The organism is Arthrobacter sp. UYCu712 (assembly GCF_040547005.1).
In the GTDB taxonomy this organism is placed as follows: Bacteria; Actinomycetota; Actinomycetes; order Actinomycetales; family Micrococcaceae; genus Arthrobacter.
In genome coordinates, this window is record NZ_JBEPOZ010000029.1 from 1 (window position 1) to 44,902 (window position 44,902).

At 63.2% G+C, this 44,902-nt stretch carries 45 protein-coding genes and 2 pseudogenes; 18 read left to right on the forward strand and 29 right to left on the reverse strand.

Annotated elements, in window-relative coordinates; all coding sequences use genetic code 11:
- Window positions 1–1,622 precede the first annotated feature (1,622 nt).
- The 9 genes from ABIB51_RS20230 to ABIB51_RS20270 all read right to left on the reverse strand — a co-directional run bounded on the left by ABIB51_RS20230 (window position 1,623) and on the right by ABIB51_RS20270 (window position 9,569).
- On the reverse strand, window positions 1,623–2,672 hold the full coding sequence (locus ABIB51_RS20230; protein ID WP_354191144.1) for an SLAC1 family transporter: 1,050 nt from the start codon (window positions 2,670–2,672) through the stop codon (window positions 1,623–1,625).
- A complete protein-coding gene (locus ABIB51_RS20235) occupies window positions 2,669–3,190 on the reverse strand; it encodes a PaaI family thioesterase (protein WP_354191145.1) in 522 nt (173 codons plus the stop codon). The genes ABIB51_RS20230 and ABIB51_RS20235 overlap by 4 nt, the downstream gene beginning before the upstream one ends.
- 47 nt (window positions 3,191–3,237) lie before the next feature.
- Window positions 3,238–3,735, reverse strand: a complete 498-nt coding sequence (locus tag ABIB51_RS20240) for a GNAT family N-acetyltransferase (RefSeq protein ID WP_354191146.1) — start codon at window positions 3,733–3,735, stop codon at window positions 3,238–3,240.
- Window positions 3,736–3,875: 140 nt separating this feature from the next.
- Entirely contained in the window at window positions 3,876–4,862 is a 987-nt protein-coding gene (locus ABIB51_RS20245) for an NAD(P)H-binding protein (protein WP_354191147.1), read from the reverse strand.
- 41 nt (window positions 4,863–4,903) lie between these two features.
- Complete coding sequence (locus tag ABIB51_RS20250; protein ID WP_354191148.1) at window positions 4,904–5,302, reverse strand: alpha/beta fold hydrolase; 399 nt, start codon at window positions 5,300–5,302, stop codon at window positions 4,904–4,906.
- Between the two features lie 17 nt (window positions 5,303–5,319).
- Window positions 5,320–5,961, reverse strand: coding sequence for an alpha/beta hydrolase (locus tag ABIB51_RS20255; protein ID WP_354191149.1), 642 nt, complete (start codon window positions 5,959–5,961; stop codon window positions 5,320–5,322).
- Window positions 5,962–6,367: 406 nt separating this feature from the next.
- Window positions 6,368–6,937, reverse strand: a complete 570-nt coding sequence (locus tag ABIB51_RS20260; RefSeq protein WP_354191150.1) for a TetR/AcrR family transcriptional regulator — start codon at window positions 6,935–6,937, stop codon at window positions 6,368–6,370.
- 453 nt (window positions 6,938–7,390) lie between these two features.
- On the reverse strand, window positions 7,391–8,707 hold the full coding sequence (locus ABIB51_RS20265; protein WP_354191151.1) for an MFS transporter: 1,317 nt from the start codon (window positions 8,705–8,707) through the stop codon (window positions 7,391–7,393).
- 58 nt (window positions 8,708–8,765) lie between these two features.
- Entirely contained in the window at window positions 8,766–9,569 is an 804-nt protein-coding gene (locus tag ABIB51_RS20270; protein ID WP_354191152.1) for a GntR family transcriptional regulator, read from the reverse strand.
- A gap of 226 nt (window positions 9,570–9,795) precedes the next feature.
- On the opposite strand from ABIB51_RS20270, the gene ABIB51_RS20275 reads away from it, so the two are divergent.
- The gene (locus ABIB51_RS20275; protein WP_354191153.1) at window positions 9,796–9,987 is read left to right on the forward strand and encodes a hypothetical protein; all 192 of its coding nucleotides are present in this window, start codon (window positions 9,796–9,798) and stop codon (window positions 9,985–9,987) included.
- Window positions 9,988–10,145: 158 nt separating this feature from the next.
- A protein-coding gene (locus tag ABIB51_RS20280; RefSeq protein WP_354191154.1) for an IS3 family transposase occupies window positions 10,146–11,434 on the forward strand; the annotation gives its coding sequence in 2 pieces (ribosomal slippage) (window positions 10,146–10,419 and window positions 10,419–11,434; 1,290 coding nt in all).
- A gap of 3 nt (window positions 11,435–11,437) precedes the next feature.
- Here ABIB51_RS20280 and ABIB51_RS20285 read toward each other — a convergent pair.
- The 6 genes and pseudogenes from ABIB51_RS20285 to ABIB51_RS20310 form a co-directional block, all read right to left on the reverse strand.
- Window positions 11,438–11,938, reverse strand: a pseudogene (locus ABIB51_RS20285) (transposase family protein); the annotation flags it as partial.
- 143 nt (window positions 11,939–12,081) lie between these two features.
- A complete protein-coding gene (locus ABIB51_RS20290; protein ID WP_354191155.1) occupies window positions 12,082–12,879 on the reverse strand; it encodes an IclR family transcriptional regulator in 798 nt (265 codons plus the stop codon).
- 189 nt (window positions 12,880–13,068) lie between these two features.
- Window positions 13,069–14,715, reverse strand: coding sequence for an L-glutamate gamma-semialdehyde dehydrogenase (pruA, locus tag ABIB51_RS20295; RefSeq protein ID WP_354191156.1), 1,647 nt, complete (start codon window positions 14,713–14,715; stop codon window positions 13,069–13,071).
- 50 nt (window positions 14,716–14,765) lie between these two features.
- Entirely contained in the window at window positions 14,766–15,440 is a 675-nt protein-coding gene (locus tag ABIB51_RS20300; RefSeq protein ID WP_354191157.1) for a GntR family transcriptional regulator, read from the reverse strand.
- Window positions 15,441–15,513: 73 nt separating this feature from the next.
- Window positions 15,514–16,425 carry a proline dehydrogenase family protein gene (locus ABIB51_RS20305; RefSeq protein ID WP_354191158.1) on the reverse strand — a complete coding sequence of 304 codons (912 nt, stop codon included), beginning with the start codon at window positions 16,423–16,425 and terminating at the stop codon, window positions 15,514–15,516.
- A 511-nt stretch (window positions 16,426–16,936) separates the two neighbouring features.
- On the reverse strand, window positions 16,937–17,533 hold the full coding sequence (locus ABIB51_RS20310) for a HutD/Ves family protein (RefSeq protein WP_354191159.1): 597 nt from the start codon (window positions 17,531–17,533) through the stop codon (window positions 16,937–16,939).
- Between the two features lie 252 nt (window positions 17,534–17,785).
- On the opposite strand from ABIB51_RS20310, the gene ABIB51_RS20315 reads away from it, so the two are divergent.
- Genes ABIB51_RS20315 through ABIB51_RS20330 form a run of 4 tightly spaced genes read left to right on the forward strand, consistent with a single transcriptional unit; the run spans window position 17,786 to window position 20,753 of the window.
- A complete protein-coding gene (locus tag ABIB51_RS20315) occupies window positions 17,786–18,595 on the forward strand; it encodes an amino acid ABC transporter ATP-binding protein (RefSeq protein WP_354191160.1) in 810 nt (269 codons plus the stop codon).
- Window positions 18,592–19,230, forward strand: coding sequence for an amino acid ABC transporter permease (locus tag ABIB51_RS20320; protein ID WP_354191161.1), 639 nt, complete (start codon window positions 18,592–18,594; stop codon window positions 19,228–19,230). Before ABIB51_RS20315 ends, ABIB51_RS20320 begins: the two co-directional genes overlap by 4 nt.
- 2 nt (window positions 19,231–19,232) lie before the next feature.
- Window positions 19,233–19,874 (forward strand): amino acid ABC transporter permease, encoded by a 642-nt coding sequence (locus tag ABIB51_RS20325; RefSeq protein ID WP_354191162.1) that lies wholly within the window; start codon window positions 19,233–19,235, stop codon window positions 19,872–19,874.
- A 27-nt stretch (window positions 19,875–19,901) separates the two neighbouring features.
- Window positions 19,902–20,753, forward strand: a complete 852-nt coding sequence (locus tag ABIB51_RS20330; protein ID WP_354191163.1) for a substrate-binding periplasmic protein — start codon at window positions 19,902–19,904, stop codon at window positions 20,751–20,753.
- 750 nt (window positions 20,754–21,503) lie between these two features.
- Here the strand turns inward: ABIB51_RS20330 and ABIB51_RS20335 are convergent.
- Window positions 21,504–22,751 carry an allantoate amidohydrolase gene (locus tag ABIB51_RS20335; protein ID WP_354191164.1) on the reverse strand — a complete coding sequence of 416 codons (1,248 nt, stop codon included), beginning with the start codon at window positions 22,749–22,751 and terminating at the stop codon, window positions 21,504–21,506.
- Window positions 22,748–23,911 (reverse strand): FAD-dependent oxidoreductase, encoded by a 1,164-nt coding sequence (locus ABIB51_RS20340; RefSeq protein WP_354191165.1) that lies wholly within the window; start codon window positions 23,909–23,911, stop codon window positions 22,748–22,750. The genes ABIB51_RS20335 and ABIB51_RS20340 overlap by 4 nt, the downstream gene beginning before the upstream one ends.
- A gap of 129 nt (window positions 23,912–24,040) precedes the next feature.
- Between ABIB51_RS20340 and ABIB51_RS20345 the strand changes: the two genes are divergently transcribed.
- From ABIB51_RS20345 to ABIB51_RS20365, 5 genes are all read left to right on the forward strand, one after another.
- Window positions 24,041–24,919: a LysR family transcriptional regulator gene (locus ABIB51_RS20345; RefSeq protein WP_354191166.1), complete on the forward strand. Its 879-nt coding sequence runs from the start codon at window positions 24,041–24,043 to the stop codon at window positions 24,917–24,919.
- Between the two features lie 98 nt (window positions 24,920–25,017).
- Entirely contained in the window at window positions 25,018–26,019 is a 1,002-nt protein-coding gene (locus tag ABIB51_RS20350) for an Ldh family oxidoreductase (RefSeq protein ID WP_354191167.1), read from the forward strand.
- The gene (locus ABIB51_RS20355) at window positions 26,016–27,365 is read left to right on the forward strand and encodes a flavin monoamine oxidase family protein (RefSeq protein WP_354191168.1); all 1,350 of its coding nucleotides are present in this window, start codon (window positions 26,016–26,018) and stop codon (window positions 27,363–27,365) included. Before ABIB51_RS20350 ends, ABIB51_RS20355 begins: the two co-directional genes overlap by 4 nt.
- 309 nt (window positions 27,366–27,674) lie before the next feature.
- The gene (locus ABIB51_RS20360; protein ID WP_354191169.1) at window positions 27,675–30,116 is read left to right on the forward strand and encodes an FAD-dependent oxidoreductase; all 2,442 of its coding nucleotides are present in this window, start codon (window positions 27,675–27,677) and stop codon (window positions 30,114–30,116) included.
- A gap of 179 nt (window positions 30,117–30,295) precedes the next feature.
- On the forward strand, window positions 30,296–30,550 hold the full coding sequence (locus ABIB51_RS20365) for a hypothetical protein (protein WP_354191170.1): 255 nt from the start codon (window positions 30,296–30,298) through the stop codon (window positions 30,548–30,550).
- Between the two features lie 121 nt (window positions 30,551–30,671).
- Here the strand turns inward: ABIB51_RS20365 and ABIB51_RS20370 are convergent, their stop codons facing one another.
- Entirely contained in the window at window positions 30,672–32,384 is a 1,713-nt protein-coding gene (locus ABIB51_RS20370) for an ABC1 kinase family protein (protein ID WP_354191171.1), read from the reverse strand.
- Window positions 32,385–32,389: 5 nt separating this feature from the next.
- Window positions 32,390–32,932 carry a PadR family transcriptional regulator gene (locus ABIB51_RS20375; RefSeq protein ID WP_354191185.1) on the reverse strand — a complete coding sequence of 181 codons (543 nt, stop codon included), beginning with the start codon at window positions 32,930–32,932 and terminating at the stop codon, window positions 32,390–32,392.
- A 302-nt stretch (window positions 32,933–33,234) separates the two neighbouring features.
- Between ABIB51_RS20375 and ABIB51_RS20380 the strand changes: the two genes are divergently transcribed.
- The 3 genes from ABIB51_RS20380 (at window position 33,235) to ABIB51_RS20390 (ending at window position 36,250) form a co-directional block, all read left to right on the forward strand.
- On the forward strand, window positions 33,235–34,209 hold the full coding sequence (locus ABIB51_RS20380) for a manganese catalase family protein (protein WP_354191172.1): 975 nt from the start codon (window positions 33,235–33,237) through the stop codon (window positions 34,207–34,209).
- 488 nt (window positions 34,210–34,697) lie between these two features.
- Window positions 34,698–34,910 (forward strand): hypothetical protein, encoded by a 213-nt coding sequence (locus tag ABIB51_RS20385; protein WP_354191173.1) that lies wholly within the window; start codon window positions 34,698–34,700, stop codon window positions 34,908–34,910.
- 1,079 nt (window positions 34,911–35,989) lie between these two features.
- Window positions 35,990–36,250, forward strand: a complete 261-nt coding sequence (locus tag ABIB51_RS20390) for a hypothetical protein (protein WP_502916183.1) — start codon at window positions 35,990–35,992, stop codon at window positions 36,248–36,250.
- 61 nt (window positions 36,251–36,311) lie between these two features.
- Here the strand turns inward: ABIB51_RS20390 and ABIB51_RS20395 are convergent, their stop codons facing one another.
- Both ABIB51_RS20395 and ABIB51_RS20400 read right to left on the reverse strand, forming a co-directional pair.
- Complete coding sequence (locus ABIB51_RS20395; protein ID WP_354191174.1) at window positions 36,312–36,653, reverse strand: substrate-binding domain-containing protein; 342 nt, start codon at window positions 36,651–36,653, stop codon at window positions 36,312–36,314.
- Between the two features lie 48 nt (window positions 36,654–36,701).
- The gene (locus ABIB51_RS20400; RefSeq protein WP_354191175.1) at window positions 36,702–37,031 is read right to left on the reverse strand and encodes a type 1 periplasmic-binding domain-containing protein; all 330 of its coding nucleotides are present in this window, start codon (window positions 37,029–37,031) and stop codon (window positions 36,702–36,704) included.
- 136 nt (window positions 37,032–37,167) lie between these two features.
- On the opposite strand from ABIB51_RS20400, the gene ABIB51_RS20405 reads away from it, so the two are divergent.
- Together ABIB51_RS20405 and arr are read left to right on the forward strand one after the other, a co-directional pair.
- Window positions 37,168–37,503 carry a Rossmann-fold NAD(P)-binding domain-containing protein gene (locus ABIB51_RS20405; protein ID WP_354191176.1) on the forward strand — a complete coding sequence of 112 codons (336 nt, stop codon included), beginning with the start codon at window positions 37,168–37,170 and terminating at the stop codon, window positions 37,501–37,503.
- Between the two features lie 177 nt (window positions 37,504–37,680).
- Window positions 37,681–38,109: an NAD(+)--rifampin ADP-ribosyltransferase gene (arr, locus tag ABIB51_RS20410; protein ID WP_354191177.1), complete on the forward strand. Its 429-nt coding sequence runs from the start codon at window positions 37,681–37,683 to the stop codon at window positions 38,107–38,109.
- A 340-nt stretch (window positions 38,110–38,449) separates the two neighbouring features.
- Here the strand turns inward: arr and ABIB51_RS20415 are convergent, their stop codons facing one another.
- The 4 genes from ABIB51_RS20415 to ABIB51_RS20430 all read right to left on the reverse strand — a co-directional run bounded on the left by ABIB51_RS20415 (window position 38,450) and on the right by ABIB51_RS20430 (window position 40,171).
- Window positions 38,450–38,776 (reverse strand): DUF1905 domain-containing protein, encoded by a 327-nt coding sequence (locus ABIB51_RS20415; RefSeq protein ID WP_354191178.1) that lies wholly within the window; start codon window positions 38,774–38,776, stop codon window positions 38,450–38,452.
- Window positions 38,777–39,040: 264 nt separating this feature from the next.
- Complete coding sequence (locus ABIB51_RS20420) at window positions 39,041–39,172, reverse strand: hypothetical protein (RefSeq protein WP_354191179.1); 132 nt, start codon at window positions 39,170–39,172, stop codon at window positions 39,041–39,043.
- A 36-nt stretch (window positions 39,173–39,208) separates the two neighbouring features.
- Window positions 39,209–39,442 carry a hypothetical protein gene (locus tag ABIB51_RS20425; RefSeq protein ID WP_354191180.1) on the reverse strand — a complete coding sequence of 78 codons (234 nt, stop codon included), beginning with the start codon at window positions 39,440–39,442 and terminating at the stop codon, window positions 39,209–39,211.
- 144 nt (window positions 39,443–39,586) lie between these two features.
- On the reverse strand, window positions 39,587–40,171 hold the full coding sequence (locus tag ABIB51_RS20430) for an HhH-GPD-type base excision DNA repair protein (RefSeq protein WP_354191181.1): 585 nt from the start codon (window positions 40,169–40,171) through the stop codon (window positions 39,587–39,589).
- A 168-nt stretch (window positions 40,172–40,339) separates the two neighbouring features.
- Between ABIB51_RS20430 and ABIB51_RS20435 the strand changes: the two genes are divergently transcribed.
- Window positions 40,340–40,645 (forward strand): hypothetical protein, encoded by a 306-nt coding sequence (locus ABIB51_RS20435; RefSeq protein WP_354191182.1) that lies wholly within the window; start codon window positions 40,340–40,342, stop codon window positions 40,643–40,645.
- 301 nt (window positions 40,646–40,946) lie between these two features.
- The gene (locus ABIB51_RS20440) at window positions 40,947–41,726 is read left to right on the forward strand and encodes a type 1 glutamine amidotransferase domain-containing protein (RefSeq protein ID WP_354191183.1); all 780 of its coding nucleotides are present in this window, start codon (window positions 40,947–40,949) and stop codon (window positions 41,724–41,726) included.
- Between the two features lie 106 nt (window positions 41,727–41,832).
- On the opposite strand, the gene ABIB51_RS20445 is transcribed toward ABIB51_RS20440, so the two are convergent.
- The 4 genes and pseudogenes from ABIB51_RS20445 to ABIB51_RS20460 form a co-directional block, all read right to left on the reverse strand.
- Entirely contained in the window at window positions 41,833–42,372 is a 540-nt protein-coding gene (locus ABIB51_RS20445) for a multicopper oxidase domain-containing protein (RefSeq protein ID WP_354191187.1), read from the reverse strand.
- Window positions 42,367–42,609 (reverse strand): annotated as a pseudogene (locus tag ABIB51_RS20450) (cupredoxin domain-containing protein); the annotation flags it as partial. The pseudogene ABIB51_RS20450 and the gene ABIB51_RS20445, both read right to left, overlap by 6 nt.
- Before the next feature lie 45 nt (window positions 42,610–42,654).
- Window positions 42,655–42,954, reverse strand: coding sequence for a cupredoxin domain-containing protein (locus ABIB51_RS20455; protein WP_354191184.1), 300 nt, complete (start codon window positions 42,952–42,954; stop codon window positions 42,655–42,657).
- Between the two features lie 324 nt (window positions 42,955–43,278).
- Window positions 43,279–44,352, reverse strand: a complete 1,074-nt coding sequence (locus ABIB51_RS20460; protein WP_502916185.1) for a DNA polymerase IV — start codon at window positions 44,350–44,352, stop codon at window positions 43,279–43,281.
- Between the last annotated feature and the right edge of the window lie 550 nt (window positions 44,353–44,902).

Sequence of the window (44,902 nt, forward strand, 5' to 3'; positions counted from 1 at the left end):
CCACACCCGTGGAACACGAACGATTCCTCGCCATAACAAAACCTCAGCCGGCACAAGCCGCCTGATCAACTGTCCACGATTTGCGGGCAACCCCAGCAGGCGCTGCCCAATGAGGGGCTCATCGTGGCCGCCCCCGAATGGGCCGAACCAGAATAGGGCCTGACGCCTCCCTTTCGCGGCCGCTCCCCCGCCCATTCAAAAGCGCCGATAACTTACGTTTCGTCGTTCTCGCACTGACGCGCTAGCTCCTCTAGATGCGCCGACGACCCGCCCAGCTGATTGGGATCGAGAACGGCTCAGGACGGATCACCTGGTCCATCAGGATGGCTTCGCAAACGGGCAATGCGGCGTCGGGCACGCCGTCGCCGGTACGGGGGCGGTCTATCGCCTGTCATGCGGGATCCCGCACGTTTGACCATGAGATGTGCGGAGAGGGGGAACCAGTCGCCATGACGCTCACCGACTGTCACCGCGTGCCTTGCCTTACGGGCGGGTGCTCGATCGCGGCCGGCGACCGGGCCCCAGCCTTGGCTCCGGAGCCTAGTAGTTCGGAGCGGAACGAAATCACGCTCAAGATGGAACTGCCGCGCTCGGACCGGCGCGGCAGTCGGCCGGGGGAGTGGCGGAAAATGGGCAAAAGGAAGTGTGGACACTGTCCACACTTTCGGCTTCGGATCGGGTCGTACATCGGCCGGACTGGGCCGTATTGGGGATGTTTGCGGGAGTTCCCAGTGTTTTCAAGGGCTGGAATGCAGTTCGAGTCCCACCTCGGGCACAGTGTTTTAGCAGGTCAGAGGCGTTTTTCTCTGAAATTGGCACTTTTCCGTGTGCACAATGTGCACACTCTTGCCTCTGACCTGCTTCTCCGGGAGGTGTGTGGGTTCCCGGGCCCCTATTCGGTTGTGTGGGGGAGCCGGTTCAGTCCGGCCAGCCGGGTCCCGACTGAACAGACTTCCTCTGGGAGTTCATCCTTGGTCCTTCCTGTTGGTTTTCGTCTTCACCAGTTCATGGCGGCTATGGCCGGAGACAACATGAACTGCTGACTATTTGTGGCCCTGGATCGTGGCTGACGGCCAGTTCCGATATAGCTGTTCTGACTCGTTCACGTCGGAATGTCGGTGACGGAGGCCGCGGCCCCTATGCGGCTCCTCGCTTGGGTCGTGAACGTGGCCATTGAACAGGCCCCCACGGCCAGGATTATTCCATCTCCAAACCTGACCAGCGGCTCCAGGTCTGTCTCCGCCGAGACGCGGCTCCTCAATCGAGCCCACCAAGCCATGAGGATATCGAGCAGGGATGAACGCCACGTGCTGCGCCTCGTGATCCTCCCACCGGTAACCACCAGTTCTCAGGATGGCCTTCAACGAAACGGTGAGACTGGTCCTTCACTCACGGGACACTCAATCCGACTATTCCCGATCATCTTTGGGGTAGCGCTCACCCAACAGGTCCGGGAGATTGTCATAGGTTCCTCGTGCCCGACGGGCAGCTGACACATCGAGTACGTGGCCGTTATCGAGGAGAGTCGCTGCAATGAAAATCGCATTGGATAGCTGTTTCAGCGTCATGTCTTCAACGGGCTTGACCCCAGGCATTTCCGTCGCTGGGTAGGGGATCGACTTCTAGGGGCCAACACTCGAAAGCGGGCTTCGGACCTGCTTTCCTGCAGCTGACTTTGGGGAAATGGCGGTGAGGGCGGTGCGCGCGGCAATGAGCAGGGTAAAGGCTGTTGCGAGGCCGAGAACCGTCCAGGCATAAATTTCCCGCCCGGGGATATCGGTTGTCGCTAGCCAGCGGATGGCATAGTTCGAGGTGGCAGCAACAGGAAAAGTGAATACCCAAAACATTTGCGTGAAGGGAAGCCTGCTGTACTCGGGGAGGAGCATGACCTGCATCAGCGCCATGATCAACAGCACGCCTGTTAGGCCGAGCTGCACTCCCCCCACGGGTCCTGGATGTGACACCATCCAGGCGATATTGGCCGTTGCAGGCGCAGCCAGATATGCGGACAGTCCGATCTTGGCTCCTGGTGGCAGCTCGCCGCCCGTCATCAGGCGCACGGTGACGACGGTTCCTATGACCAGCCAGAAGAACGCGCCGATGCCAAACGCGGCCATGGCCGCACTGTGGGCGTGGACGGTTGAGAATCCGATGCTGGCAACGAAGAATCCGGGCACGACGGGCAGCAAGTAGCCGGGATGGATGGATTGCATGGATACCCCGCCGGTGATCCAGTGAGCGAGGAGCTGGGCAGCGACGATGGCAAGGGCGGCAATGAAAGCCGTGCACAGCCAGGCGCCCCATGGCGGCAGATACTGGCTGTAGTGCGACGAAAGCAGGATCCCCACCAGTGGGATGAAGGATGCAAATGGCCCCGCCAGTTCATGTCTCAGGTCGGCCCGGAATGCTCCTCTTCTGCGAAGGCCACGGAACACGTAGACGGCGGTCAGGACCAGCCACAGAGAGCTGGCTGCTACGTAAAGAATTTCCTCCGGCCACATCGGGGATCCGAGAGAGCTCCTCGCGGCCGACCAGCCGCCGCCGAGACCAGCAAGCCCCAAGGGAATGCCGAAGCGGCTCAAAGCCGGCATTCCCGAAAGGGTGGCCGGGGACAAGGCGCGACCCTGAGACGTAGGCGTCAGCGCAACATCGGTACCGGTATCAGTCATCATGTCAGGGCGCCCGGTTGGTGGGTGAAGATGAGCAGCGTGCTCGTCGCCGTGGCGAGGAGCTCTCCACTGGCGGTGCTGAGGTGGCCTTCGGTGAATATCATGCGCGAGCCGGATTTCACGACTGACCCCTCTGCGCGAAGAGCACCCTTCTGGAGCGTGATGGGTCGCAGGTACTTGACCGCCAGGTCGATGGAGGTGTATCCGATCCCTGCTTCCAGCGTACTGTGTGCTGCGCAGCCGAGCACCGTGTCGAGGAGCGTGCAGGCCAGCCCGCCGTGCACGTTTCCGAGGGGGTTGTAGTGCGCTTCTCCAGGCCAGCACTCGAACTCGACGTGTCCGTACTCCGCATCGACGAGATCGAAATTCATGAGGGAAGCGATCGGCGGCGGCGAAAGGCTGCCGTCGCGGAGGCCGGAAAAGTAGTCCAGACAAGACAGTCGTGGCAGTTGTTCGAGCGCGATCGCTGGATCCGTCCAGGTGAAGGTTTCCGAGCGTTCCGCTGACGTGTTGGTTGACATAGGGGTACCCTCCTTAGGTTCTCTGCGGGTCTTGCGGGTTCTGGGACTCAACCCTCAAGTTGCTTCTCGAAGCAGACTGACAACGGTATCGCCGTGTTGTAGGGCGGATACACCGGAATTTGCCTGTAGCCGATCTTTCGGTAGAGGGCTTCTGCTTCTGGTTGTTTGCCGCCGGTTTGAAGAATGACCCGTCTGGCGCCAGCCGCAGCTGCGATTTGCTCCAGTCCGGCCATGAGTTGACTCGCCGCTCCGAGGCCACGCGCTGCGGGTTCAACGATGACACGCTTGACTTCCCATTCCCCGTCCAGCAGGCGAAGTGCCCCGTGCCCTATCGCGTGCCCGAAGGAGGTAACAACGAGGACATTCGCGACAAAGTCTTCGGCCGGGACGCTTAGTGCAGACCTGACGGCGGCCGGAAGGGTGGGCTCTTCCGCCGTGGCGTACCGGGCGAGGAGTTCTTTGATCAGCAGCTCCCGCAGTCGTGCAGCACGCGGATCTTCAAAACTAACTTCCTCCAGATGCAGAGCCAATTTCTCAGCCGACACGACACCCTCCTTCAGATAACCGTGGTCGCAATTCCTACTTTGATCATGCATTTTCTGGGCGGCGCTCCTCTGTTTCCAGCCGTATTGGAGTCCCCGAGCCGGGGACTCCAATACGGGGGTCTGGTTGTGCTTTGGACTGCTCAGTGGCTCACAGATGCCATTTTCCGGATGCGGGGATGGTTCTCTATTGCCCACCGCACGGTCTTCGGCGGCCGCCCGAGCAGGGTTTCGAGATGTTCGCTGACTCCGGCGGCGCCGTAGCGTCCGCCGGCGACCAGCCGGGTCAGTGACTTCAGGTGCTCCGCTATGTGTGGATGGGCGGCCATGGCACTGTCCACGTACTGCTCGTTCCAGGTTTCTACATCTTCGGGAATGTAAGTGACCTGGCGTCCCAGCGCGGCTGCGTAGTCTTCCGCGAACTCGTGCATGTCCTTGAGTTCCGGACCGGTGAGCTCGTAGGACTTCGAGATATGCGGTGCCGGGTCGAGGAGGATCTTCGCGCATAGTTCCGCGACGTCGTAACCGGCGATGGGCGCGAACCGCTGGGTACCGAAGGGCAGGCGCAGTTCGCCATTGCCCAGCGGCTCCAGCGCCAGCCACGTCAGGATGGGGTTCTCGACGAATATGGCCGCCCGAACGTTGACGGTCGGGACACCAGACCAGTCCAGCACCTGCTCGGCCACCCAGTGGGCCCGATGCTGCGGTGACCAGTCGGTGACGAGTCCGCCCAGCCACTCACGCCGTTCTTCGACTGGTGCGGTCATCTTCTCGAACGGCATGAACCACTGCTCGTACTCGGAGATGTTGACGAAGACTTCGATGTCGCCCTGTGCCCGCGCCGCCGCTGCCATCAGGCTGACGGCGTCAGTGTAGTACGGCGACAGGCTCATGCTGAAGTAGATGCGCCGGCAGCCCTTCAGTGCAGCGGTCACGTCGGCGATGTTCAGCAGGTCACCGACGAAGACCTCGGCCCCGGCCCGGCGGAGCGAGTCCGCGCGCACGTCGTCCTGTCGCACGAACGCGCGCACCGGGTGCCCTTGTTCAATCAGCATGTCGACCATCGTCCTGCTCACACCACCGATTTCGCCGGCCGCGCCGGTGATCAGGATGGGATTACGCTCTGTCATTTGTGTCCTTTTGTCTGATTGAGGTTTGTCTAGCTGGGCGGTCAGATGTTCAGGGAGTCCAGGATGTGCTTGGCCGAATGATGCCGGCACAGTGGTTCGGCGTCGTGCCATGGGTTCGCGTGGCCGTCGATGCCGGCGAGGAACTCGAGGAGCGCGGCATTTACCTCGCCGGGACGCTCCTGCTGAGTCCAGTGCCCACAGCCCGGCAGCACCACCGCGTCGTGCAGTCCAGGCACCAGCGCGGTCAGCGAGGCCAGCCCGCCTGGGCCGCTTAGGGAGGTGACCATGTCGCGGTCTCCCACCAGATACAGCGCGGGGACGTCGATCCCGCGGCCCCGGAAAGGCGCGAGCAGTTCGTTGTTGCGTTCGATGTTCCGGTACCAGTTGAAGGCTCCGGTGAAGGCCTGCTCCCCGTGCAGGGCGAAGTCCTCGGCGTACATTTGGATATCCTCTTCCGTCAGCCAGGCCGGGAGAGGGGGAGATTCCGGCATGGTGTCCAGGAGTCCCAGGCCCTCCGGTATGACCAGCGGGCGGGGCTCCGTGCTGAGGGGGTTGTCACCTGAGGCGCCGACCAGGATGCGGCGGAAGGAGTCCGGGATGTCCTTGGCGAGCTCCGCGTCAACGACTCCCGGCCGCTGGAAGTAGACCTGGTAGAAGCCCTCGCCGTACTGGGTGCGCGTGATCGAGGGCGGGACCATCCCGCCGGGCAGAATCGGCGGGACACTGAGTCCGGCCACCGCGCGGACCTTGTCCGGGCGCAACATTGCCGCGGTCCACGCAACGGTGCACCCCAGTCGTGGCCCACAAGGATCGCCTGCTCCTCGCCCAGCTCCTCGATCAGGGCGATCACGTCGCCGACGAGGTGGAGCAGCGTGTACGACGTGACATCTGCCGGCTGCTCGCTGCGGGCGTAGCCGCGCTGGTCGGGGGCTACGACCCGGTACCCGGCCCCCGCAAGCGCCCCGAACTGGTGGCGCCAGGAGTACCAACTCTCTGGCCAGCCGTGGAGTAGCAGCACCAGCGGGCCTTCGCCCTGCTCGGCAATGTGCAGCCGGACGCCATTTACGTCGACGAAGCGGTGGGTGAGTGAACTGTGCACAAGGATTTCCTGCAAATCTGGATTGAGGGGTACTTCTTCGGCTGCGTTCCCGTGACTGGCAGCGTAGAACGGGATTTGACCGAGCTCGAATCCGCCCTAAGGTGCTGTGATAGGTGGCTTCGAGCTTCGTAAAACCGGTCGGTTTTATTACCGTAAACCGATCGGTCCTGTTATTGCAAACTGGATGGCCCTGTCAGGATCCAGGGCGATCCAGCTGGCAAGCCTTCGAGTGCCGATGCAACCATGGCGTCTTCGTCTCGGACGGCAGCTGGCTCAGCACTCGGACGCCCTGGCGCCTCCAGTCGTGGGTGTACCGCCGGGTTATGAATCGATGCGAAGCGCTGCACGCACCATCGATTCTGCGCGAGGGCACTAAGTCATCGGTCCTTGGTTAGGAACGCGACTACTAACGCATTTCTGCTGCGTCGAGCAGTGTGTTGACGGTGGGCGTGATGAGCCCTCTCAGGTTGTCAGCTCCGATGCCCGCCCGTGCGCTCGCGCCGTCGAAGACCAGACTTAGCTGTCGGGCCAGCAGGTCAGGATCATCCGCGCCACCTTGTGCAGCCTCGGTGCGGAAAAAAGCCGCCAAGTTTCCCTTGATCCGTTGGGCTACCTGGCTTGCGGGGTGGCTATGATCCTTGAGTTCGATCTGCACTGCCAGGTACCGACAGCCCTGGAACTCGGGCGCGCCGGCTTGCAATTCCACTTGTTGGAAGACGTGCAGGATACGCTCCCGAGGCGAACGGCCATCGCCCGCCGTAGGCAGGAGCCCCGCGACGAAGGCGGAGGAGCGTTGCTCCAGGCTCGCGGCCAGTAGGTCGTCCTTGCTGACGAACAACTCGTACATGGAACGCTTGGACACCCCGGCCGCTTTGCATAGCGCCTGGATGCCGATCCCGACACCGTCCCGATAGGTAAGCGTTGCCGCCGCCTCCAGTAGTCGCTCTCGGGAACTCGGATTCGTTGCTGTGGACATACTCCGAGGTTAACGCGAAATTCGCTGAAAGTGAAACCGATCGGTCCGCGACGGCGGGCTGGCATTTGCAGTGCAAAACCGATCGGTATACGCCTCCTGCAACCGATTGGTTTCTTAGATGTCGCGCTCAACAGGAGAGGGTCCAGCCGGAGAACTGGCGCAGCGACTCTCCGATACTTAAGGGCAGTGCAGATGCGAGGACGGGCGCCTTGTAGGCGGGTGAGCGGCAATAGGAACCCGTCCTCGGTCGATCGGTCAAGGCACTGAGAAGGTCCGCCTGCGGGGGACAGGCGGATCTTCCCAGTCAGAAGCCATATCGTTCCTGAAGAGCCACCAAGTAGACAACTGTCGAGTGCTGACTGTTGCGGATCCAAGTTTTTTGGTTTTCGGCGACGGTGCTTGCCAGAGGTAGATAGGGCTCTAGGGGCACGGCTCGGCGAGCTTCGCCAGCAGCTAAAGCGACGCCGCCTCCTCCAGTCCGAGTCCTCGGGTTTCGGGGGCCATCCTAAGGCTGACGAGGAAGCCGACCAGTGTGATGCCCGCGGCGATCAGCACCGTCGCTCCGATCCCCAGCTCGGTCAGCGAGAGCGGAACAAGGTAGGTGCCTGCTGCCGCGCCAATCCGGCTCAACGAGGATGCGAGCCCAACGGCGGTTCCCCGCACCTCGGTTGGAAAGAGTTCGTTGGGATACACCCACTGCAGGATTTGTGTTCCTCCAATAAAAACCGCATATCCGGCAAAAAGAAGCATTGTGACGGTGGGGGAAGCCTGGGGGATGAGACCCAATCCCAGCAGTGCAAGGCCCGACCACAGGAAGCTGTGGAGGATCACTTTTCTGCGTCCCAAGCGGTTGATTAACAGGACGAACACCAGCGCTCCCAACAGGAAGAGGACGGTGATGGCAGCGGATCCAAAGTTGGCCATGGTCCCTCCTAGGCCGAGCGCGTCGAGGATCCTGGGCGCGAAGGCATAAATCGCGAACAGCGGAATGATGGAGCAGGTCCAGAAGACGGATATGAAGAAGATACGGCCGCCGTACCCGGACCGGAACAGGACGCCGGCACTCACGCGATCGCCCGCGGGCGACTCGAAGCTCGCCAGCTTCACGCCTTCGCCGAAGACCCGGGCAACTACGGCTCTCGCTTCTTCCACTCGCCCTTTGTTGGCGAGCCATCGAGGTGATTCGGGAGTGCCGTGCCGGAGGATGAGGAAGACCAAAGCCGGGAGCGTGGCGCTGGCCAGCATCCACCGCCATCCGTCAGGTCCTGTTTGGAGCAGGAGTTCACCCACGATGTAGGCGACTGCGGCACCCACAAACCACATGACGATCAGGCCGCCCACTAGGGGTCCCCGATATCTTCGAGGAGTAAACTCAACGAGCAGCGACGTGGCTATCGGGTAATCGGCGCCCACCGCGATGCCTATCAGGAGCCTGAGCACAAATAATCCAACGGCGTCCTGAACCCAAAATTGCAGCGCTGAACACAAGACGATTGCGGCGAGGTCAAGAGTGTAAAGGGTTTGCCGTCCGAACTTATCGGTCAGCCATCCGCCGAGGAATCCGCCAATGAAGATTCCTACGAGCGCGGAGGCGCCGATCAGGCCTTCCCAGTAGACGGTCAGCTCCAGTTGTGGAGTCGCTTGGACCAGCGCAACGCCGATGATGCTCAAGACGTAGCCATCAAGGAAGGGACCGCCCGCAGAATAGACAGCCAGCCGCTTATGGAAGCTGTTGAGGGGAAGGTCCTCTACGTTTACTGATGGTGGCATCACCTTGAGTGTCCTACAAAAGACCGATCCTGACGAGACCGCTCCGGGCGAATGATGCCTACTGGGGGACGAGGCGCTTCTCGAGGCGCTGGCGAGCACTGGTCAAGGACTGCTTGGTCAATTTAGCGGCTGCCTTCACGTCCCTTGCCCGGGCGGCTTCCAAAATGGCGGGCTGTGGGGTCCAAAGACTGGCGTCGTCGTGCTCGATTGCTTCCGTGGCGCCGATGACTTTGTAGGGCCGGCACTGAAGCCAGAGATTTTCTATGAGGTCCATCAGGACCGGGTTGCCGCCTGCGGAGTACAGGGTGCGGAGCAGGTCTTCGTCATCATCCAAGGCATTCCACACGCGGCGTTCGGTGACCGCTTTTTGCATTCGGGCGCAGGCAGCCTCCATGCGCGCTACGTCAGCGTCAGTGACGTTGGCAGCTCCGCGGCGGGCGGCCTCAACCTCCAATGTGGCCCGTACTTCGTAGATATGGATCAGTTCATCGACGGTGAATTCACGGACGACTGCCCCCCGGTGGGCCGCCACCCGAGTGGCCAGTCCTGTCTCTTCCAGCCGGCGAATGGCCTCCCTGACCGGCATCACGCTTGTACCGACCATCGCAGCAACGTCCCGGACCCTTAAAGGGAAGCCCCCGGCCAATTCGCCGGTGAGAATCGCGGTGCGCAGGGCCTCGTAGACTTGATCCGCTACAAGGGTGGGTGTGATCGAAAAGGCCGGAAAGGATCCGGACTGGGCCCCCAACAAGGGCTTCTTGATCTCCTGTTGTTGGGCAGCATCCGCTTTTTTTCCTGGCATGGGAACGATCCTAATGGCGAGCGGCCCTGTTTTGCTCGTATTGCCAGTGTCAAGCGTCATGCACACACTCCTAAACATGTTCCAAAGCTAAACATGATCCAAAAATCTCCAGCCTAGCTATTGCGTGATTTGTGATCACATATCTAAACTGGAGTAAAGGCGCCAAGCACGCCGTAGAGAAGTCAAGTGAGCAGTAGCGGCACGCACCCAGTGCCATATCACCGACAGAGGCCGGGCCCCAAGGACAACATTTGTCCAAAGCCACTAAGACCAGGAAACCGCAGCCATGAAGAAGCTGACAGCCCCAAGAACCACCCAGCAGCGCCTGCACTACGACGCACTTCCAGCCTTGAAGCAGGAAGCGGCCGACCGGCGCACCTGGACAGGTTGCACCGGTGGAGAGTTTTCGCTGGATTGCCCCTTCTGCTGGAGCCCCGAACCCAGCCGTCAGCGGAACGTGGCCGACGACCTGTGCTGAAACCCTGAGGACCGAATGTCCGAACGTCACAATCAGCCCACAATTAAGCCGCTTCCCGGAAGCCTCTCCGGAACCCGTGTGGCGGGGATCGTTGATCGCGTTGGAACTGAACCGTCCCGGGTTTGATGCCGCTATCTTCTGTGAGAAAGATAGTGATTATGCCCAAGCAGTTCCCGCCCGAAGTCCGTGATCGTGCAGTGCGCATGACCTTGGATCGATTGCCCGAATACCCGTCTGTCTATGCTGCCTGCAAGGCGCTGGCGCCAAAGCTCGGGGTCGGCCCTGAATCGCTGCGCCGCTGGGTTGTCCAAGCCCAAGTCGATGCGGGAGAGAAGGCCGGACCAAGCAGTGAGGAGCTGGAGGAAATCAAGCGGCTCCGGGCTGAAGTGCGGGACTTGAAAGAGTCCAACGAGATCCTCAAACAGGCCTCGATTTTCTTCGCGAGGGAGCTCGACCCTCGCCGCCGCTGATCTGTCGATTCATCGACGAAATGCGCGCTGTTGGTCATGCGCTCGAGTCGATCTGCGCCGTCCTGCGGGAGCAGGGCGTGCAGGTCGCCGCACGAACCTACCGGGCGTGGAAGAAACGCCTGCCAGCCCTGCGCACCATCGAAGACGCCCGCATCACCGATGCGCTGCGCAGCTTGAAAGTCCCCGACGCGAAGGGACGACCCCGGCCCGAGATCATCTACGGGCGACGGAAAATGACGCAGTGGCTGCGCCGCAACGGCTTCCCCGAAGCTTCCAAACACACCGTGGACCGGCTCATGCGCGAAGAAGGGATGAGCGGCCTCGTCCGAGGCCGCAAGACCCGCACCACGATCCCGGGCAAGGACGGCCGCCGCGCCGGCGACCTGCTGAACCGGGACTTCACCTCCCCGGCCCCGAACCAGATCTGGGTGACCGACTTCACCTACGTCCCGGTCTACTCCGGATTCGTCTATGTCGCCCTGGTCATCGACCTGTACTCCCGGGCGATCGTCGGCTGGGAAACCTCGACCGTCAAGGACACCGCATTCGTCGAACACTGCCTGAGAATGGCCCTGTGGCGGCGCCAACACACCGGCCGGCCCGTGCCAGCGGGACTGATCCACCACTCCGATGCCGGCTCTCAGTACACCTCCATCCGCTACACCGACACACTGGCCCTGGAAGGACTCCAGCCCTCCATCGGCAGCGTCGGTGACGCATATGACAACGCTGCCGCGGAGACCGTGATGGGGCTGTTCAAGAACGAGGCTGTCGCGAAGGATTCACCGTTCCGCACGGGGGCGTTGAAGACCGAAACCGACGTGATGGAGATCGTTTTCGAGTGGGTCCGCTGGTACAACAACCAGCGCCTCCATTCCTCCCTCGGGCACCAGACGCCCGAGGAATTCGAGCAGGCATACTATGCTCGAGAAACCGGCCCGTTACCCGACGACGCCGCCAACAAACAGGCGGCATGATTCCCGGGACGGTTCATACCCGTAGCCGGAACCCTGCTTGGCGTAGCCGTGGACCTCGATGATCGTGTCATCGACATCGACGAACACGAAATCCTCCGCACCGGGGCTCCCGAGCAGCGCGGCCCGGGTCCCCAGATTGGCCAGGAACGCGGAGGCGACAGCGTCCAATTGGCGCACGTGCCCGAACGTGAAGGCACGCAGGAACGAACCCAGAGTGGAAGGCGCGTAACAAGCGGTGAAGAGCCGCTTCATTCCGCCGTGGCGCAGCAGGGCCATCTCATCAATACTGTCCGCGCCGGAGACCATCCCGGCCACCAGGGAAGCAACCTTCAATCCCGGCGTTCGCGCCCTTGTCCGTCGGAACCGACAGCCATTCATCGGGACCAGCTCGTGCAGCCCGGCGTCCCGGGCCAACACCATCATCGGGACCAGCCCGGCCGAAGACACGAGGTTCGGCTCGTCGAACGAAACTGACAACACGGCGTCCCTGTGGGAAACTTGCATCTACGAGGTGCCTCTCTTTTCGGTGAAAATGAGTTCTAGACAAGCTTCATTCTCCGTGAAAAGACAGGCATTCTCGGTTTAAACCGCCGCAGGCATCCCGATCAACATCGGTGGATCAAGGCTTAGGAATGCCGCAACCCGCGTCAGACGGGTGCAGTCACATGGCCAAGGTCCGCGGCTGCCTGGCAGGTGCAGTCGATGAACCGGGCACGGGCGTCCTCTGACTCAGCCCGTTCAAGGGGGACCATGGTGGTGACGACGCCTGCGAGGCCGCCGGCCTCGACAAAGACGGGGGCGCTTACGCCCCAGATGCCCGGAGCGAGGGCGCCCGAGCTCGTTGCATAGCCGACCTCCCTGATCTCAGCGAGGTCGGCACGGATGGTGGCTTCTTCTTCTCGGCCAAGGAAATGCCCCGCAAGAATTGCATCGACTTCATCCTCCGGCACGGCGGACAACATCGCCCGCGCGCTGGCCCCGTGCAAAAGCGGACGCGAGCGTCCGGCGGCATAACTGCAACTGAGGATGTGCTCGCTCTCCACCGATTCGACGCAGAGGGCCTCGCTGCTGCTCTGAACCAGGAAGGCAGCCAACTCTCCGGTTTCCCGTGAAAGCTGTTCAAGCCGCTGCCTCACCACCCCTTGTGCCAAGGCTTCATTGCGGTAGTTGTCGGCTAGCCGCACCACCTCCGGCCCCGCTGAATAACGGCCGATAACCTGGCTTTCCACGACGAAGCCGGCCTGCAACAAGGTCTGGAGATGCCGGTAAACAGTGGACACTGGAAGCCGCAGAAGGCCTGAAATCTGCGAGCTGCTAAGGCTCCGGTGGCGGGCGAACAGCAGCAGGATGGACATCCCTGTCCCGCGTTCGTCACGCCGTTTGGGTGACGCGGTTGAGGCATGGTTAGGGGCCGTTGGTTTATGCGTGAGAATACGTTTCTTCATGGGAGAACTTCCGTGGCTGTGTGGAAGGCCGGAGAGAGTGCAGCAGCCGCCGCCTGAGCATGATCGGGCGGCGGCTGCTGGAAGCCGTTCGGAGCGTTGCGAGAGAGGCTCGACGGCGGTTGGAGGCTGAGTGCGCCAAAGCGCACCCGGCCGGTCAGGGGAAGCCCCGTCAGTGGGGCCGCGGTTTTGTTACTGGGCGAGGTATGGCTGCCGCCATTCGCTGGACGGCGAGAAGTTCTCGTGGATGAACCGGCCGCTGAGCCACCGCTGCAGGGCCAGGCGGGAACCGGCCTTGTCATTGGTGCCGGAGCCGCGGCCGCCGCCAAAGGCGACCTGTCCCATGAGGGCGCCGGTGGGCTTGTCATTGATGTACGTCATGCCCGAGGCGTTGCGGAGCTTGTCCAGGGCAAGCGAGACGGCGCGACGGTCATTGGCAAAGATGGACAGGGTCAGGGCATAGTTGCTGGTCTGGTCCACCAGGTCCAGGACGGACTCCCACTCGTTGTCCTCGTAGACGTAGACCGTCAGGATGGGGCCGAAGAACTCTTCGCTCATGGTGAAGGCGTGCGGATCGGTGGTCTCGAAGATCGTGGGTTCGACGAACCACCCCTCTTCGGCGTGGACGCTGCCGCCGGCCAGGAGGGTGTGGCTCGGAAGGGCCTTGGCTTTCTCGAGGGCACCTTCCAGCTTGCGGAGCGATGTTTCGTCGATGACTGCTCCGAGGAACGTCTCGTGCTCGGCCACGTCGCCCACCCGCAGCGACTTGACGGTCTCGACGAGTTCGTCCTTGATCTGGGTCCAGATGCTGCGCGGGATGTAGGTGCGCGATGCCGCGGAGCACTTCTGGCCCGAGTACTCGAAGCCACTCCGGATCAGGGCAGCGCGCAGGGCGTCCGGATCGGCGCTGGGGTGTGCCACCACAGCGTTCTTGCCACCCGTTTCGCCTACCAGACGGGGGAAGGAGCGGTACTGGTCGATGTTGTCTCCGGCTTTTTTCCAGAGGCTGCGGAACACGTCCGTGGAACCCGTGAAGGTCAGGCCGGCGAAGTCCGGGTGGCTCATCGCCTGGTCGGAGATCGCACGGCCCGAGCCGTGGACGAGGTTGATCACACCTGGCGGAAGGCCGGCTTCCTCGAACATCCGCATAAGGACGTCATTGCTGAGGGCCGACTTCTCGGAGGGCTTCCAGACAACGGTGTTTCCCATGAGTGCGGCAGTGGTGGGAAGGTTGCTGGCAATGGCGGTGAAGTTGAACGGGGTGATGGCCAGGACGAAGCCTTCCAGGCCGCGCTGGTCCAGCGAGTTGCCTTCGCCCTGCAGGGACTCGGGCTGATCAGCGAAGATCTGCTGGGCGAGGTGGGCGTTGTAGCGGAAGAAGTCCGCTACTTCGCTGGCGGCGTCGATCTCTGCCTGGTGGAACGTCTTGGACTGCCCAAGCATGGTGGTGGCTACCAGTTCGTCCCGGTACTTGCCGGCGGCCAGGTTTCCGGCGCGCAGGAAGATCGCGGCGCGTTCCCACCAGGGAGTCCGGGACCAGTCGTGTTGGGCTGCCAGGGCTGCGTCGATCGCAGACTGGACTACTGCCTCATCTGCCGTGGGGATGCGGCCCAATACCTGGGCGTGGCGGTGGGGGGCTGTGACGTTGCGCAGCTCCCCGGTCATGGAGCGTACTCCGTTGATGACATGGGGAAGGTCGCGGACGCTGGATGAGACCTCGGCGATCATCTTCTTGACCGAGGCCGCCTCCGGTGAGCCGGGACGGAATTCCCGCGACGGCTCGTTGTAGGGCGTAGGGACCTTGAAGTTTCCAGCAACGCTGACAGATTGGGTGGACATTATCTGGGTTTCTCCTTTTGGACGTTCCCGGGCAGTAGGCCCCGGGCTGGTTATTGGGTTTCGAGTCGGAGCTCCAGCCGGCGCAGGGCGCTGGCGAGGGAGTCCGCGGTGATAGTGGTGGTTGCGGCGGTGTTGCCGGCGATGAGTGCCTGGACCAAGGCTGGTTGCGGGGTCCAGAGCGTGTTGTCGTTCTTGGCAAGGGCCTCCGTTGCGCCGATCACCTTGTAGGGCCGGCACTGGAGCCAAAGTTGTTCGATGGTGCTAACGAGGACGGGATTGCCCGAGGCCCGGTAAAGGGTCCGGAGAACGTCCTCGTCAAGGTCCAGGGCGTCGATGATGCGGCCGTCCGCAACGGCCTTCTGCATCTTTTCGCAGGAGTTTTCCATCTCCCGCAGGTTCTTGCGGCTGACGTTGGGGGCTCCCAGGGTCGCTGCTTGTACCTCGAGAATGGTACGTACGTCGTAGATGTGGATCAGCTCGGTGGCAGTGAACGTCCTGACCACTGCACCCTTGTGGGGGATGCGGGTGGCCAGTCTTGCTTCTTCCAGGCGGCGGATGGCCTCCCGGACGGGCATGACGCTGGTGCCTACCATGGCTGCCAGGTCGCGGACCCGAAGGGGTGACCCGGATTCCAAGGATCCGGTCAGGATGGCGTTCTCCAGGACCTCGTACACCTGGTCAGCCACCAACGTGGGGGTGACTGGACGGGTCATTGGAAGGCTCATGAAGTACTCCGTTTCTAGCTCGCGGCCGCTAAGCGTGATATTTGATCACAATTCAGCTTACGTCAATGCCACATCAGCCTCCGATGAGGGAGCGAAGGAAGAGCAGCAGGTTGGCTGGTTTCTCAGCCATCCGGCGCATCAGGTACGGGTACCACTGCGTTCCGTAGGGGAGGTACACGCGGACGCGGTATCCGTCGCGGACCAACTCATCCTGCAATTTCCTCCGGACTCCGTACAGCATCTGGAATTCGAAGTCCCGCTTGTCCAGTCCTAGCTCGGCCGCGGTTTCCTTGACGACACCGATGCAGGTGTCGTCGTGGGTTCCGAAGGCCGGGTCCGGCAGGTGCTGAAGTGCCCAGCGGGAAAGATACTTGTATTGCTCGGTGACCTCGTCCGCGTCGCAGAGAGCGTCGGACGAGGATTCGTCAAAGGCGCCTTTGACAAGACGGATCCGGGGCTTGATGTCCGTGAAGGACAACAGGTCCTCGGGCGTTTGGCGCATGTTGGCCTGGATCGCCAGCCGGCTGTTGGGGTGGTCCGGCAGGATGCTCTTGTAAATGGCGAGGGTTTCCCGGCCCACCGAGCTGTGTTCCATGTCGACCTCCACGGTTGCCCCGTGGGTGGTGGCAGCGGTCAGGAGGGCCTTCAGGTTGTTCGCACACTCCTGGGGGTCGATCATGATGCCAAGCTGGGAGAGCTTCACCGAGACGGTTGAGCCCGGGGCCTGGTTTCGGATATTCTCGATGGCGCCCAGGTATTCCTGGGTCGCCGCCTTGGACTGGGCAAGGTGGTGTACCGACTCGCCCAAAAGGTCCAGGCTGACATCGATACCAGCCCGGTTGAGGGCCTTCGTCGCAGTCCAGGCTTCGTCCAAGCCGCGGCCCGCGACATACCTGTCCACGATGGGGCGGGTTAGCCGATTGCGCGTGGCAATGGCTTCAAGTTTCTTATTCTCTGCGACATGCAGGAGAAGTCGGTTCGGCATAGGTGCACTTCCTAAGAGTCGCCGCGGTGGGACCGCGGTTCCCGGCTGCTGGCCATTCGCTGTATGCGAGGGCAGGGGCAGTTAATGTGGCCCAACTCTCTTTCGAGCGCTGTTAGACCACCTTATCTTGTGATCACAAATCACACAATGGGTATAGTTGAACCAAATTAAAAGTGGTTCCCGGGGTTGAGAACAGTGGCAATTCAGTGCCTAGCTCTGCCAACGGCTTTGCTTGGATGATGGCCGGCATATTAAGGGCCATTTCACCCGCGCCAGAGCGGGCCCCCGGAAACCAAAGACCTTCACCTTGGCGTCCGCCCGCCCCCAAAGCAGTCGGCCGGCCGCGCGCACCGTCCTTCGAACCTGAAAGAAGATCACCCATGAACAGGATTCCAGCAGATGGCGTGGAACTGCCCGATGACGACGATGTCTGCAGAAACGGCCTCGCAGTAGACGGTTGCTTTTACTGCACAGGGCCGGAAACGGACTAAAGCCGCGGGCGGGCCCGCAACTACGCTCTGTGGACCGTGGTAATAGCCAAGAGGCACCCCTGGGCTTCGAGCTCCTCGGTGTGTGCGCCCAGGACCAGGGTGGCCAGGTCCGCTAGTTTCCTGCCATCAGATGTGGTGGCTGTACCTTCCAGGACGGTTGCCGCAACAATGCCGGTGCCGGGATCCAGTGCCACTTTGCCGTTCAGCCGCTGAACGCTCGTCCGTCCGGTGCAGGAGCCGCGACGGGTCATAAGATTCAAGCCAAGCTGGGGCTCAGCCGAAGCGAGTTCGATCGTTACGGCTACTTCTCCCGTGAATTCAACTTTTTGACCGAGCCGCAAAGTGCATTCGATGCCGTCTACGGTCATCGCCAAGGGTCCCTGGCTTGCGAGCGTAAAGACCCGGTCGATTCCGGGGAGGATCGAAAAATCGGCCGTCCGCGTCAGCTCGGCCAGGCTGAGCCGCCACTCGCAGTCCGTGTAGTGCCTGTCCGAAGAGCGCTCTGGTCCGCTTGTGGTACCGACGCTGATCTCCCTCGTATAGCCTGCGCCGTTGGCCCAGGCAGTCTGGGGGAGGTCAAGGGGGAGGACCACTCTTGGATCCGATGGGGTAGTCATGTGCTTCCTTTGCAGGTGCGGCAGGTCAAAGCTGCGGGGTTGGAACAAGTTTACAAACCCGTTACACCAAACTATTGACCGGATATGTGATCACAGATTACATTTTATGTGTGACACCAACCACATTCGACCACCGTTCCCCGGAGGCCGATCTTCCCGGCACTGAACGCCAGGGCTAAAGACCATCAGTCGGCGGGTGAAAGCCCGCCGGCACCAGCGCCTCCCGGCGCCCATCTGGAGGATGAGTACCCAGTGACCGACAATCAACAAAACCGCACCCAGGGTGCGGCCGGCACCACCGACGCGCTGAAGGCTCCGCAGCTTCAGCTGAAGGACATCCACAAGGAATTCAACGGGAATACCGTCCTGTCCGATATATCCCTGGACGTCAACGCCGGTGAAGTCGTGGCGTTCATCGGTCCTAGCGGCGCCGGCAAGAGCACACTGTTGCGTTGCGTGAATTATCTGGAGACGCCATCGAGCGGCGAGCTGTTGATCGACGGCAAGCCCACCGTGAAGATCGCTTCGAAGCCCACCCGCAACGAGCTGATGAACCTGCGCCGTCAGGTGGGGATGGTTTTCCAGTCCTTCAACCTCTTCCCGCACATCAGTGTGCTGCGCAATGTGGCCCTTCCTCAGGAGCGGGTCCTGGGACGTTCCCGCAAGGAAGCTGAGGAACGGGCCATGGAATTACTGACGCGCGTGGGCCTTGGAGACAAGGCGGACGCCCGCCCGAGCAAGTGCAGCGGCGGGCAACAGCAGCGCATTGCGATCGCCCGAGCACTCGCGTTGGACCCCGAGATCATGCTCTTTGATGAACCGACATCCGCCCTCGATCCCGAACTGGGCGGGGAAGTGCTGGCGGTCATGCAGGAACTCGCGGCAACCGGCATGACGATGCTTGTGGTGACGCACGAAATGTCCTTCGCCCGCAGGGTCTCGGACCGCACAGTCTTCATGGCCGACGGGCGGATCGTGGAGCAAGGAGCTCCCGAGCAGGTTTTCGGGGCACCCCGCGAGGCCCGGACCAAGAAGTTCCTAGAGGCGGTGCTGGAACGGTGATCGAGGCAATCCCCTTCCTTCTCCAGGGCCTGGGTACAACGGTGATCATCACCTTTGGATCCTTCCTGATCGGTGCATTTTGTGCCGTCCCGCTCGCATTGGCCAGGCTCTCAGACATTGTGCCGCTGCGCTTGCTGGCCACGGCCTACATCGAAGTTGTTCGAGGCATTCCACCCATTGCCTGGATGTTGGTACTTTTCTACGGGCTCGGGCGCTACGTCACCCTCCCGCCGCTCTTGGCAGCCTGCCTGGCCCTCGGTGCAGTCTCCACCGCGTACCTTGCGGAAAACTACCGTGCTGGCATCCAGGCTGTTGCCGGCGGGCAGTGGGAGGGCGCCGGAGCCCTTGGCCTTTCAAAAGGCGACACGTTCTGGCGCGTCATCGCACCCCAGGGCATTGGGGTGGCGCTCCCGCCGTCGGCTTCCTATGCGGTGGGGCTGCTCAAGGACTCGGCAGTCGCTTCCGTCATCGGTGTCAGTGACATCGCGTTCCAGGCGCTGACCCTGAACCAGCAGGGCAACCCCGGCCTGCCGATCTTCCTGGCCGCCGGTGTGGTCTACATGCTCGTCAGCGTCCCCATGGCTGTCCTTGCCCGCAAGGCAGACACCTTCATTCGAACCCGAAGCGCGGTGTGAACATGTTTGAGCAATGGATTCAATGGCTGCCGGGCCTCCTTTCCGGCCTCCAGACCAGCCTTGCAGTAACCGGTCTTAGCCTTCTGCTGGGCCTGCCGCTGGGCCTTGTCTTCGCCTTCGGGATGATCTCCCGTACCCGCATCCTGCGCCAGGCGACCATTCTCGTCGTCGAGCTCGGCCGCGGTATTCCGCTGTTGGTGGTTCTGTACGTTGTCTATTTCGGTCTGCCCGACGGCGGTATCGTGCTTGAGTCGTTTGCCGCGGCCGTCGTCGCTATTGCCTTCAACACCGGGGCGTACACCAGCGAGATCTTCCGGGCCGGACTCCTCAGTGTTCCCCGCGGACACATCGAGGCCGCCCAAAGCCTGGGACTGAACTGGACAGACGAAGCACGTTACATCGTTCTCCCACAGGCACTCCGCGCCATCGTGCCTCCCCTCATGTCCTACAGCGTCATCGTGTTCCAGGCCACGAGCCTCGGCTACGCGATCGCCCTCCCGGAACTACTGAACAGCGCCTATCAGATCGGGTCGGTGACCTTTGAATTCCTGAGCGTCTTTATCCTTGCCGGACTCATCTACGCCGCGCTGTCCATCCTCGTATCCCGCTTCGTAGACGCCATCCACAGCAAAACCGCCCACTAACCCTTTCCACCTCCAGGAGCATCTTCCATGCGTAAGTTCAAGATCACAGCCGTTATGTTCGCAGCGGTCCTGCCGTTGGCAGCCTGCGGCGGCACCTCAAGCACCGCCACCACCGTAGCGGCCGGCTGCACGCCGGTAGTGTCCGGCGTCGAGACTGCCACTAAAGGCAAGCTCACCATGGCCGTCGCCGAGTACCCGCCGTACGTGTCTATGAAGGGCGGCTCGCTCTCCGGCGTCGACGGCGAAGTCCTCAAGAGGGTAGCCAAGGACCTGTGCCTCGAGCCGGATGCCAAGACGTCCAGCTTCACCGCCATCATTGAGTCCGTAAAGAACGGCAGCGTCGACCTGACGGCCGGTAACTGGTACATCAATGAAGAGCGCGGACAGCAGTTCGCCGTCAGCAAGCCCGTGTACCTGGACAAAATGGCCCTGCTGACCTCCAGCGGCGCCGACACCATCGACGGCGTGTCCGGCGGCTCGGTAGGAACCCCGCAGGGATACCTGTGGGTCGGTGACCTCCAGAAGACCTTGGGCACAGACAAGGTCAAGCTCTACGCCACGGAGGACGCTGTCTACCAGGACGTGAAGTCCGGCCGGGCCGGCGCAGGCGTGATGACATACGGCGCTGCCCTGCAGCTCGTCAAGAGCAACAATGACAGCAAGCTGAAGGTCGCTGAACTCAAGCCGGACGAGAGGATCCAGGCTTCCGTAGGCGCGGCACAAACCGCCGTACTGGTGAACAAGACCAAGACCACTTTGCGGGACGCCGTCAACCAAATCGTCGAGAAGATGCGTGAAGACGGATCCCTCAAGAAAGCACTCGAAGACAACGGCCTGCCAGGCACGGCCGCTGACGTGAAGGCCGCCGCCGGCAGCTGATCCGCAGACGCTCACACACAAAGGCGGTTGGATCCTTCCAGAGGATCCAACCGTCTTTGCGTTCCCCGGGTGTTAGTGGGAACTCGTTTATGGCGTATTTGGTGGTGCAGGCGGAAGCAGCGCCCGGTATGTCTGGCCCACCGACGGTGGAGGCGCCAAGTCGCCGCCGGTGCCCAGACCGAAAGCCTCAAATAGGGACGCCCCCAACCGCGGCGAGAACGCTGCGGACATCGGGCCGCCGGCCCAGGCAAGGCATGCGTGAGCCATGAGCACCAGCACGATGTCTTCGGCGACGGAGTGGCGGAACCCCGGCTCCTGGGTTTGGGTCCTTCAGCATGGCCTGAACACGGTTGGCACGCACCGCCACCTTGTCCGCGAAAGCTTCCGCAACCAGCTCCTCCTTTAAGGAGAAACGGCCCAGAGGGTTGGCTCACCCACGCCGGCGCGTCGCGCGGCCTCACGCATAGAGGCATCCCGCCCGTTCTCGGCGAACAAATCGGGCGGCGCAACCAGAATCAGCTCCTGTCACGTGCCGCGCCAACCGCAGCCGGATAAGGCAAAATCACTAAAGTGACCGTCTAACCTTGATGGCTTAGTTGGCATGCCAAAGCCGCCGAATGCCTTGGTCCAATCTGAAGGTCCCGTGGCGCCGGGCTGCCAGTACGTGGAGAAGTGGACAGGAGGGTCCAGCCTCAAGGGCACAGGAAAGCACCCGCGCCGAACAGGTCGGCGCGGGTGCTTCGTATTTAGTTAGGCCATCAGTCCGTGAAGGGCATCGGCCAGGGTGCGTGCCCCGGTTTCGGCGTCCTCGTCGACCACGTGTTCTTCGGGGGAGTGGGACACCCCGCTCGGGTTCCGGACAAAGACCATGGCTGTTGGAACGTAAGGCGCCAGGACGCCGGCGTCGTGTCCGGCCCCAGTGTCCAGGATAGGAGCCTGCGGCAGGGCCAGCTGGAGCTCCTTCTGCAGGGCGGGATCGAAGTGCACGGTGGGGCTCAGGGATTCCTCACGGAGCTCCACGGTGCAGCCTTCCTCGGCCGCAATGAGCCGGGCCTGGGCATGGATGGCCTCCACAACGTGCGCTGTCACGGCGTCGTCGGGGTGACGCACGTCCAGCCAGAAGTCCACACGTGAGGCGATGACATTGGTCCCGCCGGGCACCGGCTGAAGCCGTCCGACGGTCGCCCTGGCGCAGGTTTGGTTGCGAGCGATGTCGCGGATGGCGACCACCATCCTGGAAGCCGACACCATGGGGTCATGCCGGTCGGCCATCAGCGTTGTTCCGGCGTGGTTGCCCTGTCCGTGGACGCTCAGGCGCCAGCGGCCGTGGCCGAGGATGGAGGAAGCAATCGCTATGGGCTGGTCGAGATCGATCAGCCCGCGGCCCTGCTCAACATGCAGTTCAACGAACGCGCCGATTTGGCCTAGGAGCTTTTCATCCCGGCCAACGAAACGCGGATCGAGGCCGTTGGCCTGTGCGATGTCCGCGAAGGTTGAGCCGTCCTGGTCGCGGAGGTTCCGGGCCTTGTCGGGGTCGATCGCGCCGGTCATGAGGCGGGAACCCAGGCAGGCGACGCCGAACCGTGAGCCTTCTTCTTCCGGAAAGACCACCACGGCCAGTGGCCGGGTAGGCGTGGAGATCCGGGATTTGAGGATGTCCACGGCCACCAGGGCGGACGCTACGCCCAGGGGGCCATCAAAAGCGCCGCCTCCGGGCACCGAGTCGAGGTGGCTGCCGGTCACCAGACTGTTGCTGCGGTCTCCGCCGGGTACATCCCACCAGGCCCAGATTGCTCCGTTGAGGTCGGTTTCGACGCTCAGGCCGCGCTTCGCCGCCTGTTCAATGAACCAGTTGCGCAGGTCAAGCTCTGCGGTGGAATACACCGGACGGGTGTAGCCGCCCCTGAGCTGATCCGTACCGGTGCCGGCGATCTCAGCCAGGAGGCCGGTGACGGTTGCGGCCGGACCTTGGGTTGAGGTTTCGGTGGCGGCGGTCATGCGTGTGCACCTGCTTCCACGTGGCCGGCCTGGGCTGCCAGCCGGAACTGGTCCGGAACCGAAGCGGTGCCCGTGGCCAGCCCAGCGGCGAGCTGGCCGATCAGCGGCGCGAACTTGGCGCCGTGTCCCGAGCAGGGGGAGAGGATGGTGATGCCGTCGACTCGGTCCAGGATGAAGTCCTCATTGGGGGTGTTCGTGAAAAGGCAGGTGGTCTCGGCATACGGTTCCGGAATGAGTCCCGGCATGTACTGCTTCACGTATTCGATGACCTGGCGACGGTTGGCGGGATCAATCTGTCCGTCCTGGTCCGCGGCCGACGGCAGGATCTTGCCGCCGTTGTATTCGGCGACTTTCTGCCCTCGGAAGTCCGCATCGCGGCCACCGGGAAGGCCGTAGGCCTGCCAGCCTGCGCGCTTGTGGATGAACGTGGGCCACGGCGATTCTGCCAGGTCCGGCTGATCGGCGTAGGGGAAGTGGTAGGCCTGTTCCTGGCGCACCTGGATCTGCGGAATTGCAGACAGGAACGTTGAAGGCAGCGACAGCGAATCCAGGAGCCGTGGAAGCCAGCCGCCGGCTGCGACGATCACGTTGGCGGCGTGGATGGAGCGGCCGTCTTCGGAAGTCAACACGTAGCCGCCGTTGGCTGCCGTGATGGAGGCTACGGCCCAGTTGTTGTGGAGCTGCGCTCCGTGGGCCACCGCCTGGTCCACCATGGAAGCCACGGATTCGTGCGCGTCGATGACGCCGGCGTCGGGGTGCCACAGGACCTGGGTGTCGAAGGCGATCTGGGGCCAGCGACGGTTGGCCTGGTCCGCGCTGAGAAGTTCGTGGTCAATGCCGCGGGCAGCCAGCACCGCGGCCAGGCGTTCGGGCTGACGGATGGCGCCGTAGTCTACGGCGCCAGTGGGGGTGATGAGTTGCTTGCCGCTCAGACGGGCCAGCTCGTCCCACCCGGCCTTCGCTTCCTGGACGAGGCCGGTGTAGAACTCCTCGGGATAGGCGTAGCGGAAGATCCGGGCCGAGCCATGGGAGCTTCCGGCATCGTTCGCGGGGGTTGAACGTTCGAGCAGGGCAACGTCGTGGCCGAGGGCGGCGAGATGCCACGCGGTGGCAGCTCCAGACAGCCCTGCGCCGACGACGGCGTATTCGGTCGATTCCATGGATGGCTCCTTAGGCGCAGGATGGGCAACCGGGGGTATGCCCTCTTCTTATCCAGTAACTCACCCGAAGTTGCATCGCGTCCAATATCATTTTACTTGTAATTATTAGCGTCAATCGAAAGAATCGCCATGGAACTCCGGCAGCTGCGGTACTTCCTCGTCGTCGCGGACGAGCTGCATTTCGGCCGGGCAGCAGAACGCCTGCACCTCACCCAGCCGCCACTCACCGTCGCCGTCAAAAGGCTGGAGCGCGAGCTTGGTGTCCAGCTCTTTGACCGGACCACCCGCCGCGTGACGCTGACCGCGGCGGGCCGGGCGTTCAAGGAGCGGATCCAGGCTGCCGTTTCGGACATCGACGACGCGGCCGGGGATGTCGCCGACGTCGCGGCAGGCAAGAGCGGCAAGATCAGGGTGGGATTCGTCAGTTCAGCGAGCTACACCACCGTTCCCGAAGCCATCCGGGCCTTCCGCCAACAGCGTCCGCGCATAGACCTGGTCCTGAATCCGCTCACCAGCGGGGAGCAGATTGAGCAGTTGCTGGACGGGAACCTTGATCTCGGACTCATCCGGGATCCGGGTGACATCCCCGGGCTGAACCTTGAACTGCTGAGCACGGAGGACCTGGTGGTGGTCCTTCCCGACACACACCACCTGGCGGCCGCGAAGGAAATTCGCCCTCAGGATCTCGAGGGGGAACCCATGATCCTTTTTCCCTACCGCCTGATGCCCGGGTTCGTGACGCGGGTCCTCCGACTCTTCGATGCGCTACGAACACCGCCGATCGTGGTGCAGCAGGCCATCCACCAAGAAACTGTCCTGGGCCTGGTCGCGGCAGGTCTGGGGATATCCGTCCTGCCGGAATCGGTGCAGCGGTTCCAGATGCCGGGGGTCACTACTCGCCGCTTTACTGGCAGGCCGCAGACGGAACTCCATATGGCCCGGGCCTTCGGCCATTCGCCGGCCGTAGATGACTTCATCCTGTGCCTCAAAGGAGAAATTCCGACATAAGCCTTGTGTGATCACATATCTCAGAAGTAGTCTGAGCGGACTTCTACGTTTGCCGCCGTTCAGGGCTGCCGACGCTTCCCAAATACAGAGGAAGTCCCATGCTCCAGCCAACCGCAGGCGTCGAACGTTTGTGCATCCAGGCTGCGCAGGAAGCCGGCGCTGCTGAGGCCGCTGCGGCGGCGCTGGCCGATGCCATCATCCACGCCGAGCTGCGTGGCCGCAGCTCCGTCGGTGTTTCGCACCTCTTCGACTACCTTGCCGGGCTGGAATCCGGTGCCATCAACGGGGCGGCGGTGCCGCTCATCTCAGTCCGGGGCGGAATCATCGCCTGCGATGCCGGCAAAGGCATCCCTCACACCGGGTTTCTCGAGGCTGTCGACACAATCCTGGAGGTGGCCGGCACCCATGGCTGCGCCGTCTTCCTGCAGAACAATTCGTACACTTGCGGTGAGCTCGGCTACTTCACGGACCGCCTGGCCGAAGCCGGACTGGTCTCTCTTGCCGCGGCAAATTCCCCCGCCCTGATGGCAGTGGGTTTCAGCGGGCGACGGGTTCTGGGGACAAACCCGATATCTTTCGCCGCCCCCACCGGGCAGCAACCGTTCCTCGTCGATCAGGCATCAAGTGAGACAGCCTTCGTAGCTATCCGCGAGGCGGCGGCGGCCGGAACGGAGATACCAGCCGGGTGGGCTGTCGATTCCCATGGCGAGCCGACCACGGACGCCAGTGCCGCCGTCGACGGTTCCCTTTTGCCCTACGGAGGCCACAAAGGCGCCAACATGGCGCTCGTAGCAGAGGTGCTGGCCGGACTGGCAGGCGGACTCTGGTCGGTCGATGCGCCGTCGTTCACCGAAGGAAGTTCAAGCCCTGAAATCGGCATGACTGTTCTGGCTATCAATCCGCGCTTCGCTGATCAGGCTTTCCCGCTAAGGCTTGGCGCACATTTGGACCGGCTATCCCGGGACTATCAGGTACGGATTCCGGGACGGCGGGCAGTGGGTGCAGCAGGCAAAGGCGTTTTGGAGATAGATGGCGGGCTGTTCGAGAAGCTTCAGTCCGCCGCGCAGAAAAACACGACCAGGAAGTCGGGACAAGCATGAACGACATACACGATGTCGTGGTGGTCGGGGCCGGACCGGCCGGGCTGGGACTCGCCTACGATCTCCGCGACCTGGACCTTGACATCCAGGTACTCGAGGCCGGCGATGACGTGGGCGGGCGGACCCGGAGCGTCCACCTCGCCGGCGCCACGGTCAACACGGGTGCCATGTTCATCTATCGCGGAACGCGAGCCGAAACGCTTGCAAGGGAACTGGGACAGGAAACCGCACCTTTCCACCCGGAAACCTACGGCATCCATATCGACGGCGTTACGTCCGTTGCGGAGTCCTCTCCCGAAGTCGTCGAACGCCTCCCGCTGGCTCCTGAGTCCAAGGAGGCGCTGGTCGATTTCATGGAAGGACTGGCCCGGGAGTACAGGGAAAATGTGTCGGGCGGAACCATCACCGCCAAAGCCGCGGGGCTGGAGCATGAAACCGTCGCCGCCAGGCTGACAGGGCTGCCGGGACCCGCCCGGAGCATCATTGAATCAGCGGTCCGGGGCGGCGCGGTGGGGGATGCGGCCCAACTGTCGGCCAAGTACGCTCTCCGCTATCTCGCCAGCTACATCGCCCACGAACGCGACAACCGCCTCTACCCGGTGAACGGCATGCAGGCCCTTCCGCGCGCCCTCGCCGCCAATGCCGGCGCCCGGACATCCATTGCTACAGGCATGCGTGTCCACAGTGTGCGGTTACGGGATGACCTGCTTGAAGCTACTGCCGGTGACGGGGAGAACCAGCGGGTGTTTCTGGCCCGCCACGCTGTGGTGACGGTGCCCGCTCCGCAGGTGGCAGGCCTATGCCACGACCTGCCCCGCTGGAAGGTTGAGGCCCTGCGGGCGGCTAAGACGCCGGGCAGCACGACGCTCACCATTGCCGCCAACATAGAGGGCCTGCCGGAGTTCGCGGAATGGTCCTTCGTTTCGACTGTGGGGAAGAAGTTTGACGCCATCATTAATCCTCAGCCCGGTGTTCTGCCGGCCGACGGAATCGTCAGGTTTACGTGCTACGGAAACTCGGCCGGATTCATCCGGGGAATCGAAAGCGATGAACAGCAGATCCAGCAGTGGATCGACGACTTCCTGGAGGTCGCTCCGGAGCTCCAAGACCGGATTGTCGGGTCAGTGGCCACCACCTGGGAGCACTGCTTCTCCGTGCTGTCCCCGAAGCGCAACGACGCTTTGCCCGAGCTCCAACGCAGTATCGGCAATCTGCATTTCGCGGGGGACTACACCTCGGAGACGGCAGGTTCGCACGGCTCATACGGGGAAGCCAGTCGTGTGGCGCAGGTGTTGCGAGAAGCCTTCGGGAAGGGCCCACAAGCCCGTCCCACCGGGGACTATTAGCGTCTGGCTAATAGATGCATGCCCAGCAGCTGGCAGGAGAAGCGCAGCCCTCCGGGGACTGCGCTTCCTGTGTGTTTAAGGGGGCTCCCTGCAGCTTCAAACTCTCCCAAAAAGATGCGCACAAAGGGTAGTTGTGATCACATATCTCATCTAGACTGTGATTCAGCCGACGATTTTCGGGGTGTCTTGAACCTTGATGACGGTGGCCGAATTCTTTCTTCACCGCTAAGGGCGCCAATGCGCGACTCCTGACGCCAACTCGACATTTTGACGTGAGACGTGGACGTCTCTGACTGCACAGGAGATATCGTGGACACCGCCCGAATTGACGCAGACACCCGTATCCTCATCATTGGCGCCGGCGTGGTTGGTGCAGCGCTGGCCGACGATCTGACCCGCCACGGCATGAAATCCGTAACGGTGGTGGACCAGGGTCCCCTCTACCGGACCGGTGGGTCCTCATCCCACGCACCCGGGTTCGCGTTTCAAACCACCGGTTCCGGAGTCATGTCCGAGCTGGCGCGGCGAACACTCGACAAGCTGGACGGCCTGACATTGGACGGCCAGTGGATCCTCAAGAGGGTGGGCGGCCTCGAACTGGCCTGTGATGGGGAACGGCTGGAGTACCTGCATCGCCGGCACAACCTCGCACAGTCCTGGGGCATCCCGTCCCAGATCGTGTCCCCAGAAGAGTGCGGGAAGCTGTTCCCGGGCCTGGACACGTCCACTGTGCTCGGCGGGCTGCACACCCCAACGGACGGTGTGGTCAAGGCCGTGCGTGCCGTGGAGTGGCAGGCACGTCGCGCCATTGCCAACGGGGCACGTTTTTATGGCCATACTGAGGTTACGGGGTTCCGTATGGAACGTGGACGCGTGACCGGCGTCGACGTCCGACCCACGCCACCCGTGCCGGGCAACCCCTCCAAGGGTGACCAGCTTCCAGAAGGGACGTCCTTCCTGGAAGCGGAAATCGTAGTCGTATGCGCCGGGCTCTGGGGCCCCGGGCTCGGCAAACTGCTGGGCCTGGAGCTTCCCATGGTGCCCATGGAGCACTGCTCCTCCTCCACCGATGCCCTTCCGTCGCTTGCCGGCTTCAGCGACGAGGTAGAGATTGACCGGCCCATGGTGCGGCACCAGGCCACCGGCTCCTACTTCCGCCAAATGGGGGAGCGGCTTGTGTGGGGCACGTATGAGCATCGTGCTATCCCCGTGGACCAGGCCGAGATCGCCAGTCCCGAGGACTTTGCCCGAACGCAGATCGAACCCGCGATCCATCCCCTGACGTGGAACGATCTCAAGGACGGGTGGAACGAACTGAGGCGGTTGTTCCCGGAGGCGAACAGCTGCGAACCAGCAGAGGGATACAACGGCATCTTCTCGTTCACTCCGGACGGCAACCCGCTCCTCGGGGAGGTCCCGGGCATCAGGGGACTTTGGCTGGGCGAATCCGTGTGGCTGACCCAATCCGCAGGCGTGGCTGGCGTCCTGGCTGACTGGATTGTGACCGGAGATCCCGGCGTTGACACGACGAGCCTCGACTTCCGTCGCTTCGATCAAGCACACCTGACGCGCAGCGCCAGCATTGCGCGGGCCAGCGAGAACTATGACGAGGTCTACGACATCAGCCACCCGCGCAACCAGACGAAGCAACTGAGGAAGTTCGCCACAACGCCCTTCTATGTTCGGCAGGAAGCCCTGAAGGCAGAGTTCGGGACCTCACAGGGCGGCTGGGAGCGTCCGCTGTGGTACGGCACTACCAAGGCGAATCAGCCAGCAGTGCCGCGGGACGCATGGGGGACGTACGGATGGTCTCCGTCCATTTCTGCCGAGGCGCGCCAGGCCGCAAGCGGCGTTGGGCTCGTCGACAGGGGAGCGGTCAGCGTCTTCGAAGTCCGCGGTGAGGAGGCCGGGAAGCATCTGGATGAAATCCTCGGCTCAGCTGTAACTTTGCTGGTCAACGGTTCAGCACACGCCCACCTGAAGAGTCCGTCCGGGGGTATCGCAGCTGTTCTGACGGTTTTGCGGACTGCTGACGACTCATTTCTCGTCATCGGCAGCAGCCCCGAGGACGTCTGGCACCTCCGTCGGGAGACTCCGCACTCTGACACGGTCACCGTTTCCGATTTGTCGTCAGCAACAACCGCGTTGGCGCTGATCGGTCCGGATGCAGCAACAGTTCTCGGTTCGGTCACGCGCGGTGCCGCCCCCGCGGCGAACTCACCCGAGACGCCAGTGCTCGACCTCGGAGGCGTTCGGGTCCGCGTCGTCGCGGAAACCGCCGCCGGCGCGGGCGGCTGGACACTGTATGCGGCCACAGAACACGGACTGTACCTCTGGGATCTCCTTGTTGAAGCCGGTGCACAGCATGGGATGGCCCTCGTCGGCGACGAAGCATTCACCGCATTGCGGATCGCCAACGGAGTACCTGCATTCGGTGTTGAGTACGGCCCCCGGGACACCGCCGTTGAAGCTGGCCTTGCCGGCCCTTCCACCGATGAGGGCGCACGTCCTGGGCACCGACTGCTCGTGCGCCTGAGAATGCGCAGCGATCTCCACGCCGTCGTCCCGGGTGAACCGGTGTCGAAGGACGGCTGCGTGGTCGGGTTCATCACAAGTTCCGCCGAGGACCCCGCCTCAGGTCATTTCCTCGCGTTCGCCTGGGTCGACCCGGAAGCCGCGGAGGAGGGCACTGAAGTGGAGATTTCGCACCTCGACCGGCGTTGGGCGGCGTGCGTCGAGCGTTCCCGCTAAGAGACAAGTAGCGGGTGCGAGGTCAGCTCTTGTGTTTTCCATCCGGCAGCCGCACACACGATGTCCAGAGTGGCGACGCGCTCCAGTACTCCCGTATCCAGGAAAGTTCACGCGCCCGTAAAGGGGCGAGAGCCTGCTGACTGGACGTCTCCGTCTACGCCAACAACGGCGGTGATCAGATGAGCCTGGACGTGCGCAGGCATTTCAGTCTCAACGTCCGCTACCAGTTCGTGCTGCTCTACACCGTTGGCATGGCGGCGGTGCAAGCCGCCGTCGAGGACATTAATGCGGCCGTCGCCGACGGCGCACTTCTGGTGGGAGAGGCCGCAGGCCTGCCGCTGCATCGCTTTGACCTGACCGACACGGCTGCGGCCCACGCGGCGGTGGAGGAGAGCATCGTCGGCAAGGTGCTGATCGACGTGTTAGCGGGCTAAGCGATAACGCTCATTGCCGGCCCGACGTCCATCATGCGCCGCAGCCAGGGAACTGAGCGGGTCAGGCGTAGGGGAGCGCTTTTGACGCTGGGCCTACAGCGGGGTCGGCCCACCAGCTCCTCTAGAGGCCGCGGCGGCCCACCCACTGGCTATGCAGCAGCGGAACCACCGACGCGATCATTAGCCCGCTGCCGAGCACCGTGTCGTCCGCGCGGACCACGGATCCTGCGATGAGCAGGGCTCCGAACACCAGCGCCGATACCGAGCGCTGCACCATGCGGCTAAGCCGTGCCACCTGCCGTTCGAGGCGCGGGTTGGCTGCCGACAGTGCACCCTCCTCGATGAACGTGAGAAGCCCATCGACGCGTTTGGGCAGACGCAAGGCGACCCCCGCGGCGTCGAGCGCTTGCTGGGCGGCGTCCTGCACGATCTTGCCGCGCTCGTCGCGCAGCAGCTGCGCCGCATAAGGTTCGACCGAGTCCCACAGATTGAACCGGGCGTCGAGCGAGCTGCACACACCCGACGTCAGCGACATCGCGCGGATGATGAGCAGGAAGTTCTCCGGCAACTGAAACGGCAACGAGCGGACCACGTCACCGAACTCCAGCGCAAAGTCACGGAACTCCCGAGGGTCCACCTCACGAAGCTCGGCGAAGCCCATCCCGCCAAACCTGGCGAACAGGTGCGTCATGGCCCGCTCAAGCTCGACCGTATCGGCCGACGGAACCAGCACACCCACGTCTCTGATCGCAGCCACCAGGCCCTTACCGTCACGCGAGGCGGCTGCGATCAGCAGCTGCCGCAGGCCACTGCGCGTTTTGGGCGGCACCTCTCCCATCATGCCGAAGTCGATGAACGTCAGCTTCCATGGGCGCTGTGCGGATGAATCTGCATTCGGCGTGACAAAGATATTGCCCGGATGCGGATCGGCGTGGAAGAAGCCCGTTGTGAATATCTGGTCGAACATCACCGACGCAAAGACCGGGGCAACCTGCGCCGGATCGATGCCGGCCGCTCGAAGGGCCGCCAAGTCCGTGATCTTGATCGCCGTGACATCTTCCAGGGTGAGCACGCGGCGGGTACTCCGTTCCCAGACGACGTCAGGCACGATCACTCTGTCGTCTTCATTGAAATCAGCGGCAAAGCGCTCCGCATTCGCCGCCTCATGGAGGTAGTCGATTTCCTCGAGGCTGGTCTGCGCAAACTCCTCGACCAGTGCGGGCATGTCAGCCCGATCGGACACGAGGCGCACGTGGCTAAGCCAGCCGCCAACTTTGCGTAATGCGGCCAGATCGACGTCGACAATCGCGTCGATGCCCGGTCGCTGCACCTTCACCACAACGTTTTCGAGACCGGTGTCGGCGGCATCGGTGTGAAGAAGTTGGGCCCGGTGCGCCTGCCCCAGGGATGCAGCAGCGATTGGCATCTCCTCGACCGAGGCGAACACCCGGTCCAGTGGCGCACCCAGCTCCGCCTCGGCAAGGGCACGGATAGCTGGGAACGGGACGGGGGGAGCCTCGTCCTGCAGCCCTTCCAGTTCAGCGGTGATCTCCGGCGGGAGCACATCGAGCCTGGAGGACAGGAACTGACCAACCTTGATCATCAGACCGCCCAGGTCCACTGCGAGCACATGGAATCGCTGCGCGAAGCGGCGCATCCTCTTGGTCCGGGTGCGTTCGGCAACCCTGGCCAGCCCGATGCGGGGGAGGAACAGCTCAAACCACCATGTAACCGCAAGATGCCACGCGGCGAAGCGCAGGATGCGACGGTAACGGGCACGGGTGTTCCCTGCGCCGGCGCCCGGATCTGCCCGGCCCCGGCGAACCGACGTCACCCTCGTCAGTCCTGAGCGAGGATCGAGTACAGTCGACGACGTGCCTCGTCGAGCACCTTTACGGCCTCCTGCACCTGCTGCGGGGAGCCTGTGCGACCCACCTGGGCAGCAGCCTGCGCGAGCTCGACGCCAGCCTTGGGCAACGCCGCGAACCCGGGGCCTGAGGCCGGATCCGTTGACTCCCATAGGGCTGACGCATCGGCGCCCGCTACCTCTTCCCGGCCCGTATCGGTCAGAGCGTAAATCTTGCGGCCGTTGGATTCCTCGGCACTGACGAACCCCTCATCGGCCAGCAGTTGAAGCGTTGGGTAGACGGAGCCGGCACTCGGCTTCCAGCTGCCACTGCTGCGCTCCTCGATTTCACGGATGATCTGGTAGCCGTGCATCGGCCGCTCCGCGAGCAGGGCCAGTATCGCAGACCGCACCTCGCCTCGACCCGCGCGGGTGCCCGAGCGCTTCTCAAACCTTGAACGCAGGTCCTCAACGGCCTGCCACATGCCGTCGATGTTGGGGCCACCGAATCCGCCCGCTGGGTATGAACTACGCATCATGCTCTCCTCCGTGAACCGTGAACCGTGAACGATATACACCGATAGTCAACGATACATGGAGGCGTGCCCTTTTGGTCTTCTCATGAACGGTACGACAAAGACTAGCAAGGGTACTTACCATCCCATGATAACCATGCTTACTATTCTCTTGTGTGGGTTCGACACAGCGGCCGGGCCGCCTGGCCGGTTGCGTATCCACCCGCCTGTTCTGGGGCGGAGCACGCATGTGTGGATCGGCTCAGGGCCTCGGCCAGCAGTGAAGTAGTCAGTGCCAATCCATCGTTATTTGAGGAGCCACCTTGTACTTGCATACCCAGCAACTGATCAATGAAATCGCCGTCGACGAGCCGGATCCCGCGGCGGCCAACGCCCTGCAGGAAGGCCTGGGCGGGCAGTTCGGCGAGATGCGCACGATGATGCAGTACCTCTTCCAGAGCATCAACTTCCGCGGGGATCCCGCGTCCAAGCCGTACAAGGACCTCCTCCAGGGCGTGGGCACCGAGGAGATCAGCCACGTCGAACTGATCGGCACCACCATTTCGCGGCTTCTGGACGGGTCTCCCGAGTATCAGGGCAAGAAGACGGACCCGGTGGATCAGCCCGGCGCAAAGGGTGCCACTCCGCTGAAGATCGCGCTGGACACCAGCAACATCCACCACTATCTGGTCGGCGCACAGGGTGCGCTGCCCGTGGATGCCGCCGGCAACCCGTGGTCAGGCTCCTACGTCTATAACAGCGGCAATCTGGTCCTTGACCTGCTGTACAACCTGATGCTCGAGTCCACCGGTCGGTTGCAGAAGTGCCGGATCTACGAGATGACCGACAATGCCGCCGCACGGTCCACGATCGCGTACCTCATCGTCCGGGACCAGGCCCATGAGAATGCCTTCGCGAAGGCCCTGGAAGGCCTCGGGGTGAACTGGGGCAAGGTGCTCCCGATCCCGAAAACCAATGCTGAGCAGTTCCCCGAAGTGAAGAAGCTCCTGGACCTGGGCCTGCAGAGCATCCAGTACACCTTCAGTGCCGACAACCTCAGCGAAGCGGGCAAGCTGTACCGGGGCGCATCGCCCTCTAATGACGGCACCGAACTGAGCACCGACGTCATGCCTGACGGTTTCCCGATGACAATTTCACCGGAACGCCGCGAGGAATTCGCCCCCGGCTTGGATGCTGACCTTCTGGCCCTCATCCAGGCAACCGCCGAAGTTGAAATGAAAGAAGCCGATGGCCCCAAGGAATCTGGCCCTAAGGAACCCAAGAAGCCCAGGAAATAGTCCGCGTGGGGCTGCCTTGTTGGTCGCCGGCGCTCCGTCAGTTTCATCACGGAGCGCCGGCGGTTCTTGCGTGTTTCCCGATGTTGGAGCCACGGCCGGAAGTTCCCGGACGGGCGCTCCGGATAAAGAGTCTGACTGTGTCTACCGTCGCTCACCACCGCAAACCAGTACGTGCTCGCGGTCGAAGACCCTGGCGCGCCGGATGTGCCACGGACGAGCACCTGGTCATCGAATCGATCCAGGCGCTCGAACCGCCGAGAACCGGGCTGGTGAAGGCCTCATGCACGTGCGTTGAGTGCGACTATTTCCACGCACACCAGGCCGCTGTGGCGCAGGTTGCCGCCAGGTTCGGGTTCGCCGTCTGTTCGGCGCCGGTACGAGCGGCCGGGGCCGGGCGCACAACAGCCGCCACTGCCCTATCCGTCGCGGCAGAACATTGACCGGGCGACATGCTTTATCTCGAAGATGCGCGGTGGGACGATTCCAGTATGAGCGCGAAGAAGACTGAGGCTCCGCGGGAGCATGGCTACCATCCGGAGGGCCACGCCAGTTCACCGACCACACGGCAGGTGCGCTCGGTAGGCCAGCGACGACGGGACGCCGAGGAGAAATTGGAACACCATCTGGAGGAGGCCCGCCACAAAGACGTTCTCCACCGCCAGGCCCCCGCCAAGCAGGACGACATTGGGAGCGGCCAGTAGCTGCCATTCAGGACGACAATCGGCTTACCGCAACGAATCGTGGAACTGCCTGCAGGCCTGCACGCGATGGCTGCCCCAGGCCCAAGCCGACTAGCTTGGAATCCGCGAGTGCAATGCGCGCCTGATCTCATTTATCCAGACAATGCGACCCAAATCCGAGTCCCGCTCGACGCAGCCGCAAGCCGTCGGTTTGTCCCGCCAAGATCTCTCTGGACAGGGTCAGGTGCCGTGAGTAGATTCAAAGTTGAGCCCGACCGCCTGCCGATCGGAGTCAGGCTTGCCGGCCGCGTGCGGGACCGGCAGGAGGCGCCGCTGTAGCCGAATGGCGGCAGAGACTGCACTTGGTGGAAGGTCGCCCTCGATGGCCGCCTCGCACTCGAATAATTCCTCGATGAAGCAACAGTCCCCGCGTTCGACAGGGACTGCACCGACCCGTCGGGTAGTCAGACCGCACTCGGGTCTCCGCATGGCCGCGGACGGCTTCGTCCTTGCAACTCATCCGTGCGCGGCATAGCCATGTCGAACATGCCAGGACGTCGTGTACCCCTCGGCCCGGATCCGCGGGAGCACCCATTGTGGTGTATCAGCTGCGGCACGTACTGCTATCTGTTCATCAGTTCCATCGTGCCCTGGGGTCCGCCCTCCGGAGGCGCACTGCAGGTCTCCTATACCTGTACTTCGTGCGGGCTGTCCTACCGTCACGTTGCCGATGTCAGCGAGTTCGCCGGCGTTCTGAACCTCGCGGCAGGACGAAACGACGTCGTCATCTACAGCGGCCAGTACATCCATTGCGGGCAGTCGATGCAACAAACCCGTTCAGGAGAAATTCGGATCGACAGCCCTACCGCCGGTGAAGAACAAGAGTCCAGGAAATCGATGGGCGTGTACCTCGAAGTCCGGCTACTGGAGTGTCCTTGTGGATTCCGGCTGATACTCCCGTGATAGATGTACTGCGCCTGTGGTCTCCGGCAGAAAGCAGCCATGGAGCAGAACCTGAGAAAGGTCCGGGCCGGGATGGCGGGTAGGACCTGATTGGCCTGCGCCGCAGGCACGCGAGGCTGCACACTGCCCGCTCGACGGTGGTGACGCTCAGCAACGCACATCTCGTGTACGAGACGAGCGGTGATGGCGCTGCCATCACGGTCGCCCTCAACCTGTCCGGCGCCACCGCGGAACTGCCCGTTCCCCCATCGGCCCTTTCCCTGCTGGCCGGCAGGGGAACAAGGATTCCGGGCCGCAATGCGATCAGCCTTCCCGGCTACGGCTGGGCCGTGCTCGGGACCGCTCCCTGGGCCGCTGCAACAAGCGCCTCGCCCCCATATTTACCTACAACCGGCTGACACTAACCCGGCGATGTGGTCAGTCAACACGGTTGCGGGTCCGGATCTGTGGCGTCGTTCATTAGCTACGCGGACCAACGATGGGCAAGTGCCGGGATTTAGGCCAGGTCCGTGCTTCCCGGACGATGAGATCGCAAGGGACGTCCACCCGTCGGGGCGCGAGCCCTGGCGAGTGGATGCGCTCTATGAGCAATCGCGCCCCGATGCGGGCCATTTCGCGGCTTGGCCGTCGGACTGTGGTGAGGCTGAAGGGTGCCCAGGCGGCCATCTCGACGTCGTCATATCCGATGACCCAGCAATCCTGGGGGTGGATATGGCTGTCGCGCAGGGCGCCGAAGGCCATGTGGTCGGTGGCGCAGAAGACAGCCTGCGGCCGGTCGGCGCGGGAGAGCAGCCGGTTCATGACCTGGGCGCTGACGTCGTGGGAAAGCCGCCGCTGAAGCGGAAATGCTCAGGCACGGCGTGGCCACCCTCGGCCATTCTGCCGAGGAACCGCCGCCCGAGGTCGCTGGACGTGCTCGCGTTTTCGGCGCCCGCCGATGAAAGCCACCCGGGTTTTGCCGTGGGCCAGCAGATAATCGGCGACGGCGGCACCGCCCTCGATGTTGCTACTGGTCACCTGGTTGCAGTCCAGGCTCTCAACCACTCGCTTGATCAGGACGATGGGGCTGTCCTTCTCGATGGCCGCCTGCAGCTCCAACGAGTCCTCGGTGGCGGTGGTTAGAATGACGCCGTCAACGGCGCGTTCACTGATGGCCTCCAGCGCCCTTTCAGATTTCAAGAGCAGCGGCTAAGTCCTTGGAACCTTCATGAGACAGCATCAGGCGATCGGCATCACCAGCATGTAGCCGGTCCGCAAATTGCTGCTCCAGCGCCGCGGCTCGCGGACGACGAACTGCGTCGCCAACTGTTCCGGGGTGAGCAGTGAGCGGCTCATCCGCGCCGGCGGTAACCCGTACATGCTCGTGCGCCCGGGCTGGTTCGACTACAACCAACCCGACCAGCGGACGATCGTCATGCTCCAGGGCGACAGGCGACAATCCGGCTCACCCGCCGACGGCGTTATCGCCAGGGACCAGATCGCGCGCGTCCTCATCGACAGTCATCACATTGGTGCCGCCGACCACAAAACTCTCGAACTCGTCGCCGACCACGGACCCGACCAAGACGACCTCCCCACCGAGAATGAGCCCGAAGTGTTGCGCGACGACCTCGCCACTATCACAGCAGGAAGCCTCAAAGCCGGGGGCTAAATCGGGGCTCCTACTCCGTATGACAGCCACGGCAGTCACAGTTCTTCGCAGCGGGGGCACGCAGGAAAGGTGTCGCGGTGGGGGACCGCCTTCCGGACGTTTGTCACTCCATGGAGCGTTGTTGCCGCAAAGAGTCACCCGGCCTAAACTTTCGAATCGAACTCGTAGGGGGTGTGCATGACGAACGAGCCCAACCCATTCGAAGTCCACGAGTCAGGGGCCCTGTTTCACGGGACCAAGGCGGACCTGGCGGTTGGGGACATGTTGTTGCCCGGACGCGGCTCGAACTTTGAAGAAGGACGGACTGCGAATCACGTCTACGTGACGGCAACCTTGGATGCCGCAACGTGGGGGGCTGAACTCGCCGCAGGGGAAGGCCGGGGACGGATCTACATCGTGGAACCGACGGGCACCCTAGAAGACGACCCCAACGTGACGGACAAGAAGTTCCCCGGCAATCCGACTCGGTCGTACCGCACCCGAGAACCTGTGGAGGTCGTCGGTGAACTCGTGGATTGGACAGGACACTCGCCCGGTCAGTTGCCGGCCATGCGTGACGGACTCGCCGACTTGAAACGGCGGGGCCTCGCGGTCATCTGTGACTAGTAGCGTCCGCAAAGACATGCTCGAGAAGGGCGATGGCCCAGCGACTACAACCAACTGACTTGAGCACGTGACTGACGAGGTGTACGGCCGGAGGTGGCGATGCGCCGCAGCAGCGGCTCGACTTCGCCCTAGGCGATGTCGGTGAGGTCCGTCGCTGCGAAGGCATGCCCGGATCCACCGGTTCGGACAGGCTCCGATTTCGCCCGTGCCCGGATCCGGAGCCATGTGGCGACGCAGGTTCCCGCGGACGGCGTCGTGCGTCGCCACAAGCTCGTGGCCCGCAGTCGAAGACGCCGCCTGGTCAGCCGCCACTACAACGACGTCGAGTCCTCTAGGTGCCTCACACGGGTGGGCCGGTGCCGTTGGCGGCCCGACCACCGCGAGGAGCCACGCTCATGGCGACCGTCACCGTGTCACCGCCGCCGAAATGTTCCTGCGCGCGGACCGCCTTTTTCACCGGTAACACGTATTCACCGTTGCGCGGCAGCAGCGAGGTCTCCCATTCGGTGCCACCGATCCGCACGCACACCGGGATGGCGCCCCACCCGTAGGTGACGGCCGCTGCCTCGGCCCGCAGGTAGTCACATACGTCCGAGGGCGGCGATAACCAGTAGAACGGCGCGGGGCCGCGCCATTCGAATACCTCCGCGCTGAAAGTCAGGTCCACGTCACGTAACGGTAGTGGTGGAACGTCGCGTAATCAACAGTGTTGCCGGAGCCTCGCCGTATCGCGGATGACCCATTTCTCTGCGAATTTGGATGACTGGCACGCGGGATGACTGACTAGCGTCAGGACCTGTGACCATCACGCGCGTAGAGGGCGGCCGCGCCAGGCCCTTGCTTCCAGGATGAGTGGGCGTCCGCTTGATCCAAGGGAGACATGGCCGGTTCGCCATCGGCGGCGAAGGCACGGCAGCCGCCAGTGGCGGGTTCAGAGCACCGGCGGCAGCGTCTCGGCGAGCGAGCGCTCCAGCAGCTTGCGAAGCGCGCTGCGATCCACCCCCGTCAACCGGGTGAGGTAGAGGCAGGCCTTGCTCGCACGGTGCTTGCCGAGCCGGGCCAAGAGATCGGGCCAGCGCTCTGAGAAGTCATTGGCGAGTTAGATCGAGTGCGTCGCGGGACCCGTCGCGAAGGCGAGCAGGGGAGCGCGGCCCACGTGCCCGCTCTCGTAGTGGTACTCGTACTCTCCGAAACCGATGATGCGGCCAGCCCACACGACGGGCTGTTCGCCACTGATCTCGCCGAGGATCGCGAGCAGTTCGTCGGCCTCGCGGCGCCGAGGGCCACTGGCGAGGTCGAGTACCTCCGCAACCGGCAGATCGGACGGTGACATTGCGGGCGGCTTCGCTGCCACGGGTCTCCTCGCGATCGTGCTGGGTATCCAAGAGTAGAACGGCAGGGTCACGTCCCCGGTGGTGGTGTTGTAATCCATCCGTGCGCTGCTGCGATCGGAGCCCTTTGGTTCATGCCATTCTTGTCAGCGCTCTGATGCCTTCGCGGCTTTGATCGCGGCCTTGGCAGCCTGCTTGGTGGCGCGCACTTTCTTCAGCGACCCGGGATCCACGATGTCGGCGACAGAAAGATATGCACTCTCTTGGCCGTAGGGGCCGGCAGCCTCACGCCAGCCTTGTGCCTGGAGTCCGCACTGCTTGCCGAGTAGTGCGAGGAAGATCTTTGCCTTTTGCTCTCCGAAGCCGGGCAATCCCTTCAACCTGCGCAGCACTTCCTGGCCGTCAGGGTCGTCCTGGTTCCAGATGGCAGTTGCGTCCCCATTCCAATCGCGCTGTACGGTCGCGGCGAGGTCCTGGACTCGGCTGGCCATGGAGCTAGGGAATCGGTGGATGGACGGACGCTCCTTGAAGATCTCAACGAAGCCTGCCGGGTCATGTTCGGCGATTGCGGCAGGGGCCATGGACCCGATGCGCGTGCGGATCTTTTCGGGTCCGGCAAACGCCGACTCCATGGTCACCTGCTGGTCAAGCAGCATGCCGATCAGGAGTGCGAACGCGTCATTGCTGAGCAGGTGGTCGGCGGCGAGGTCGCCAGTGATGTGCAGTTCCATGCGCCTATCCTCCCACCTGCTCCGAGCCGCGTCATGACACCCACGAGCTTGGGGTTTCTTGTCAGGAGGGCAGCGCAGCGCGGGATCAAGTCCGCCCTCCGGCCCTACCGGGATGACGCTGGACGGCCTATCTTGGTCCTGACACACCCCCGAGGGAAAGGAACGACGATGTTCACCCTGCAGATTAGCTATCCGGTCCGGGACTACGGGGCATGGAAGGAGGTCTTCGACAGCGATCCCGCAGGCCGCGCCGCCTCGGGCGCCCGGTCTGTCCGGGTGTTCCGCGATACGGAGGACCAGAACAGCGTGGCCGTGGTCCTTGACTTCGACACCAAGGACGCTGCGACCGTCTTTCTGGAACGGCTGCGCAGCCAGGTGTGGGACAAACCGGAGGTGATAGGGCAACTGATGTCAGCATCACCGACAGCCAGGATTCTGGAGGAGGTGGCCCGCGAGGGCCAGGCCGCCGGCTGACCGCTAAGAATCCGGTGGTCCGCGTCGACTAAGCGCGCCCAATTGCTGGGCCAGCTTCCCGGCCGGGACAGGGGTCGAGGGCTTCGCGCCGCCCCGGCCCTTCCATATGCCTGCCGGTAGTCCGTAGCCGACGTAGATACGGCCTTCGGGCACACCGGGCGCTGCGGGTCCGTTCCGCTTCGCGCGAAGACCTCAGCGTCCGCAAGGGATATTCAGCGGCGGGGGAGCAGCCGGGGGTGTCGCGGTGGAGGACCGGAATTGGGCTGGGCGTAGGGTGGAAGTTGGACGAAAGGAACACTTCATGAAGAAAATCCTCATGGTACTGACCAGCGTTTCCGAGATCGGGGACACCGGAGAGAAGACCGGCTACAACGTGGCCGAAGCTGCACATCCCTGGAAGGTCTTCAAGGATTCCGGGCATTTCGTCGACTTCGCGTCCATCCAGGGCGGCCAGCCCCCGCGCGACGTGGTGGACTCGGAAGATCCCATCCAGGTTGCCTTCACGGAGGACGAGACCACGCGCGCCGGTCTCTACAACACTGCCCGCGTCGACGTCGTTGATCCCGAACAGTACGACGCCGTGTACCTCGTGGGCGGCCACGGCACCATGTGGGACTTCCCGGACAGCGAAGGCTTGCAGAATCTGGTGGCCAGCATCTACAACGCCGGCGGCTTGGTGGGCGCGGTCTGCCACGGACCGGCCGGCCTGCTGAACGTGGAATTGAAGAACGGGCTTCGCCTCGTCGAGGGCCGAAAGGTGGCCGCCTTCACCAACGACGAGGAGGTTGCCGCGGGGAAGGACAAGGTCATCCCGTTCTCTTTGGCAGACCGACTTGAGGAACAGGGCGCCACCCACGTCTCCGCTGGTGTGTTTGAGGAGAAGGTCGTGGTTGACGACCGGCTGGTGACCGGCCAGAACCCGGCCTCGGCCGCCGGCGTGGCCAAGGAGATGGAGAAGCTCTTCGCAGAGGTCATCCACCAGGAAAAAGCCGAGGAACAGCACGAGACGGAGGCTCTGCGCGCCGAGAAGGACGCCGAGAAGAGCGCCAAGAAGGCTGCTGCGGCAGACACCGAGCACTAACGCCCGCAGCGCACTGAGACTGGCGGCCGCCCGGCGACGGAGCGGTCGCCAGTAGGCGCTGGCGCGGCGTGCAAGGGTCGCCGCGCGAAGTGAAGCACGCTGTTTTCTAAGGCGTGTGGCTGGAATGACCGGTGTAGCCGATGTCTGTGCCCGCGGCGTCAGCCACTCTGTAGCGGACCAGTATCCCGGCGCTGAGGTGGTCGTTGACGTGGCAGTGGAACAGCCAGGTACCCACGTCGTCGGGGACCATGTCTGCCACCACCATGCTGGCCGGCAGCAGGTTCACGACGTCCGTGCGCATTCCGAGCGCGGTCGCGGTATTGCCGTGCCAGTGCGGGGTGTGCAGGTCAACCTCGGTGCCCATGCCCATCAGGTACCAGCGAACCCGTTCGCCTTCCTTCATGTTCAGTCCATCCAGCGGCAGGTTGCCGAACATATAGCCGTTGATGGAGTGCATCAGATTGCTCTCGCCGAACTCTGCATCGGCAGGGTCCACTGAACCCGGATCGCCGGCGAAGCGGTCTATATTGCGCTTCAGATATGGGCTGGCGTTCTCGTCGCTGACCTTGAACTGGACGAAGAATTCGCGGTCCACATCGTTCGGGGTGCCGTCCGCGCGGACGGCGCTGGCCTTGGTGATCACCATCGGGCCGACCAGGCCGGAGTAGTCGTCTCCGACTTCGGTTGAGTGCGAGTGGTACATCCACATCACGGAACTCCCGTCCATCGGGCCGGGGCCGGCTCTATCGGGAACCTTGTAGCTGTAGGTGTAGGAGGTTCCCGCCGGGACGGCGTCGTCACCATGGTCCGTAACCCCGGTGCCGTCGTCGTACGGGGCGCCCTCGCTGGCCTGGTCATAGAACGCACCGTGGACGTGAATCGAAACCGGACGTGAAGGACGCGTCCGTGTATTCCCGGTATAGCGACTTCACGTAGGTGGTGCCGATCCGCTGGGGCCCTGCTGTGTGAAGACGGCCGCGGCTTCGTCGAGGGGGGCGCCCGTGATCTGGTTAGTTCCGGACGGCGCATAGTTCCAGTCGACCTCGTCCGCCCCGATGCAATACGTCCTGGTCTGCGGAACATACTGCCCGTTGGGGGACGTTCTCATCGCGGTACAGCCTGCGAGGGCAACAGCCGTCGCAAGAGCCGCGGCGATCGCGATGTGGCGCAGGACCAGAATCCTGCGGGGCCAGAATAGATGCCCCCGACGCACCTGCTCCATTGCCATGACATGACTGGCCATTTTGTGAACCCACCTTGGCATCCATGCCGACCCGAGGGGCTTAAGCCTTGGCTCCTCAAGCCTAGGACGGATGCCTTGTTAAGCGAAGCGCCGAGACCCAGCTGTCCAATTTGAAGACGGTCCTTTCCCGGGACCATCCAGGCATCAGACTTAGAAACCAGGTTGGGGGAACCAAATGAGTACGCCTATGGAGCCGGCTCACACTTCAACTGGCCGGCTCAACAAACTCCCCGCCGCAGCCGTCACTATCGCCGTCACGCCGCATCCGGATTCTGGGTATTCGGTGTCGCTGTCAGGCGAGCGACGCCGTCACCAACCGCCGCGCGTCGGCGTATGTCCCTTTCGGGCATCGTCTGCCATTGCCATTTCGGCCCGCAGGCCAAGGAGACGGATCGGGCGGCCGGCTTCGATTCCGGCTGCGAGGTCCAAGGCCCGCGCGAGAATTTCGTTCCGGTCGAATGTCTCGGGAATCTTCCTCGAGTGGGTCGTGGTGAAGAACGGCGCGTACCGAACCTTGAGGGTCAGCCCAACCACGGGCCGTCCTTCGGCCACAACATCCTCAACGACACGCGCTGTCAGCTCCCTTACGGCGTTGTCCACCTGGGCGGGCTCGGTCAGGTCCCGCTGGAAGGTGGTCTCCCGGCTATGCCCGCGGGCAACCCACGGGGTGTCGTCCACAACGCTGGCGCCGTCCCCACGTCCGAGCTCCGCGTACCAAGGACCCATTTTGGGGCCGAACTCCGGGACCAGGTCCTGGGGATCGGACGCGGCGAGCTCGGCGACTGTGGTGATGCCGAGTTTGGCCAGCCGGCCCGACACTTTGGTTCCGACGCCCCACAGGTCCTTGGTGGGCCGACCGCCCATGACGTCGAGCCAGTTCCCGGCAGTGAGACGGAAGACGCCGGCCGGCTTGCCGAAACCGGTGGCGACCTTGGCCCGGACCAAGGTGTCGCCGATGCCCACGCTGCAATGCAGCTGCGTTCGCGCCAGGACAGCGGCCTGCACCTGCCGGGCATAGGCTTCCGGATTCTCTGTCTCAGTGCCTACGAAGGCTTCATCCCAACCCAGCACTTGTACGGTGGCGCCGGGCTGCGCGCGCAGGGTAGCCATCACCGTTTCAGACGCCGCGAGGTAAGCCTCCTGATCGACGGGCAGGATCACAGCGTCTGGTACTTTCCGGGCGGCAATGCGTAAGGGCATTCCGGAACCCACGCCGAACGCCCTGGCTTCGTAGGATGCGGTCGACACCACGGCCCGTTCCGTGGGGTCGCCCCGACCGCCGACAATGATCGGTTTGCCCGCAAGCTCCGGCCGCCGGAGCACTTCGACCGCAGCGATGAACTGGTCGAGATCGACGTGCAGCACCCACCGGATTCCGTTCACGCCACCAGTCTGCCCTAAACATCCCTGGCAAGCATCGGCTCTCCACCGAGCTTGGGCTTCTTTGAATTCCAGCGCCGACGGCGACCCGCGCTGCCTGCTCCTGTGAGGAGTCATGCACTTGGCACGCAGGCTGGAGCTGATCAGATACATGAGATTGATGCAACGAGGGCGGCGAGCGGCGGAGGCGCATGTCCGGCCGGTAATGCGCCGACCAGCAGTGGCGCGTATCGGACCTTGTTCCCGCTGCGTCCTCCGAAGAACCGGCGCAACTGCGCCGATATTGGCCGCGCTCGCAGTGACGGCTGGCGTTGGAGGAGCCGGAACGACGCTAGCTCGCCTTGAGCCGCGATGACTTTGAGCACGGCATCGGTCCCAAGGCAGCGGATGAGTTCGTCCTCCAGATCGGCGTGACAGACGTGGAACCCAACCTCGGCCAGCGAACCGGACCCGATACCAAACCCTTTGAAGGTTGATTTCCGTCAGGCTTGATTCATGGCAGCAAGGCAGGAAATTTCTGACAAGGCATGGGCTGTGATGGCACCGCATTTCC

What these genes read in the sequence shown, in the direction of transcription:
- ABIB51_RS20230 (WP_354191144.1), bottom strand. Translation starts at nt 2,672, where the DNA reads ATGATGACTGATACCGGTACCGATGTTGCGCTGACGCCTACGTCTCAG.
- ABIB51_RS20235 (WP_354191145.1), bottom strand. Translation starts at nt 3,190, where the DNA reads ATGTCAACCAACACGTCAGCGGAACGCTCGGAAACCTTCACCTGGACG.
- ABIB51_RS20245 (WP_354191147.1), bottom strand. Translation starts at nt 4,862, where the DNA reads ATGACAGAGCGTAATCCCATCCTGATCACCGGCGCGGCCGGCGAAATC.
- ABIB51_RS20250 (WP_354191148.1), bottom strand. Translation starts at nt 5,302, where the DNA reads ATGTACGCCGAGGACTTCGCCCTGCACGGGGAGCAGGCCTTCACCGGA.
- ABIB51_RS20260 (WP_354191150.1), bottom strand. Translation starts at nt 6,937, where the DNA reads ATGTCCACAGCAACGAATCCGAGTTCCCGAGAGCGACTACTGGAGGCG.
- ABIB51_RS20265 (WP_354191151.1), bottom strand. Translation starts at nt 8,707, where the DNA reads ATGCCACCATCAGTAAACGTAGAGGACCTTCCCCTCAACAGCTTCCAT.
- ABIB51_RS20270 (WP_354191152.1), bottom strand. Translation starts at nt 9,569, where the DNA reads ATGACGCTTGACACTGGCAATACGAGCAAAACAGGGCCGCTCGCCATT.
- ABIB51_RS20275 (WP_354191153.1), top strand. Translation starts at nt 9,796, where the DNA reads ATGAAGAAGCTGACAGCCCCAAGAACCACCCAGCAGCGCCTGCACTAC.
- ABIB51_RS20290 (WP_354191155.1), bottom strand. Translation starts at nt 12,879, where the DNA reads ATGAAGAAACGTATTCTCACGCATAAACCAACGGCCCCTAACCATGCC.
- pruA (WP_354191156.1), bottom strand. Translation starts at nt 14,715, where the DNA reads ATGTCCACCCAATCTGTCAGCGTTGCTGGAAACTTCAAGGTCCCTACG.
- ABIB51_RS20300 (WP_354191157.1), bottom strand. Translation starts at nt 15,440, where the DNA reads ATGAGCCTTCCAATGACCCGTCCAGTCACCCCCACGTTGGTGGCTGAC.
- ABIB51_RS20305 (WP_354191158.1), bottom strand. Translation starts at nt 16,425, where the DNA reads ATGCCGAACCGACTTCTCCTGCATGTCGCAGAGAATAAGAAACTTGAA.
- ABIB51_RS20310 (WP_354191159.1), bottom strand. Translation starts at nt 17,533, where the DNA reads ATGACTACCCCATCGGATCCAAGAGTGGTCCTCCCCCTTGACCTCCCC.
- ABIB51_RS20325 (WP_354191162.1), top strand. Translation starts at nt 19,233, where the DNA reads ATGTTTGAGCAATGGATTCAATGGCTGCCGGGCCTCCTTTCCGGCCTC.
- ABIB51_RS20330 (WP_354191163.1), top strand. Translation starts at nt 19,902, where the DNA reads ATGCGTAAGTTCAAGATCACAGCCGTTATGTTCGCAGCGGTCCTGCCG.
- ABIB51_RS20335 (WP_354191164.1), bottom strand. Translation starts at nt 22,751, where the DNA reads ATGACCGCCGCCACCGAAACCTCAACCCAAGGTCCGGCCGCAACCGTC.
- ABIB51_RS20340 (WP_354191165.1), bottom strand. Translation starts at nt 23,911, where the DNA reads ATGGAATCGACCGAATACGCCGTCGTCGGCGCAGGGCTGTCTGGAGCT.
- ABIB51_RS20345 (WP_354191166.1), top strand. Translation starts at nt 24,041, where the DNA reads ATGGAACTCCGGCAGCTGCGGTACTTCCTCGTCGTCGCGGACGAGCTG.
- ABIB51_RS20350 (WP_354191167.1), top strand. Translation starts at nt 25,018, where the DNA reads ATGCTCCAGCCAACCGCAGGCGTCGAACGTTTGTGCATCCAGGCTGCG.
- ABIB51_RS20355 (WP_354191168.1), top strand. Translation starts at nt 26,016, where the DNA reads ATGAACGACATACACGATGTCGTGGTGGTCGGGGCCGGACCGGCCGGG.
- ABIB51_RS20365 (WP_354191170.1), top strand. Translation starts at nt 30,296, where the DNA reads ATGAGCCTGGACGTGCGCAGGCATTTCAGTCTCAACGTCCGCTACCAG.
- ABIB51_RS20375 (WP_354191185.1), bottom strand. Translation starts at nt 32,932, where the DNA reads ATGCGTAGTTCATACCCAGCGGGCGGATTCGGTGGCCCCAACATCGAC.
- ABIB51_RS20385 (WP_354191173.1), top strand. Translation starts at nt 34,698, where the DNA reads ATGAGCGCGAAGAAGACTGAGGCTCCGCGGGAGCATGGCTACCATCCG.
- ABIB51_RS20395 (WP_354191174.1), bottom strand. Translation starts at nt 36,653, where the DNA reads ATGAACCGGCTGCTCTCCCGCGCCGACCGGCCGCAGGCTGTCTTCTGC.
- arr (WP_354191177.1), top strand. Translation starts at nt 37,681, where the DNA reads ATGACGAACGAGCCCAACCCATTCGAAGTCCACGAGTCAGGGGCCCTG.
- ABIB51_RS20425 (WP_354191180.1), bottom strand. Translation starts at nt 39,442, where the DNA reads ATGTCACCGTCCGATCTGCCGGTTGCGGAGGTACTCGACCTCGCCAGT.
- ABIB51_RS20430 (WP_354191181.1), bottom strand. Translation starts at nt 40,171, where the DNA reads ATGGAACTGCACATCACTGGCGACCTCGCCGCCGACCACCTGCTCAGC.
- ABIB51_RS20435 (WP_354191182.1), top strand. Translation starts at nt 40,340, where the DNA reads ATGTTCACCCTGCAGATTAGCTATCCGGTCCGGGACTACGGGGCATGG.
- ABIB51_RS20440 (WP_354191183.1), top strand. Translation starts at nt 40,947, where the DNA reads ATGAAGAAAATCCTCATGGTACTGACCAGCGTTTCCGAGATCGGGGAC.
- ABIB51_RS20445 (WP_354191187.1), bottom strand. Translation starts at nt 42,372, where the DNA reads ATGGTGATCACCAAGGCCAGCGCCGTCCGCGCGGACGGCACCCCGAAC.
- ABIB51_RS20455 (WP_354191184.1), bottom strand. Translation starts at nt 42,954, where the DNA reads ATGGCAATGGAGCAGGTGCGTCGGGGGCATCTATTCTGGCCCCGCAGG.